Below are 55,918 nucleotides of genomic sequence, written 5' to 3' on the forward strand. Positions count from 1 at the left end.
CCGGCGGCACCGCCGCCGGTGGGCCGGGCCTGCGGCCGTGCGGTGCCGCGCCCTCCCACCACTGGCACAACAAAAACGGCCCCTTGCGGGGCCGTCAACCCGAGATGCTCGCGCACTCGAGGGGGTATGGCGACACCCTAACAGCCCCCTCCAGCGTGGCATGATGCGGCTGGCGCGAGGGAGCGCGCATGGGCGGACTGCCGTCCTCGTGGATGGCTTCAACCTGTGTCACGGGATGAAGGAGAAGCAACGGGGGCGTCTCTTCCCCAGTCGCCTGATCGCCGGGGCCGCGCTCCTCGCCGACGCCCAGCGCGAGATCCTCGCCCCTCTCACCCCCGGCCAGCGGGACGAACTCACGTGCCTGCTCGTCGTCCTGACTGAGCACCACCGCCCCTCGCATCCCGGCCCCGCACGACGCGGAGTGCCCCGTCCACCCGGTGTCCGGGCGGAAGTCCGAGGCCGGGGCGCGTGAGCGGGAACGCGGACCCGGAGTTGGCAGGCGTGCCCCGCAGCGGGTACAGGCGGTAGCTATGAGCTGGTACGGCGTCGGGCGTTCGAGCGGCGGGATGGCCGGTGCGGTCACCTGAACGACAGGGCGAGGGCAAGCTCCAGAACGAGCGAGCGGCCCTGGCGGGTCGGTCCGCAGGACGCGGAGGCTGGTGGCGTGGCGTTCGGCGAGCCATTCGCCGGAGGTGAAGTGCGCGCGTCCGCCGCCGGGCAGCCGGATGAGGTTACCGCTTGAGGTCGATCATCCGTACGGGTTGTCCCGTGGTCCGGGCGATGGTCTCGAAGTCCCGGTCGTAGTGGAGCAGGGTGAGCCCCGCTTCCTCCGCGACCGCAGCCACGAGGAGATCCAGCGGGCCGGCGCTGCGGTGCTCGCCTTTCGCGGTCAGCTGCTCCTGGACGACGCGGCTGCGCCGGTAGACGCCGTCCGGCATGGGGCACCAGGTGTAGTGGGCGTCGAGCGCAGCCCGCAACCGTGCGCGGTCTGAGGATGACCGGGCGGAGTAGAGGACCTCGAGTTCCGTGATGTCACAGATCGCCACGAGGCCGGCGCCGATCCTGTCGTCCCACTGGGGTGCGTTCTGGCCAAGGAGAACGCGGGCGAGGGCGGACGTGTCGATGAGGTAGTCCGCGACGCTCACTCAGCCGCTCCTGTGGGCCGGTACTTGTTCTTGTGTAGGAGAATGTCCAGGTCCAGAGCCCCCTCGGCCGTCAGTTCCCGAGCCTCCGCGAGCGCCCGCAGCCGTCGGTAGCGGGCGGTGACCTCTCGTAGCGCCGTGTTGATGGTGTCGCGTTTGGTGGTGGTGCCAAGCTCTTTGGCGGCTGCCTCCAGCGCCTCGTCGTCGAGGTCGACCACGGTTCGGCTCACAACGCCTCCTTCGCGTATACGCAGGGCTTTATATCAATATACAAGATCGAATGTATATGCGCGATGGGTCGGTCAGCTCCGCAGGGGGTTCGGCAGCGACGTCCAGTGAACGTCGCCCGGCAGCAGCCGCATGAGGGTCAGTGCCTTCGCCGGCAGCGGCGCCTCCCGTAGCGCCCGTTTCGCGGCGCCGGCCGGCAGGTCGGCCGTGGCGGCGGCGAGCACCGTGGCCAGCGTTGGCCCGTCCCCGGCCAGCGGCGCCAGCGCCCCGGTGACCAGGCCGCCGAGCGTCTGCCGGCGCAGCGCCGCCGGGTCGTCGTTCAGCAGCCGGCCGGCCAGCGGCGGTGCCGGAAGGCCGTGGTGGGCGAGCCGGGCCGGGGAGACGCGGATGTCGGCGAGGTCCCGGTAGACCAGCCGCCTGGCCCAGCCGTCGGCGTCCACGACGGCGAGCAGGTTCTGGCCGTGCGCCTCCAGGGAGAGGCCGAGGTCGAGCAGGTCCAGGCAGACGCCGATGGCGAGCCGCGCGAACGCGGTGACCCGGTCCAACGGATGCTCGTACGAGGCGAACAGCTCCGGCAGCGCGGCCACCGGCACGACCCGTTCCCCCGCGCCGGCGTCGGCGTGGACGTGCGGCGACTCCCGCAGCATCGCCGCCAGTTCGGGCGTGCCGTCGCCGGCCGCCGCCAGCGTGCGCGTGACGTGCAGCCGGCCGTCGAGCCGTTCCGCGATGCCGGCCACGAACTCCGAGGTGGGCAGGGCGTTCTCGATCGAGTACGGGGAGATGTCCCGCACGGCCGACGTCAGCCGGGCGCTGACCGCCGTCTTGACGTGGCGGTCGTCGCCGAGGTCCAGCGTCCGCAGCGCCAGCAGCGGATGCGCCTCGGGGCCGAGCCGCAGCGTCCGGTCGGCCAGCACGTGTGTCGCCTGCCACGGGTGCACCGGGATCAACACGGCGCCGCCGTCCCGCAGTTCGGCCGGCCACGCGCCGTGTACCCGGGCGGCGTCGGCGACGGGCGCGAGCCGCAGCGACACCACCGGCCGGTGCTCCGGCGCGTACGCCAGCTGCTCGGCGGCCGAGAAGCCGGGCCGCGAGCGGCAGTTGGGGTGGTAGGGGTGGCCGTCCCGCGACGACTGCTCCCACTCCCAGGGCGCGGCCGGCGGCCGGGACGGTGGCGGCGCGGTGCGGGAGAGCGCCAGGGAGGCGACGCTGTGGTCGAGTTCGGTGGCGAAGTCGGTGCCGTTGGTCACGGCGAGCGCCGTCAGCAGCTCGGCCGGATGGTCGTGCCGGGTGCCGTCCAGCTCCAGGGCGGCGACCGAGGTGCCCGTCGCCCACGGGTCGCACGCCGGCCCGTGCAGCCGCCGCCCGTCGGCCAGCCGCAGCGTGACGCCGCCCCCGTCGGCGGTCTGGTCGGCAACCCAGGGCAGCGGCTCGTGCACCAGGCCGCGCCACAGTCGGGCCAGCACCGCCGCCCGCGCGCCCGGCAGTTCGGCCAGGTACGCGTCCACCGCCCCGGGGCGGGCGGCGGCCAGCTCACCGACGAGGTTTCGCTCCGCGATGGTTCGACACACCCACCCGTCCTACCGCATCCGTTCACCCGACACACATACTGACGTTCGATGGATACCTTCGCCGTGGCGGCCGACGAGCTCGCCGTGACGCCGTTGCTCAACTGTCTGGTCAGAGAGGCCACCGACCCGGCGGGCGAGCCGCGCGCGGGGCGCGCCACGCGCCGACTGCGGTACACCGGACGGCTGTTGCGCGTCCGCACCGGCCACCGTCCTTCCGAACCCGAGCTGTGGGCCGGCGGCGCGTGGCGACCGCTGCGCCACGCCGCCCTCGTCGACCTCGTCGCCGAGGAGATGCGCGCCGCCACCGGCCGCCCCAACGAGCCGCTGACCGCCCAGATGGCCGCCAGCCGCACGGTCGTCGAAGCCCTGCTGGCCGCCCGCGACCGTGCCACCCCGCCCGACGAGCCGTGGCTGCGCTCCGAACAGGCCCTGGTCATGGGCCATCCCTTCCACCCGTCGCCCAAGGCACGCGGCGGCGGACCACCCGCCGACTGGCTGCGCTACGCGCCCGAGGCGTACGCCCGTTTCCCGCTCGCGCTGCTCGGCGTGCGCGAGGACGCGGCGATCGACGAGGGCGACGCCAGCGCGCTCGACGCCCTGGGCGAGGCCCCGCCCGGGTACAGGCTGCTCCCGGTCCACCCCTGGCAGCTCGAACTCACCAGCCGCATACCGGAGGTGCGGGACGCCTTCGCCGACGGCCGCCTCGTGCGCGTCGGCGTCACGCCCTGGGAGGCGGTGGCCACGGCCTCGGTGCGGACGGTCCACGTGCCTGCCCGGGACCTGTTCCTGAAGTTCAGCCTCGACGTGCGGATCACCAACGACGTACGGCGGCTGTGGCGGGACGAGTTGCGGCAGGCGAGGCACAACGACCCGCTGGTCGCGGCCGCTTTCAGGGAGATGGACGGTCCCGTCACCTGGCTGACCGAGCGCGGCCACCGCACGGTGCGCGGACTCGACGAGACGTTCCCGGTCCTCGTCCGCGACGGCCTCGGCGCGCACCTGCTTCCCGGCACGACGGCCGTGCTGGCCGCCGCGCTCGCCGAGGGCTTCGACGGCAACCCGCTGGACCGGATCGCTGACCCGCTGGCCTGGTGGTCGGCCTACCTGGCCTGCGTCGTGCCACCCCTGTTGGAGGCCTACGCCCGGCACGGGGTGGTGGTGGAGTGCCACCTCCAGAACACGTTGATCGCGGTGGACGCGGCCGGCACCCCCGTCCAGGCGGTGTTCCGGGACGCCGAGGGGTCCCGGGTGATCCCCCAGATGTCCCGCGCCGACGCGTGGCGCCGACTGGTGTACTGCCTGCTCGTCAACAACCTCGCCGAGGTCGCGGGCGCACTGGCCGACCGCTTCCCGGACGCGGCCGGGGCTCTCTGGCCGGCCGCGCGGCGGGAGTTCGAGCGGAGTGACATCCCCGAGGTGGCGGAGCTGCTCAGCGCGCCGACGGTGCCGGGGAAGGCCAACCTGCTCTCCAGCTGGCTTGAGGCAGACGCCACCAAGCCGCGCTACGTCCCGTTCCCGAACCCGCTCGCCACCCTCCCCGAACCGGCGGTCAGAGCCGACCGGCCCGGACCTCGCTGACGAAGCGGGCCCAGCCGCGCGCGGGGAAGACGATGGCGGGTCCGGTGGGGCGCTTGCTGTCGCGGACGGGGAGGACGCCGGGGTATCCGTCGGCGACCTCCACGCAGTTGTTCAAACCTCCGTCGCTGTAGCTGGACTTGCGCCAAGCGGCGGTGCGGAGGCCGTTCACAGGCGGCCGGCCTGCACGTGGGTGATGAAGTGGGCCCAGCCGCGCGCGGGGAAGATGACGGCGGGTCCGGTGGGGCGCTTGCTGTCGCGGACGGGGAGGACGCCGGGGTATCCGTCGGCGACCTCCACGCAGTTGTCCATGCCTCCGTCGCTGTAGCTGGACTTACGCCAGACAGCGGTGCTCAGGTCGACTCCAATGGGTCGCATGGCAGGGTCTCCATCAACTGCTCGATGAACGCCACGGAATCCCGTGGCGTTAGGGCCAGGGCCCTGACCGCATCGTAGGACAGTCGCAACTCCTCGACATCCTCCGCGACCTCGAACAGCTCCCCGCTCTTGGCACCTTCAAGCCAGGCAACGGTCCCTCCGTCGGCCGTACGCAGCAGTCCAAGCGCTTCACCGTAGAGGTCGTGTGGGCCCGCCGCGAAAGGCAGCACCTGGATCATCACGTGCGGCTCTGCGGCCAACTCCGCGAGAAGCGCGAGCTGTTCCCGCCACTCCATGGGATTGTGCAAGGGACGCCGCAGGGCCGCCTCATCGATGACCACTCGAATCTGCGGAGCGGGCTTGCGACGTAGCAACTCCTGTCGACCGAGCCGGGCATCCAGTTGCTCCTCCAATTCCGGGATGTCCTCCGGGCCGTGAGGAGTGGAGAACAGCAGCGCCCGTGCATATGCCTCGGTCTGGAAGAGACCGGGGATCAACGCGGTGACATAGCGCTCGATGACGGCGGACTGGGCTTCCAGCTCAAGAACCCGCTGGTACTTGTCCCGGATCTTGCCTTTCGCCAGCGCCAGTTCCCAGAGGATCGACAGGTGCGGTGTCGTCCCGTACAGCGTGTCCAGCGCCTCGATGAGTTCCGGGCCGCCGAGGCTCTTGCCGCTTTCGACGCGGCCGAGTTGCGTGTGGTCGTAGCCGACCTTCTCGGCCAACTGCCGAAGTGATCGGCCGCTTTCCTCCCGTAGGCGTGCCACCTCGATCCTCAGCATGCGGCGCGGCGAGACGCTCGGTCTTCCGGAGATCGGCTTCCGTTGCGGCATGGGAACACCCTTTCGTTGCACGTGGGTTGCCGGCGATACGGCAACAGCTGGCCCTGGCTATGGACGCTGGCAAGCCGTCACGCTGGGCTGGTGCACCAACCTGCCACCGGCCGCAGATATCCGGCAAGATATTCCAAATGCGAAATTCCGTGCGAAGTGGAACCGGTCGGCGACACCGAACAACTCGGCTGCGGATCCCGCGGATCGTCCCTACGATCGCGACCGTGATCCCGACGCCGCATCCCGACCGGTTGGAGCGCGGGCACCCGTTCCGGCACTGGAAGACCTGGCGGATACCCGGTGCCCGGCTGACGCTCACCGGCTATTCGCGGGCCAACGACAAGACCCTCTTCCGCATCCCCGAGCTGCGCTGCGCCCTGGACGCCGGGCTGTGCGAGGGGCGTCGGGTCGAGACGGTGCTGCTCACCCACACCCACCACGACCACGCGAAGGACCTCGACTTCCTCGCGTCGCAGCCCGGCACCGACGTCTACCTCCCGGCCGAGGCGGTCCCCTGGGCCGCCGCGTACCTGCGGGCGTCGGCCGAGTTGAACCACGGGCCCGGCTACGACCCGGACCTCGTCTCCGCCGAGCGGCTGCACGGGGTGCGCGGGGGCGACGAGTTCGTCTTCGGCCGGGCGTCGCGGCACCACGTGCGGGTGGTGGAGTGCGAGCACAAGGTGCCGTGCGTCGGCTACGCCGTCTCCGAGCGGCGGAAGACGCTGCTGCCGGAGTTCGCCGAGCTGCGCCGGTCACTCGGTGAGCAGGGGCGGGGTGCCGAGTTCGGCCGGATCGTCGCGGAGCGGCGCGCGGCAGGAGTGGCGGTCGAACGCGAGGAGCCACGGCCGTTGTTCGCGTATCTCGGCGACAGCCATGTGCGCGTCTTCGAGCGGAACCCGTGGCTCGCCTCGTACCCGGTGGTCATCACCGAGTGCACCTTCCTCCACGACTCGGAGGCGGCGCGCGCGGAGCGGGTGGGGCACGCCGTCTGGAGCGGCCTGCGTCCTGTGGTGGAGGCACACCCCGAGGCGCTGTTCGTGCTGACGCACTTCAGCCTCCGCTACACGGACCGTGAGGTCCTGGACTTCTTCGCCCGGGAGGGGTGTCCGGAGAACGTGCTGCTGTGGGCCCACCCGGCGAGCCACCTGCCGGAGCAGCACCAGCACCGGACCGTCTGAGCGGTGTCCCGGCCGGCACCGGGCAGGCCGGGGCGCAGACCCAGAGCTGGAAGGCGTGGCCCCAACGGTCGGCGACCGGTGCGCCGAACGTCCGCCCGATCGGGCCGAGTCGGGTGCCGCAGCGGGCGCAGGAGATGGCCATCAGCTGCCGTGCGGTGAGGCAGTCCAGCGGCGGGATGGCCGGCGCGGTCACCCGAGCGTCAGGAACGTGGCCAGCGCGACGACGAGGGCGCAGCCGGCGAGCACCGGCGCCCAGATCTCGGCGCGGGAGGTCGTCCGGTCGTCCCGGTGGTGGGCCGCGTCGTCCCAGAAAGAGCGAGGGCGCAGTCCCGGCGGGTCGGCGCGGAGCACGGTGAGCGTGGTGCCCCGGTGGACCGAGAGGCGTTCGCCGGAGACGAAGTGCAGGCGCACGGCGCCGCCGTCGAGGTGGGTCCTCGCCACGACGATCAGTGGCCGGCTGCCGACCGGGACGACGTCGCCGCGCAGGACTGCGGCCGGGTAGATCTCGACGGTCTCCACCCGGACCGGCGCGCGGCTCACCGCCGACCGCCGCTCTTCAGCTCGACGTTGGTCTCGCTCTCCGCGTTGACCCGCCGGACACGGGCCCGCAGCTCCGCCAACACAGGGCTGGACTCGGCCTCCTGTCCGGAGGGTTCCGGCTCCGGCTCGCGCTCGGTGGGTGGGGGAGGGGTGGCGTGCGTCATCTCCGTCGATCTCCGTCCAGTCACGTTCCGTCTATGTGGACTCGCTCCAGCGTGACGGAGTCCGAGGGTGGTAACCAGCCGGATCCGGTGCCGTACGGAGGGTAAACGGGGAGGCTGTGGAGCGTTCCCACCGGCCACGGCGACGCGCGCCGTCCCTGATCGCCTACCCTCCCGACCGGAGGTGATGCGCCCATGACGGTGCTCGGGGTCGACATCGGCACGTCGAGCAGCAAGGGGGTGCTGGTCGACATGGACGGCGCCGTGCTGGCCACGGCGACGCGCCCGCACGAGGTCGACCGGCCACGGCCGGGGCACGTGGAGATGGACGCCACGGTGTGGTGGGACGAGTTCGCCTCCCTCGCCCGCGAACTGACGCGCCAGGGGCCGCCGGTGACGGCCGTCGGCGTCAGCGGCATGGGCCCGTGCGTGGCGCTGGCCGACGCCGACGACGTCCCGCTGCGCCCGGCCATCCTCTACGGCGTCGACACCAGGGCCACCGCGCAGATCGCCCGGCTTGCCGCCGAACTCGGCCGCGACGCCGTTCTGGAGCGCTGCGGTTCGCTGCTGTCCACCCAGGCGGTCGGCCCGAAGATCGCGTGGGTCGCCGAGCACGAGCCGGAGTTCGCCGCGCGGGCCAGGCGGCTCTACATGCCGAGCTCCTACCTGGTGCGGCGGCTCACCGGCGCCTATGTGCTCGACCACCACTCGGCCAGCCAGTCCGTGCCGCTCTACGACTCGCTCGCCCAGGACTGGTACGGCCCCTGGGCGGAGCGCGTCGCGCCCGGCATCGAACTGCCGCCGCTGCGCTGGCCCGGGGAGGTCGCGGGACACGTCACGGCCGGGGCGGCCGCGGCCACCGGCCTGCCGGCCGGGATCCCGGTCACCGCCGGCACCGTCGACGCCTGGTCCGAGGCGTTGAGCGTGGGCGCCACGGACACCGGCGACCTGATGCTGATGTACGGCAGCACCATGTTCCTCATCAACACGGTCGCCGAACGGCTGCTGGTGCCCGAGCTGTGGAGCACCGTGGGCGCCCTGCCGGGGACCCGCAGCCTGGCCGGCGGCATGGCCACCTCGGGCGTGATCACCGACTGGCTGCGGCAGTTGTTCGGCTCCCCGGACCACGCGGCGCTGCTCGCGGAGGCCGAGGCGTCGGGCGTCGGGGCGCGCGGGCTGCTGATGCTCCCGTACTTCGCCGGCGAACGGACGCCCGTCGCCGACCCGGACGCGCGGGGCGTGATCGCCGGCCTCACCGTCTCGCACACCCGGGGCGACCTGTACCGGGCCGCGCTGGAGGCCACCGCCTTCGGCGTGCGCCACAACGTCGAGGCGATGCGGGCGGCCGGCGCCGACATCAGGCGCGTGGTGGCTGTGGGCGGCGGCACCCAGGGCGGCCTGTGGACCCGGATCGTGTCCGATGTGACAGGCCTGGAGCAGGAGATCAGGGCCGTGACGCTGGGCGCCAGCTACGGCGCCGCGTTCCTGGCCGCCGGCACGGTCGGCGAGCCGGCGATCGACGCCTGGAACCCGGTGGTCGAGCGTGTCACCCCCGACGCCGGCTGCCGCCGGGCGTACGAGGAGCGGTACGAGCTGTACCGGCGGCTCTACCCGGCGACCTGCGACATCGCGCACGCGCTGTCGCTCGCCGCGAACGCCGGGCTGGAGCCGTGAGCGGTGGGCCGGCCCCGGAGGCGTGGCCCGGCGCCGGAGTCCCCTCCACTCCGGCGCCGGGCCGGTTCACGGGGTGCGCAGCTCGCCCGGCGTGGCGCTGGTGCGCACGGAGCGGGCGGCGACGCCGAGGTTGATCGCGATCAGGGCCAGCGCGCCCGTGCCCAGCAGGGCGAGCGGGACGACCGGCAGGTCGATCGCCCGCACCGTGTCCGGTGTCACCACCTCGGCCATGCCCGCTTCCTCCTCTCCCACCCCCGGAGCGGGGCATGTGGCCGCACCCCCGCAGAGCTCGGACATGCCGCCGATGACGACCTGGTCCCCGGCGTAGCCGCGCGCGAGCAGGGCTCCGACGAGCACCGCCAGGGCGACGGCCGGGACGGCCGGCGCGAGCGTCCGCCAGGCGAGGGCGCGGATCAGCACCCCGCGTGGGACGCCGGTGGCCAGCAGCGCGCTGTGCGCGCGGCGCCGGGCGAACACCCGCTCCAGGAGGGCGACGAGCAGCCCTCCGGCGGCCACCGCGAGGGCGACGAGCGTGGCGAGGGCGAACAACTCGGCGCTGCTGACGTAGAAGTCCTCGTCGAACGACAGGTAACCTTCGGGCCGGCCGCCGAGCTCCCGGTAGGCGGCGTTGGCCGCCTCGTGCGCCTCGTTCGTCGTGACGAACCAGGCGCGCACCACGAGGGCGCCCGAGCCGAGGAGCACCGCCGCCAGCAGCGCGCCGAGGGTGCGGCTGCCGTGCCAGGGGTCGGCCATCAGGTCCCGGGCGGCGATCAGCGACGCCGGCCGCCGGGAGACGCGGAGCAGCAGCCTGCCGGTGGTCGCGGAGAGCCAGCCGACGCAGAGCACCACGCCGAGGATCGCCAGCGCCGAGGCGGGCAGCATGAGGAAGGGCACCGAAGACGCGCCCCCGCCCTCGACGACCGCCGGCAGCTGGGCCAGGTGGCCGCCGACGCCGAGCACGATCAGCGCCGCGGGCCACGGTCGGGGCGCCCGGCGGGCGGCTGCGCGCCGCACGCCGAACGGCGTGGCGGTGACCCGCCGCAGCAGCACGGCCGCGGCGAGCATCGACAGCAGCGGGACGCCCAGCAGCACGGCCGCGTAGGCGGCCGGCGAGGGCAACACGTCGGTGGGCAAGGGCAGTTGGCCGTCCGCGTCGGGACGGTGCAGCAGCGGGCGGGCCGCGAGCTGGACGGCGACCCCGGCCAGCACGCCGAGCAGCGCGGCGCCGCCGGTCTCGACGACGGCGAGCGCGACGGCCTGCCGGGGCGTGCCGCCGGCCAGCCGGATCGCGGCGAGGCGGCGGTCCTTGGCGGGGGCGCCGATCCTGGCGCACTGGCCGGCCAGCGCCAGCACCGGGAGGGTCAGGAACAGGAGGACGACGGCGACGCCGGGCCGGAGCCCGGGCTCGCGCAGCAGGGCGTTGGTGTACTGGCGGGAGAGGCCGTCGACGCCGGCGCCGCCGAGGTCCGGCGACTCGATGGCGGCCACGGTGGCGGCGGCCAGCAGCGCGAGGGTGGCCAGCGCGGCGCTGGCCGCGGTGAGGGCGACCCGCAGCCGGTCGCTGCCGGTGCCGGCCAGGGCCAGCCGGGCCAGGGTCGACCCCCGCATCTCGACGCCGGGCAGAGCGCCTCGGGCGCGGGGTACCTGCCCCGCGTCGAGGGCGGTCACCCGATCGCTCCGGCCACTATGCCGAGGCCGCCCGGGTCGAGGACGCCGTCGCGCAGCACGATCTCGTCGTCGGCGTATCCGGCGACGGTGGCGTCATGGGTGACGAGCACCACGCTCATGCCGCGCTCCCTGGCCAACTCGACGATCAGACCCAGCAGTTGCTCGCCGACCAGGCGGTCCAGGGCACCGGTCGGCTCGTCCGCGAAGAGCACACTCGGCTCGGTGACCAACGCCCGGGCCGCGGCCACCCGCTGCTGCTGGCCGCCAGACATCTGCCCCGGCACGGTCTCGGCCAACTCCCGCACGCCGAACCGGTCCAGCCAGTCGAGGGCGACGGAGCGGCTCTCCCGCCGGCCGTGGCCGGCGAGCAGCAGCGGCAGGGCGATGTTCTCGGCGGCCGTCAACTCCGCGACGAGCAGCCCGAACTGGAAGAGCACCCCGAACTCGTCGCGCCGCAGCCGGGAACGCTCCGTCTCGGAGGCCGTGTCGAGGCGACGGCCGCGGTAGTGGACCTCGCCGGCGTCCGGGCGCAGGATGCCGGCCAGGCAGTGCAGGAGCGTGGACTTGCCGCAGCCGCTCGGTCCGGTGACGGCGAGGATCCGGCCCTCGCCGAGCTCCAGGTCCAGGCCGCGCAGCGCGGGGGTCGGACCGTAGGACTTCGTGATGCCGCGGGCCTGTAAGAGCGTCATCAGCGCACCTCCCGGTGCAGTTCGGCGACCCGATCGAGCGTGGTGCGCAACCAGCGGAGATCGGCGTCGAGGTGGACGATGGCGAGGTCGGCGGCGATCACGTCGCCGAGGGACGCCGCGGGGTCGGTCTTGACCGCGGTCAGTTCCCGCAACCGCGCGGTGTGGGCGGCCCGTTGGGCCACCAGGTAGGCGTGGGCGCGCTCGTGCCCCTCCGCCACCAGGGCGACGACGACCTTGGCGAGCAGCGGGTTCGCGCCGTCGGGGGCCGGGGGCTCGACGGTGCCCAGCCAGGTCGCGAGCGACTCCCGGCCCGCGTCGGTGAGCTCGAACAGCGTGCGGTCCGGGCCGCCTTCGCGGTCGCGTCCGGCCTCGGCCACCAGGCCGTCCCGCTGCAGCCGGCCGAGCGTGCCGTAGACCTGCCCGAACGCCAGCGGCCTGGCGCGCGGCAGCCGGGCGTCGTACGCCTTCTTGAGTTCGTAGCCGTGCTGGGGCCCGGCGGTGAGGAGCCCGAGCAGCACGTTGGCGGCCAGTGACATGCCATCCACTATTCTCTGAGAGAATAGCCGCGTCAAGGGGCACCCGTGCCAGGGCGGTTTGTTCGTCGGGGAACTACCGGTCCGTCAGGCCGGTCGCCCGCAGGGTGATGTTGAGCCGGCCGGCGCGCAGCCCGGTCGCCGGGTCGGCCGTGCCGGGCATGACCTTCGGGACGCCGTGGTAGGCCAGGCGCGAGGGCCCGCCGAAGACGAACAGGTCGCCGGAGGCCAACTCCACGTCCGTCCACGGCCGGTTGCGGTTCTCCGGGTTGCCGAACCGGAAGACGCAGCTGTCGCCGACGGAGAGCGACACGACCGGCGCGCGGGAGCGCTCGTCCTTGTCCTGGTGCATGCCCATCCGCGCCGCGCCGTCGTAGAAGTTGACCAGCGCGGTGTCCGGCTCGTACGCGGCGGCCCCTTCCACCAGCCCGTCCTGGTAGGCCTCGGCCACCGCCTTCCGGCCCAACTCGCCCAGCCAGTCCGGGAAGTCGACCACCCGCGCGCCGTTCACGTCGTCGGCGGTGCGGGTGTAGCGGTAGGGCTGCCAGTGCCAGCCCAGGCAGACCGTGCGCACCGACATCACCCCGCCGAGCGGCAGCCTGGTGTGCCGCATCGGGACCGGGCCCGTCGCCCACGCCCGGCAGGCCGCCACCAGATCGCGCTGCTGGTCCTGGTCGAGCCAGCCGGGGACGTGCACGGCGCCCGGCGCGACCTCCGTGCGGAACAGCGCGGTCACGGCCGGGCCGCCGGGCCCGTCGACTCGCGGACCACGAGCTCTGGCGGGCGCAGCGACGGCGGTTCGGCGACCGCCCGCTCCGGGTCGAGCAGCCGGAACATCTCGGCCGCCGCGGCCTGGCCGACCCGGAACAGGTCCTGGCCGATGGTGGTCAGCCGCGGGTAGACCCACTCGCCGAGCGGCAGGTCGTCATAGCCGATCACCGACAGGTCGCGCGGCACCTCGACGCCGAGCCTGCGGGCCGCGTTCATCGCCGCGACCGCCATCGTGTCGTTGGCGAACAGCACGGCGGTGGGCCGCCGTTCGGCCGGGGCCGCGAGCAACTCCTCGGTGGCCGCCACCGCGCCCTGCGGGGAGAAGTCGGAGATGAAGAGCCGGCCGGGCCGCAGCCCGAGTTCGGCGAGCGTCGACTCGAAGACCCGGCGCCGGAACACCGTGTGCACCCGGTCCTCGGGACCCGACACGTAGGCGATCGCGCGGTGCCCGAGCTCCACGAGGTGACGCACCGCCGCCCTGACCCCGGCCTCCTGCCCGCCAGCCTGCACCGACACCACCGGATCGGCCTGCCAGGGCACGCCCACCAGCACGGCGGGCAGCCGCAGTTGGCGCAGCAGCTCGAACCGTGGGTCGCCGATCCGCGACTCGGTCAGGATGACGCCGTCCACCCGCCGCTCCTCGGCGAGCCGCCGGTAGGCCCGCTCCTCCGCGCCGGGCTCCTCGCCCACGATGTGCAGCAGCAGGCCGTAGTCCGCCGGCGCCAGCTCGCGCTCGATGCCGGAGATCAACACCGAGAAGTGCGGGTCGGTCGCCAGCAGGTCGGAGGAGCGCCCGGCGACCATCCCGATCGCCCGGGTGCGGGCGCCGCGCAGCGCCACCGCCGTCACCGAGGGCGACCAGCGCAGCTTGCCGGCGGCCTCGAGCACCCGCTGCCTGGTGGGGGCCGAGATCCCGGAGCGGCCGTTGACCACCTTGGAGACCGCCGACACCGAGACGCCGGCCAGCGCGGCCACGTCGGCGATCGTCGGCGGCTTGGCGGACGCCCGCCGCCCGGAAGTCCGGTCCGTCACCCGTCATCCCCCTCCATCCGACTCCGCCCGGTCCGCCGGCTCGGAAGCGAAGTGCACCACGGTAGCAGCGGTCGCCGAGGCCGACTCCGACGAGTAAAACGTTGTAGCTCGGCTCGGTCAAGGTGTCGACAGCGGGATTGGTAAAACGATATACCTGACGGGTATCGCACGGCCCGCTGAAGGAACGGAACCAATCGATGAGGCGTAACGCGGCCAAGCTCACGGACGGCGGCGGCGAGCCCGCCGTCTGGATCGGGGTCAACTACTGGTCACGGACCGGCGGTCCCCTGATGTGGCGGAACTACCGGACCGCCGTCATCGACGAGGAGCTGCGCACCATGCGGGAGCACGGCATCACCCTCACCCGCTCCTTCCTCTACTGGCCCGACTTCATGCCGGCCGAGAACACCCTGGACGAGGAACTCCTCGCCCACTTCGACGACTTCCTCGACCGCCACCAGGCGCTCGGCATGACCACCATCCCGACCTTCATCGTCGGCCACATGTCGGGACAGAACTGGGATCCCGCCTGGCGCGCCGGCCGCGACATCTTCTCCGACGCCTCCTTCCTCGCCCAGCAGGAGTGGTACGTCGGCACGCTCGCCGCCCGCTGGAAGGACCACCCGGCCGTCGCCGGCTGGCTGCTCACCAACGAGATACCGATCTACGCCCACTGGCAGTCACGCGGCATCGGCACCGTCGACCACGCCGCCGTCACCGCCTGGGCCCGCACCCTCATCGACGCGCTGCGCGCCGCCGGCGCCACCCAGCCCGTCTCGGTCGGCGACGGCGCCTGGGGCGTCGAGGTCACCGGCGCCGACAACGGCTTCCGGGTCCGCGACCTCGCCCCGCTGATCGACTTCCACGGCCCGCACGTCTACCGGATGGAGACCGACGCCGTCCGCCAGCACCTGGGCGCCGCGTTCGTCTGCGAGCTGCTGGACATCGACGACAAGCCGGTGATCATGGAGGAGTTCGGCCTCACCTCCGACTACGTCTCCGAGGAGAACGCCGCCCACTACTACCGGCAGGTGCTGCACAACACCCTGCTGGCCGGCGCGACCGGCTGGATCCCGTGGAACAACACGGACTACGACGACCTGTACCAGCAGGAGCCGTACAGCCACCACCCGTTCGAGATGCACTTCGGCCTCACCGACCACCTCGGCCGCCCCAAGGAGCAGCTGCGGGAGGTCAAGCGCTTCACGGAGATCCTGGACCGCGTCGACTTCCCCCGGCTGCACCGCCCCGACACGTCCGTCGCCCTGGTCGTCTCCTCCTTCCTGGAGCGGATGTACCCCTTCACCCAACCCGAGGACGCCACCAGCGTCTTCGCCCACACCCGGCAGGCGTACGTCGCCGCCCGCGAGGCCGACCTGCCGGTCGGCGTGGCCCGCGAGGCCGACGGACTGCCCGAGGACTGCGCCCTCTACCTGCTGCCGTCCGCCAAGCAACTCACCGCCCCCGGCTGGCGCTTCCTCACCGAGCGCGCCGCGGCCGGTTCGGTCGTCTACGCCTCCTACTTCGTCGGCGAGCACGCCACCCAGCGCGGCCCCTGGTGGCCGAAGCTCGACGAGACCTTCGGCGTGCGGAAGGCCCTGCGCTACGGCCTGACCGACCCGATCGAGGACGACGAGCTGCGGATGGTCTTCCGGCGCGACTTCGGCGCCATCAGGGCCGGCGCGGAGCTGGTCTTCACGGTCGCCGGCACCGAGAACTCCCGCACCTACCTGCCCGTCGAGCCGGACGGCGCCGAGGTGATCGCCGTCGACGCGCACGGCCGCCCCGCCCTGCTCTCGCACGCCGTCGGCAGCGGCCGGATGATCCTGTGCACCTACCCGATCGAGCACATGGCCGCCGTCACCCCCCGCGTCAACCCCGAGCCCACCTGGCGGCTCTACGCGGCGCTGGCCGCCGAGGCCGGCGTCACCCCCGACGTCACGGTGGACGACCCCCGGGTGCTGGTCGGCACGATGACGCACGAGGACGGCTGCACCTTCGTCTGGTTCGTCAGCCAGCACGACGAGCCGCTCTCCCTCACGCCCACCCTGGCCGCCGGCTCCCTCTTCGACCTGGACGGTGCGAAGCTGCCCACCGTCGACCTGCCACCCTTCGGCGTCGTCGTCGCCGAACTCGCCCGCTGAGGAGACACCAGCCGATGAAGATCACCTCCGCCGAGACCATCGTCACCAGCCCAGGACGCAACTTCGTCACCCTCCGCATCACCACCGAGGACGGCATCACCGGGCTCGGCGACGCCACCCTCAACGGGCGCGAACTGTCCGTCGACTCCTACCTCCGCGACCACGTCGTCCCGCTGCTGATCGGCCGCGACGCCGGCCGCATCGAGGACACCTGGCAGTACCTCTACCGCGGCGCCTACTGGCGGCGCGGCCCCGTCACCATGGCCGCCATCGCCGCCGTCGACATGGCGCTGTGGGACATCAAGGCCAAGGCCGCCGGCATGCCGCTCTACCAACTCCTCGGCGGCGCCTCCCGCAGCGGCGCCCTGGCCTACGGCCACGCCTCAGGACGCGACATACCCGAGCTCTTCGACTCCATCCGCGCCCACCTGGACGCCGGCTACCGCGCCATCCGGATACAGACCGGCATCCCCGGCCTCGACTCCGTCTACGGCGTCGCCGCCTCCGCCGCCGGCGGCGGCGAGCGCTACGACTACGAGCCGGCCCGCCCCACCGCCGTCCCCGTCGAGGAGACCTGGGACACCCGCGCCTACCTGCGCCACATCCCCACCGTCTTCGAGGCGGTCCGCGCCGAGTTCGGCCCCGAACTGCCGCTGCTCCACGACGGCCACCACCGGATGACCCCCATCCAGGCCGCCAAGCTGGGCAAGGCCCTGGAGCCCTACGACCTGTTCTGGCTGGAGGACGCCACCCCCGGCGAGGACCAGACCGCCCTGCGCCTGATCCGCCAGCACACCACCACGCCCCTGGCCATCGGCGAGGTGTTCAACCACGTCCACGACTACACCACGCTGCTCTCCGAGCGCCTGATCGACTACGTCCGCTCCGCCGTCACCCACACCGGCGGCGTCACGGCGATGAAGAAGCTGCTCGACCTGGCCGCCGTCTACGGCGTCAAGTCCGGCATGCACGGCCCCACCGACATCTCCCCGGTCGGCCAGGCCGCCGCGCTCCACCTCGACCTGGCCATCCACAACTTCGGCATCCAGGAGTACATGCGGCACTCCGCCGCGACGCTGGAGGTCTTCGAGACCAGCTACCGCTTCGAGAACGGCCTCCTCCACCCGTCCGACACGCCGGGCCTCGGCGTCACCCTCAACGACACGGCCGCGGCCGCCCACCCGTACCAGCCGGCCTACCTCCCCGTGAACCGCCTCACCGACGGCACGGTCCACGACTGGTGAGACCCGTCCCCTGAGCCCGTCCCCTGAGCCCGGCCGGCGGCCCGCCCACCGGCCGGCTCAGAGATGCACGACGCGCAGCACGGTGATGGTGAGGATCGGGTCGGAGACGAGGTACATGATCTGACCGCCGGAGCCGAAGTCGCGCCACCAGATGCCGTCGCGGCCCTTGTACGCCCCGTCATAGGGATCGTCGCGTATCTCCAGCTCCATGTCGTCGTACGCGGTCCTCGCCGCGCGGGGCAGCGTGTTCCGTTGGCGCTTCGCCACGTCGACGTAGCGAATGTCGTAGATCACTCCCTATGGCTGCCCGTCGTCCTCCGCCAACATGCTGAGGTCACCGGCCTCGATCCGGCGGGCGAGCTCCAGGTCCTGGGCCAACTGCTCGGGGTTGGCGTTCCGGCAGGCGGGGGTCCACCACTCGTGGACCACCAGCAGCAGGTGCCGGTGGTCGAAGGTGCGCTCGGCGCGGTCGGCCGCGCCGTCGAAGTCCAGCGCGAACCGCGACCGGTCGTCCGGCGTCAGCGCGGCGTAGACGGCAGGCCCGGTGCGGTCGACCCAGCGCGTCGGGTCCTGCTGCGACCGGTGGCGCGGGCGGCGCGTGATCGTGGCGTCCCGCTGCGAGCGGAACCGGTCGGCGTCCACCACGTCCTGGTCGCCACCCGCCGCCTCCCACCACGTGCGGACGACCTCGGCCAGCGGCTCCACCTCGTAGGTGATCCGCGTCCCGCGCAGCGCGAAGGCGAACTCGTCCTCGAACTCCTTGCGCTGCGACAGCGCCAGCGCACCGGCCACCCGCCCGCCGTCGAGACCGCCCATCCGGCTGATTCCGTCACTCACCCGCGCAAGGATGTCACGGATGCCGGTCCGCTTCGTACGCGTCGAGCCCCGGCCCCTCGACGGCCGTCCTGGGCGCCGCTGTTTATGCCGGAACGCGCATATCCGGAGCCTGAACGTGACCGGCGGGGCATCAAGCTTCTACCGTGCTGCTGAGCGGACCCAGGAGTGTCCGACAAGGGGGGAGCGGGGACATGGCGAACGCCCTGAGACTGCGTCGTCTGACCGGCGTGGGCGACGGGGAGTGCGGCGAGGGCGACTGCCCGAACGTGTATCTCACCAACCGGCGGTCATTTGTCGTGCAGGGCAATCAGTTTCACGGCTTCCGGGTCCCGGAGGGCGAGGGACTGGTCGAAATCCCGGAGGAGGTGCTTCGTGAGGCCTTCCGTGCACTTGGATGGTGACGAGTGGCGCCGCTGCTTCACCTCCATGAAGCACGACGCCTGGCGGCTGGAGACGTTGCCGGTGTACACCATGCCGCAGGAGGCGGAGAAGTTCGCGCGGTTCCGCGCGGGGGAGCGGTCGCCGAACGACCACACCTCGGCCTGGATGGACGACATCCGGCACTGGCGGGGCCAGGGCAGGACGGTGGGGCGTGTGCACGTACTGAGGCGTCCGCTCTCGGACTACCTCCGCTTCGAGTTCGAGTACTACTACCGTCATCACGTGCGGGCCGGGGAAGAGATCCGGATCCTGGACCTGACCGATCGCGAGAACCCGGGCCTTCCGGACCAGGACTTCTGGATGTTCGACGATTCCAGGGTGGTGCTGATGCACTACCGTTCGGACGGCACCCAGATCAACCGTGAGCTCCATCAGGGCGATCCCTCGCCCTATGTCGCCTGGCGGAAGCTGGCGGTCTCCGAGTCGATCCCGTTCACGGAGTATGTGAGACGGTTTGGCGCTTGATCCCGAGCAGCGAGGTGATCCCAAACGGGAACTGGCCGAGGCGCTCAAGGAGTTGCGCCTGCGAGTCGGCCTCACCGGAGACCGGCTCGCACGGCGCTGCAATATCTCGCAGTCGAAGATCAGCAGAATCGAAACGGGCAAAGTGCTGCCCAGCGTGGTCGACGTCGAGCGGATAGTACGCGCTCTCGGTGCACCGGCCGACATAGTGTCCGAGTTGACGGCATTGGCCAGGATGGCGAACACGGAATGGCAGGGGCTGCGGTCCCTCTACCGTAAGGGGCTGCACAGGAAGCAGAACGAACTGGCCGACCTGGAAGCGGGGACCAGCGAGTTTCGCTATTTTCTTCCATCGGTGGTCACCGGCCTGTTGTCCACGCGTCCCTACATGCGGGCGACGCTCCGACGTGCTGGTTCAGATATTGATCGCATCGTTGACATGAAGATCGCACGCCAGGAAATCCTGGAAGACCGGACCAAGTCCTTCACCTTCCTCCTCACGGAGCAGGCCGTGCGATGGCCCCTCGTGCCGGCCGTCGAGATGGCCAGACAGATTGATCGCCTGAAGATGCTGTCCCAATGGCCCAACATAAGGATCGGTGTGCTACCGCTGCGGGGCGGTATTCCGGTCATGGCGCTGGGTACCTTCACGGTCTACGACCGCACGCTGGCAACTGTCGAAACCACTGCGGGGATCGTCGTTCTGAGAGATTCCAGAGATGTGGCCGCACATCTCGGCCTGTTCGGCGAGCTTGAGGAATGGGCGCTGTTCGGAGCGGCGGCAGTCCAGCAGCTGTCTGAATGGGCGCAGGATTTCGAGTGATGTGAAGTGGAGGAGGAGCGAGCGGATGACCCGTGTTCGAGAATGCGAAGCAAAGGTGTTGGGCATCGATCCGGACGACATCGCTCAGCGTATTTTGCATGCCGGTGGCGCGTTCGTGTCTGATCGGTTGATGCGCCGCTATGTGTATGACCTTCGGCCCTCGGAACCTGGTAAGTGGGTCCGGCTTCGCGACAGCGGCGCGGAGGTCACCATCTGCGTAAAGGAGATCGTTTCCAGCGCGGTGGACGGTGTCCTGGAGACGGAATTGGCCGTGATGGATTTCGATGTGGCCCACGCGCTGTTGCAGAACCTGGGATTCACCGCCAAGGCGTATCAGGAGAACCGGCGTGCCTCGTGGCGGCTCGGCGCAACGCGCCTGGAGATCGACTCCTGGCCGCTGATTCCGCCCTACCTGGAGATCGAGGGGGACGGCCCGGAGGACGTCTACCAAGCCGCGAAGCTGCTGGGTTTCGGGCCCGAGGTACTGACCAGCGAGAACACCACGGACGTCTACCGCAGGTACGGAATCGACCTGGAAACCATCACGGACCTGTGCTTTTCCGTACAGACGGAGAAAGGAGGTTGACCGACGTGCCGGACCCGCTTGAACTCGCTGGGATCCCGATCGAGGTACGTCCCGATCGAACGTTGCGTGTCAAGATCATTGACGCCTGTGGACTCGCCTGCACCTTCTGTCACAACGAGGGAACTCCGGTAACGGCCGACAACCGTGATCGGTTGCCGCAGGATTACATGGGTGGCCCTGGCACCCGGACCGGGCGGGTGTCCATCTATGTGGCAACCAACCGTGCTGGCTTCCTCTCCACACGTATCGAACCCGGACCCGACTTCGCGCTCGCGCTCGCGGCCATGCGGGGCAGCCTGGCCATCGAGGAGGTGCACTTCACCGGTGGCGAGCCGACACTGCATCCAGAACTCCCGGAACTGGTGGCGCTTGCACGCTCCATGGGCCTGACGGTTGGCCTGACCAGCAACGGAGAGAACGGCGCTGCGGTCATCCCCGCCGCCGCCGAGGCGGGGCTCGACCGCATCAACCTCTCGGTGTTCGGGACGACCCCGTCCGAGCTCGCCGCCGTTCAGGGGAGCCGCCTGGCTGGGGTGGGCCTGGCCGCCAGAAAGCTGGCCGCCCTCGATCGCACCATCGATGCCGCCATCGCCCACGGAGTGAAGGTGTCGGCGAACATGGTGGTGCCTGACGGAAGTCACGTTCCCCGGGTACTCCGTGTCCTTGACGCATACGGCCAACACGTCGTCGTGCGCCTGCTGCTCAACCTGGAGACGGCCGACGCGTCCAGCGAGGCGATGCGCGAGGTGCTGACGACGGTGGGGGCGACTCCGGACCGCCACTTCGTGACGGCGGGAACATCCGACCAACGCACCCGTTACCGCCTGCCCGACGGCCGCACCATGTACGTGAAGACCATTCGGCCGGTGCGCCTACCTGACACGTGTGCGGGCTGTCACCTCAACAACCCGCGAGACTGTCAGGAGGGCTACTACGGAGTCCGTCTCTACAAGTCGGCCGAGGGACCGTTCATGGTCGGAGTGTGCATCCGACGAATGGACCTGACCGTCACGCTCGGTGAGTTCGTGATGAGTCGGCTGAGCCGCGAGGTTCAGGAACTTCGGGACGACGAGATGGCCCGCTTGACCGCCCTGGCGCGGGAGAGCAGGTCGGCGGGTGTCCCGATCTCCGACCCGAAGAGCTCGGCTGGCTCGTTGTTGTGAGCGTCGGGCCGATGGGGCGCCCTTCTTGCCGTCACTTCACCGCGTAGGGGCATTCAGGGATGTGGGTCCGGTTCGTATGCCTCAAGCCCTGGACCTTCGACGGCCAGCGCGACGAGTCCGGTGGAAGTGCCGGACGCGTGCCGCTCGCCGGCCTCCCAACGGACGCCCCACCCCGGGGAAATGGCGACCCGGACGCCGTCCGCGCCCGCGACCCAGCCCTCGCCCGACACCACGAGGAACAGCTGCGTAGCCGAGGCTGGGTGCGCCCCGATGGTGCCGCCGGGCTGGACGGTCAGCCAGGTGAGCGCGACCGACCCGCCATCCGAGGCCGCGATCCGGGTCGCCACCACCCCGACGCTGCCGTACCGATCGACCGACCGCTCCGCGCGGTCGAACCGGAACAGCCGCATCAGGCGAGCCGATCGGTCTTGACCGCGGCCAGAAGTGCGGCGAGGCGGGAGGGCGTGGTGGCGAGTTCGGTGTCCGGCTTCTGCGAGGCTCGCTTGGGTGTCATCGCTTTTCCTGTGGGTTCCTGGCGATCTGGCGGATCCCGCCGAGGTCGGTCAGCCGTTGGGCCTGGCCGTCTGCATGGCGGTCAGCCGGCGAATGCAGAGCCCAGTGACGATCACTGTCGGAACGACCAAGGCATGCAAGGCCAGACTGAACCAGGTCAACGGCTCGAACTCGTACCAGTACCAGTAGTCGTAGTGACATTCATCGCAAAACCTTTCCGTGGCATCTTGGTCCCAGACAACTGTTTCTGTCCATGGAGTCCAGAAGAACGGCCAGGTCAGGAAGGTGGCGAGCCACAGCGACCACCACAGGTGAAGCAGACCGGCGGGGGCCATCCCGCCTCCCCGGCCGGGCGAGCTGTAGGCATGCCAGACGTCGTTGGCGACCTGCTTGGGGAGGAAGAGGTTTCCCACCGGGATGAACCAGCCGATCACCGCCATGCGCGGGCGGTATCGCAGCCGCCCAGGCGCGAATCTCTCCGCAGCGGAGCGTATCTGGAAGAACCAGATCAGCCAGCACACCACCAGCCCCACACCCACGAGAACCTGGGCAGCCAGCAGGGCATTCGCGATTTCGTCGGTCTCGCGGACCCGCAAATCGCTACGAGTATCGACTGACTGGGACTCTCCCTGGCCGGCGGCAGCGAAAAGTTGGTGGACGACGGTGAGCGCCGCGAGCAGAGCGTAGAACGCCAGGAGCCAGTAAAGAGCCCTGCGGGACGTGCCACCCGGGCTACGCCGCTCGTCGACCAGGCGACGTCGCGAAGTCTCCGACCGTCCGGCCTCGTCCAGTTCGGCGGTGCGCTGGTACGGCGAGTCGCCGCCCGCGGACGGCACGGCCTGCGAGGCGTGGGCGGAAGGTGTGGTGAGCGGGGCGGTGGGCGGGCGCGCGGGTTCAGTCGGGGCCGCGGCCGGCGCCCCGGCGGCCGGGCCCGTGCTGGGTACGGCGCCCGAGGCGGGACCGGTCCGGGTGTGCGGGTCCTCTTGATCGAGGAGCTGAGCCGCGTCCTGCCCCAGCCGAGCCAGCAACTCCGGCGGCAGCCACGGTCCCAGCGGGCGGGCGCGTGTCTCGTCCCGTTCGCGCAGCGCGGCCAGGGTCGGCCGGTCGGCCGGGTCCTTGGTCAGGCAGTCCCTGATCAGCCCCAGCAGCGGCCCCGGGACGTCGGTGAGGTCCGGCGGGTCGTGCACCACCCGGTACATCAGGGCGTGCAACTGGCCCTCGGGGGCGCCGAACGGCAGTCGCCCGGTGGCGGCGAAGGCGAGCACCGCACCGAGCGAGAAGACATCGCTGGCCTCGGTCAGCCGCTCACCGCGGATCTGTTCCGGGGACATGAACCCAGGGGAGCCGATCACTACTCCGGTGGTGGTCAGCCCTCCGGTTGTGGAGGCGTCCAAGGCACGGACGATGCCGAAATCGATCAGCCTTGGGCCGTCGATGGTCACCATGACGTTCGACGGCTTCAGGTCGCGGTGAATGAGCCCGGCGGCGTGGATGTCGCCCAACGCCTGGCACAACCCGGAGGCCAGGCCGCGCACCGAGTGCTCGGGCAGCGGTCCGTGCCGTTCCGCCACCACCTGGTGCAGCGTCGGCCCGGGGATGTACGCCGTGGCCACCCAGGGCAGCTCCCCGTCCGGGTCGGCGGCCAGCACAGCGGCCGTCCACCGTCCGCCGACCCGCTGAGCCACGGCGGTCTCCCGCGCGAAGCGGCGCCGAAAATCCGGGGCCGCCGCCAACTCGGCGCGGATGGTCTTCACCGCCACCATCCGCCCACGTGGCGACCGGGCCAGATAGACCACGCCCATGCCGCCCGCGCCGAGCCTGCCCAGAAGCCGGTAATCGGCTATCCGGTCGGGATCCTCTCCTCGTAGAGGCCGCACGCTGGCTCCCTCCCCCACGACCATCACCGCGGCGCCAAGACTATGGCCGCGGGCACCCGTTCTCCAGTGCCGGGCGCGCTGCCCGCCTCAAGCTCTTTCCATACCTCAGCCGCTGCGGCGATATGCCAGCCGTTTCCGCTGCTCACGGTGCGTTGTCAGACCCGCGTCCTAGAGTCGTGACGACGATCAACGAGCAACAGGCAGCAGGAGAGACAGATGGCCCGTCACACCCCGCCCCGGCCGGTTTCGGTGGAGGAGCTGTTTCCCGAGCTGGTGCCGTTCCGTCGGGAGGCGCTGCGGTTGCATCCGCGGGCCGGGGCGCCCTCGTGTCGGGAGAGTTCGGTCGGTGGGCCGCTGCTCTGGCCGGCCGAGGAGGCGTGGCCGATGTGCGACGTGGCGGACGGCGCGCACGAGGGGGTGGTCGCGATGGTGCCGGTGGTGCAGCTGTACCGGGCGGACGCGCCGGGGGTGCCGTATCCGGAGGGGGCCGACCTGCTCCAGGTGCTGTGGTGTCCGTTCGAGCACGGCGAGTTCTGCTGTCCGCTGCCGCTGGTCCGTTGGCGGGACGCCGGCGCGGTCGGTGAGGTGCTGCCGACGCCGCCGGCCCCGGCCGAGGCAGACGAGGACCATGTGCCGAGCCCCTGCGTGGTGCACCCGGAGCGGGTGGCGGAGTATCCGAGCTGGGATCTCCCGAGGGAGCTCCGGGAGACGCTGAGCGACCGGTTCCAGCGGCTGGAGAAGGACACGGGGTGGATGTACTGGTACCACCTCGCCGACGCCCCGGGGATCAAGGTGGGCGGCTATCCGGGCTGGACGCAGGACCCGTACTGGCCCGACTGCCCGTCGTGCGGCGAGCGGATGGCGCATCTGCTCACCGTGGCCAGTCGGGAGTACGACGGCGAGTCCAAGCGGACCTGGGTGCCCGTCGAGGACCGGATCGACGGGGAGCCCGACCGCGCCGCGCTGGACGCGGCCGGGCTGATGTTGGGTGACGTCGGCGGGGTCTACATATTCGAGTGTCGGGCCTGCCCGGACCGCCCCGTCGGGCACTGGTTCGACTGCAGCTGAGCCGCGACGCTCGGGCGCGGCGGGTTCAGTCGACGCTCACCTCGTCGAAGACGGCGGTCGTCAGCGTCGCCGGGGCGCGGGAGCACACGACGAGGCCGGCGTAGTAGGGGGCGTCGCCGAAGTTCGGGATGGTCACCTCCGCGAGGGGCGTCCAGGTGGTGCCGTCGCCGGAGACAGCGGCGGCGAAGGTGGTGCCGGCGCGGATCAGGCGCAGCCACAGGGGGAGGGCTGGTGCGGTGGCGGTCCCGGTGAACGCGCTGGCGCCCGCCACCGTGGGGCGTGACATGAGCCGTGGGGTCGTCCCGCCGCTGAGGATCGCGCCCGCCGCCAGGTCGAACGGGGAGAGCGACTTCGTCATCAGCAGGCCGACGCGGTCGGCGGTCACGGCGCCGGAGCGGGAGAGGAGGCGGGCGGTGAGGGTGGCGTCGCCGCTGAGCGGCCGCCGGGCGAAGTGGCCGGTCATGCCCTGGTTGTTGACGGACAGGTCCGTTCCCGCGCCGCGCACGGTGAAGCGGCCGGCGTCGTGGGTGGTGTTGCCCGGGGTGCGGAGCGCCACCACGCCGAATGTGCCGAACTGGCGCTCGTCCACGACCAGGTCGCCGAGGTCCCCGGCGGCCCAGGGCGCTGGCGGCGGCGCGCCGACCGCGAGGGTGAGGCCGCCGGTGGTCGAGCCGCCGGCGTTGGCCGCCGTCACCGAGACGGTGAACTCGCCGGTCTGCTCGGGGACTCCGGAGATCAGCCCGGTGCTCCGGTCGAGACGCAGCCCCTCGGGCAGGCCGGCGGCGGAGAACCGTCCCGGGTGGTGGCTGGCCCGGAGGAGGTGCTGGAAGGGGACGCCCAGGGTGGCGTGGACGGCCTCGGGGCCGGTGAGCTCCGGGGCGCGCGGGGTGGGCATGGCGGCGCCGGCCGTCGTCGAACGCGGGCCGCTGCCGGCGAGGTTGGTCTTGGTGACGGCGTAGCGGTGGGTGCGTCCCGGCGTGCCCGTGGGGTCGGTGTGCCGGATGAGGGTGCCGAAGCCGACCGGGCCGACGCCGGTGGCGATCTCCCGGCCGTCGCGCAGCACGGTGTAGCGGGCGGCCGGGTCGGGATCACGCCAGCTGAGCTCGACGGCGTCGGGCCCGGTCGTGGCCGCCAGGTCGGTGGCGGTCGTGGCGGGGCGGGGCACGGACCAGCCCGCACCGCCGGGCGCGGTGAGGCGCACGTTGTCGAACGCCGCCGTGCCGGTCTCGGCGTGAGCGGCGTCGACGCCGAGGCAGGAGGAGAGGACGAGACCGGCGTGGAGGGTGCCGTCGAGGGCGGGCAGGCGGGCGGTGCCGACCTCGGTCCAGACGGCGCCGTCGGGCGAGATGGAGCCGGTGAAGCGGTGGCCGCGCCGCTCGACGCGCACCCAGTACGGCATCCGCATCCGGTAGCCGTCCCCGGCCCCCTCCACGTGGGGCGCGGCGAGCGGGGTCGCGGAGTCGGGCAGGGTGCCGAGCTCCGAGATCGGGAAGGCGGCGGCCGAGGTGATCGCCGCGAGCTGGGTGGGCGGCACCGGGGTGCTGCCGGTGCCTGAGGTCGGGCCGCCCGCCTCGGCGCGGGTGGTCCACACGCCGCTGAAGGTGTGCAGCGGCAGCCCCTGGATCAGCATCGCGGCCTGCGCGGCCCCCGCGTCCAGGGAGGCGCGCATCGCCACACCGACCTTTGAGTACTGGGAGCTGAGCGGCCACACGACGCGGGCGACCAGGACGCCGTCGCCGGCGAGCGGGAGGTGGACGAAGTGCGCCGCGTCCGCGGTGCCGCCGATGTCGGCACCGCCCGCCTCGACGGTGAAGCGTTCGCCGTCGAAGGCGGCGGTGCCGGGGCGGCGGACCTCGCCCACGTCGGTCGCGGCCCAGCGGCCCGGCAGCCCCGCCGTGGCGGCGATGACGGGCGAGTCGGGGCCGGTGCCGGAGGCGTTGCCGGCGGCGGCCGAGTAGTAGTAGGTGTGGCCCGCGCGGGCGGTGGTGTCGGTGTACGTCGGCTCGGTGAGGCCGTCGGCGAGCGTCTCGTAGGGCCCGGCGGGGGCGGTGGCGCGGTGCAGCGCGTAGCGGTCGGCGCCAACGGTCGGAAGCCAGGAGACGGTGACCGCCCGGCCCGCGGCGGGGGCGGTGTGGAGCCCGGCGGGGGCCGTGGGCGGGCCGGTCACCGGCACCGGCCCGGCACCGGCGTAGGTGAAGGTGCCGAAGGACGGCAGGTCGTCGTTGGAGCCCTCAACCCGGCTCGCGACCACCCGCGCCACGTAGGGCGTGGGCAGGCCGCGGACGCCGGCGTAGTGGGCGTGGAGCATCTCGTAGATAGGCGGGAGACTGCCCCTGACCCGGTCGGAGACGGTCTGCTTGAGGTACTTGCCGGTCCGGTCGAGGTCGGGGGTGAACGGCACGTCGTCGCCCAGGTTGTAGCGGGCCGCGTACTCGGCGTTGGCCAGGATGCGGTGGTCGGCGAAGCCGAAGAGGTCCACGCCCTGGTTCCAGGCGACCTGGGCGGCGTCGGCGAGGAGGCCGACGGCGAGCTGCTCGTGCCCCTGGTCGCGTCCCGACTCCTGGCCCTGGCCGGCGTCGGTCACGATGCGGCCCCGCACGCTGCCGTTGCCCGCTCCGGCGGCGGCGAAGCGCAGCGCGTCCTCGAAGAGGGTGCGGTCCTCGCAGAAGACGCCGATGGCGAGGACGGTCTGGACGGCGGTGAGGTCCCAGTTGCCGTTGGCGTAGAGCATGTAGCCGGAGACGGCCGGATACCAGACGCGCAGGAAGGACTCCTCGCAGCGGGCGAGGTCCGCCGCCGCCCAGCTGTCGTAGCCGCTGTGCCGCAGCAGCTCGGCGGCGTTGACGAACTTGAAGCACTGGAGCCCGGCGCCGAGCGGGCCGTCGGCCCCGGTGACGGCGGTGAGCGAGGCCGACCAGGCGTCGAGGATGTCGCGTGCCTTGTCGGCGTGGGCGCGCTCACCGGTGACGCACCACATAAGGGCGTTCTGGTAGGCGGCGGCCGAGTCGGCGACCGCCTGGGACATGAAGTTGGTGGGCCCGCGGCCCCAGGAGGTGATCTGCCCGGTGTTGGCGACGGGGTAGCTCGCCTGGGAGCGGGGGTGCGCGGCCAGCGCCTGGAAGCCCGCGTACTGCGGGGCGGACCGGGAGGCGACGGCCTCGCGCATCCGGGCGAGGTCGGCGGCGGTGTGCAGCAGGCCGGGGTGGGCGAAGCCGGAGGGCACCGTGCCGGCGCGCGCCGGGGCGGGCAGGGCGAGGCCGGTCGCGCCAGCGGCCAGCAGCAGGGAGGAGGCGGTCAGGAAGGTCCGCCGGGTGGGATGTGTGGTCACTGGCCCGCCGCCTCGGCGGTCGTGAGGAAGCGCAGGTTCCGGACGTGTTCGTTGACGAACATCGGCACACCGTCCGAGGCCAGGTACCAGTTCGGCTTGCCGGTGCTGTCGGCGATCACCCTGCCGTTGACGAGAAGGTTCTCGAAGGTGACGTCCTTGATGACGTGGTCCGCGTCGAGGCCGGCGATCAGCGAGAGGTCGGCGTTCGCGCCGGTGTAACTGAGATTCCTGAAGTAGACGTCCTCGATGCCGCGCCCTGGGGCGGTGTTCCACTTCGGGTTGTTGGTGATCCGCAGGTGGACGAGTTGGCCCTGCCGGAAGTCCTCCACCCGGATGTCGTCGAAGCGGACGTTCCGGACGAGGTTGCCGTCGCCGACCATGAAGGCGATGGCGCCCTGGTAGAGCACCTGGGGTTCCCGGTGGTCGAGGATGTCGATGTTCTCGTAGCGCAGGTTCTCCAGCACCTCGGGGGCGTCGGGGTCGGGGTTGCCGTGCACGCCGATGTTGATCGGGTGGGCGACGTCGGCCCAGAGCGTGCTGTTCCTGACGGTGATGTCGCGGGTGTCGCCGTAGAAGTCCCAGCGGTGGGTGTAGAGGGCGATGGAGTCGTCGGAGGTGCGCAGGAAGCAGTCGTCGACGGTGACGTTCTCGGAGCAATAGAGCTGGATGCCGTCGCCCCAGCCCTGGTGGCTGAAGGCGCGGAGGCTCCTGATGGTGAGGTTCCGGGATTCGGCGACCCTGACGTTCTCGTACCGGGGGTTGAGGATCGTGACGCCGTCGATGGTGACGTTTTCACAGTCGCGGACGAAGACCGCCCCGCCCGGCGTGTTGTAGATCACCCCGCGGCCGGTCAGCCGGGCGTTCTCCACCCCCTCGAAGACCACGGTCGAGGTGAGGACGGCGCCGGCGGCCAGGTGGACGGTGGTGCCGCTGGGCACCCGCAGCGTGCGGTCGGGGTGGGTGTGCAGGCCGGGACCGAAGTACATGACCCGGTGGTCGCCCTCGGCGGGCGGGTCCTGCTCGATCGGGTTGGCGAGCAGGTGCAGGCAGTCGAAGATCCTGTCGTCGACCTGCACGACGAGGTTGCGGGGCCGGTTCAGGGTGAATCGGGCGGTGCCGTCCAGCACCGCGGGCGTGATGCCGTACGAGAAGGGGCGGACACGGATGTTCTCGCCGCCGCCCCGGTTGTAGGTCACCTCGACCTCGACGGTGCCGGAGAAGTCGAAGGCGGCCATCGAGGAGCTCTGCGCCTGGTTGCCGCCGGTGACGGGGTCGATGAGGGCCAGCCTGACCAGGTGGACGGCGAGCGTCTGCCAGGTGCCGCCGAGGGGGCGCACCCTGACGGTGAAGGCGTTGTTGGTGGGGACGCTCGGGAGGGGCGGGTGGGCGATCACTCTGTCGCCGGCGGGTTCGGACTCCGTCGCGTTCGGCGCGGCGGCAGCCTGCGCGGTGCCGGCGAAGCCGGCGACGTAGCCGGCGACGGCGGTCGCGCCCACGGCCTGGAGGGCGGTGCGGCGGGAGGGCGAGGAGTTCATGGGGCATCCCTTAGAAAATGAAATCTAGTAACCGGTTTCTCAACCCTTGGTCAAGGGTGGCGACGTCGGGGGTGGACGGGGTGTTACGTGACGGCGTCGGCGGACGCCGGGACCGGGGCCCACGGGATCCGCACCCGCGAGCGGCCAGAGCCTCGGCGCACGGCGGGGCCCTGTCAAGGCTGCCGGCGGAGATTCGAAACTTCCGGACGGGCCGGAACCACGTCAACGCCCTCCGGCGAGGCGGCCGGAGGGCGTGAGGCACGGCAGGAGACGGCGGCCGTGTGGTGGTCGCGCGGTGGTGGCCGGGGCGACGGAGGTCGCGTGGTGATCGCCTACTGCCCCGGCGGCGGCTTCAGTTCGCTCGGCTGGACGATGACGAAGCCCTCGCCCTGGAGCGCGAGCTGCATGGCCTCGCCCGAGCCGCCGCGCAGCATCGAGCCGAAGCTCTGGCTCTGGTTGATCGACGTGTGCAGGTTGGCCGACCAGCCGACGACCGCGTCCGTGTCCACGTACACCGGGGCCTGGGCGGAGACCGGGATGATGACGGGCTCGCCGTCGGAGATCAGACCGATGCGGCCCTGGCCGGTGAAGAGGCAGTTGAACAGCCCGCCGCCCGTCATGCCGGCGCCGCCCACCATCTTGATCTCGTAGGAGAGGGTCGGGTCGAAACAGAGCACGTTGCGGCCGTTGATGGACAGCGCCTCGCCCGGCTGGTCGAGATCCATCACGAAGCAGTTCTGCGAGTTGTGCGCGAACCACACCTCGCCCTGGCCGCGCACGGCCATCAGCGGCAGGCCCTCGCCGGTGACGGCGCGGCGCAGGAAGTTGCCCACACCCTGGGACTTCACCTCGAACTGCAGATTGCCGCGAAAGGCCACCATCGAGCCCTGACGGGCGTGGCACTCGCCGTTGACCACGTACTTGATGGCCTTGGCGTGCTGAAGGGACATGCCAGGCGCGGTGGGCGGCTGGGCCTGGTATTCGGGTTTGAAAAGGTCACTACGCACGCCGCACAGCATAGACATTCGGTCAATGCGAGCAGAAGGCGGGAGAAGGGACGGAATTTTTGGTCGCTTTCCGTAGTCGGGCGAGGTGAAATCTCGATCTGTCGAATTTCCCGGGAATTTGGCTACGCTGACCGGCGCCAACTGACGACGAGGGGGAAGGGGCCGGGGCAACCATGGCTCTGGAGAAGACATTCCGTGCCGTGACCGTCGGCGACGGGGGAGACGGGCGGTGGGCGGCGGCGGCCGGGGCCGCGTGGCCCGAGGCCGAGAAGTGGCTGACCGACGAGGGGCGGACGGCGGCCGGCGCCGACGAGGCGCGGCGGCTGTTCGACACGCGACTGCCGGAGCTCGTCCCGGTGTTGGAGCGGCTGGCCGCCCAACTCGACCGGGGTCGGCTCGGTGAGACGTTCCTCACCCAGGCCGCGTTCCGGCCGTTCTTCGCCGGCTGCACGCAGGCCGCGTTCGACGGGGTCCTGCTGCGGAACTACGACTTCCCGCCGGACGAGGTCGAGGGCACCTTCGTCAGCTCGAACTTCCTGCGCCCGGTGATCGGTTCGCAGGACGGGATGTGGGGGCTGCTCGACGGGATGAACGACGCGGGCCTCGCGGTCTCGCTGACCTTCGGCGGGCGGCTGGTGCACGGTCCTGGCTTCGCCGTGCTGATCGTGGTCCGCTACCTGCTGGAGACCTGCGACACGGTGGACGAGGCCCTCGCGGCCCTGCGCCGGACGCCGGTGGCGCTGGCGCAGAACCTGACGCTGGTCGACCGCGAGCGGGCGGTGACCGTGCACCTCGGGCCCGACATCGAGCCGACCGAGGCGGAGGGCGGGGCGCTCGCCTGCGCCGCCAACCATCAGCACCTGCCGGTCTCCGCCGAGCAGGAGCGGGCGTCCAACACCGGGGAGCGGCTCGCGACCGTGCGGGCCGCGGCCGAGCGCGGGGATCCGGGGCCGGTGCGGAGCGCGTTGCTGCGTCCGCCGCTCTACCGGCACGGCCACAAGGACGCCGGCGGCACGGTCTACACGGCGGATTACCGGCCGGCGGAGGGGCGGGTGACGTACCTCTGGCCCGGCGAGGAGCCGTGGGAACTGTCGTTCGACGCCTTCGAGGAGGGGAGCAGGACGGTCACCCTGGGGCGGCGGTCGTAGGCAGGCCCTGGACGGCGCTTCCCTCCTCCGTCGCTCGCCGGGTTGTGAGCACGACGGGGCGCGACGGAGGAGGGAGGTTCCGGCCGGCGTGGCGGGGCGTCGTCCGGACGTGGGGTCCGTTCGACGGTGGGGGCGTTCCCGTCAGCCGCCGGAGTCGTGGGGGGATGAGCTCGGGATCAGCAGCCGTTCAGTATGGAGGTGAGCGCGCTCTTCTCGGCCGAGTCGACGGACAGGCCGTAGTAGTACTTCACCTGTACCCAGGCGCGGGCGTAGACACAGCGGTAGCTGCTGAGCGGCGGCATCCACTGGGCCGGATCCTGGTCGCCCTTCGACTGGTTGACGTTGTCCGTGACGGCGATGAGCTGCGGCCGGGTCAGGTCGTTGGCGAACGCCTGGCGGCGGGAGGTGGTCCAGGAGTCGGCGCCGGAGTCCCAGGCCTCGGCGAGCGGGACCAGGTGGTCGATGTCCACGTCGGAGGCGGCGGTCCAGGTGGCGCCGTCGTAGACGGAGTACCAACGGCCGCTGGTGGCGGCGCAGCTGGAGTCGGTCACGACGTTGGTGCCGTCCCGCTGGAGGACGACCTCGCGGGTGTTGCAGGAGCCGCTCTGGGTGATCCAGTGGGGGAACAGGTCCCGGTTGTAGCCGGTGCGGTCCTCGGTGGCGACGGTGAGGGAGGCGAGGTAGGAGCGGGCGGTGGCCGCGCTGACCGGGGTGGGGAGGGCGGCCTGCGCGGAGGGGCCGCTGAACAGGGCGGCGATGGATATCAGGCCGGTGAGGGCGGCTATCAGGCCAAGGCGTCGACGCGCGTAGACCGAGCCGGCGCGGATCGAGCTGCGTATGTGGGGCAACGCGAACTCCCTGATCGTGGGGGCGGGTTCGGCTCCGTGGAGCCGTGTGGTAACGCGAGGGACATGCTGTCGGTTGAACGTTTCTGCGTGGCGTGCTTCAGGTAACGACTCGGCAAAGACGTGTACGCGTCACGCGCCGTCAGGTCCCGTGGCGCGGTGGGGAGCCGGCCATACTGGGGCGTATGAGCAGAACCAGGGGCCCAAACATCAGAGAGCATGGTTACGCGGTCACGGTGCGCTGGGCCGGCAACACGGGCGAGGGCACGGCGGGATACCGGTCGTACTCGCGCGACACCGAGATCACGGCGGCCGGCAAGCCGACGATGATCGTGGCCAGCGCCGACAGGACCTTCGTCGGCGACCCCGAGCGGTGGAACCCCGAGGAGATGCTGGTCGCCGCGCTCTCCCAGTGCCACATGCTGAGCTACCTGGCGCTCTGCGCGCTCAAGGGCGTGGTGGTGACGGGCTACGAGGACGTGGCCCGCGGCACGATGGAGGAGGGCGCGGGCATCGCGGGACACTTCACGGACGTCGTGCTCGCCCCGGTGGTCACGGTGGCCGAGGAGTCCATGGTGCCGGCCGCCACCGAGCTCCACGAGGACGCGCACCGGGCCTGCTTCATCGCCAACTCGGTCAACTTCCCGGTCCGCCACACCCCGGAGATCCGCGTCCGCGGGTGACCTGGGGGACGGGCGAGGGTCAGCCGGTGAACAACTGGGTGGCCTTGCGGACGAGTTCGACGAGGCCGTAGGTCAGGGGGACACCGACCCAGAGCCAGGTGACGAGGAGCAGGGCGCGGCGGTTCACCGGGTGGCCTCCTTCGGTTCCGGGGCGGCTTCGGGCGCCGGCTGCGGCTCGTGGTGCCTGGCGGCCACCGGGCGGACCAGTTCGTTGGCGACGAAGCCGATCACCAGCAGGACGATCATGACGACGAAGGACAGGGTGTAGAGGTCGGGCCCGGTCCTGCCGGCCGACTCCTGGCTGTCGGCGATGGCGTTGACGATCAGCGGGCCGAGGACGCCGGCCACCGACCAGGCGGTGAGCAGCCGGCCGTGGATGGCGCCGACCTGGTAGGTGCCGAAGAGGTCGCGCAGGTAGGCCGGGATGGTCGCGAAGCCGCCGCCGTAGAAGGAGAGCAGCAGCAGCGCGGCGACGACGAAGACCGGCGTGGCGGCGTCGCCGGCCAGCGCCAGGGTGAGGTAGAGCAGCGCGCCGACGCCCAGGTAGAGGCGGTAGATGTTCTTGCGGCCGACCAGGTCCGAGGTGGAGGACCAGGCGATCCGGCCCGACATGTTGGCGAGCGAGAGCAGGGCGACGAAGCCGGCCGCGGCGGCGGCCGAGACGGGCGCGTCGGTGTCGGCGAAGAAGTCCTGGATCATCGGCGCGGCCTTCTCCAGGATGCCGATGCCGGCGGTCACGTTGCAGCACAGCACCACCCACAGGCACCAGAACTGGGGCGTGCGGAGCGCGGTGCTCGCCGAGACGCGGATGGCGGCGGTGCCGGCGCTCGCCCTGGCCATCGCGGCCGCGGAGGGCGAGGGGTCGGCCGGTACCCGCACCAGCCAGACGCCGAGCGACATGAACACGGCGTAGACCACGCCGTGCACGGCGAAGGCGGTGGCGATGCCGTCGGTGTCGCTGCCGAAGGCGTCGAGCATCTCGCTCGACCAGGGCGAGGCGATCAGCGCGCCACCGCCGAAGCCCATGATGGCGATGCCGGTGGCCATGCCGGGACGGTCGGGGAACCACTTGATCAGCGTCGAGACCGGCGAGATGTAGCCGATGCCGAGGCCGACGCCGCCGACGCAGCCGTAGCCGAGGACCACGAGCCAGAACTGCTCGGTCAGCACGCCGAGGGCGGAGATCAGGAAGCCGGACGAGAAGCAGACGGTGGAGACGAACATCGCCCAGCGGGGGCCGTTGCGCTCCACCAGGGTGCCGCCGAAGGCGGCGGACAGGCCGAGCATCACGATGCCGAGCTGGAACGGCAGCGCGCTCTGCGTGCCGCTCAGGCCCAGCGCCTCCTCGAGCGGCGGTTTGAAGACGCTCCACGCGTACGCCTGTCCGATGGCCAGGTGCACGGAGAGAGCCGCCGGCGGCACCAGCCATCGGTTCCAGCCGGCCGGCGCGACGATCCGGGAGCGGTCCAGCCAGCCTCCGGCCATGGGGGGTGTACCTCCGGTGGGTGAGCGGCGAGGGGCCACCGAACGTAGTTGAACCGTCGACCAGTGGGGGCGGGGTGTGCGGTGGAGGTTGCCTGGAGGATGTGCCGAAACGGTGTCCCTGCGGGGGCGCAGCGGGGCGGCCGCGGCGCGGCCGCCGCGAGCCGCGTCGCCGCGCGGCGGTACGGCCCCGGCCTTCGGCCGGTGGTGGCGCGCCGGGGCGCCGGGTAAGGGCAGCGGCCGGACCCCGGGGGAGAGATGTGGCCGTGCCGGCCACGCCCTCCGTGCCGGCCGGCGGGTCGCCTCGGCGCCTGCGGCGCGTGCCGGTCGCGTGGCCGGTCGCCGCTCCGGCCTGCGGCCGGGTGTGGCTTTCCGGCGCGCGTGCGGAGCCACCGCCGGCGCGGCCGCGCCGGGGCTCGGCGGGCGGCCGGCCAGCGGCCGGCGTGGCTTGGCCGCGCGCCAGCGTCACCGTGGTGGGCGCGTACTCTTGAGGTTTGTCCGGCGGCGCCGTGGGGCCCGTCGGGTGGACCCGGCCGGAGGATCCGTGTCGGGGCCTTCGTGGTGCCCGCGTGCGCGTGGCACGCGAGGGAGCTCAGCCCACTGGATGCCAAGCCGTGGCTTGGTCGCGGATACGGAAGCGTGCCTGATGTCTCTTGCCGGTCTGCTCGACGCCGTACGTCATGACCCCGCCCTCGACGAGGCGGTCGCCGCCGCCGCCGACGGGCGGCGGCGGCACGTGGACCTGGTCGGCCCGCCCGCGGCGCGGCCGCTCGCCGTCGCGGCGCTGGCCGGCGCGGGGCGCACCGTGCTGGCGGTGACGGCGACCGGCCGCGAGGCCGAGGACCTGGCCGCCGCACTGCGCTCGCTGCTGCCCGCGCCCGACGCCGTCGTGGAGTTCCCGGCCTGGGAGACCCTGCCGCACGAGCGGCTCTCGCCGCGCGCCGACACCGTCGGCCGGCGGCTCGCCGTGCTGCGCCGGCTCGCGCACCCGCGCGCCGACGACCCGGGCACCGGCCCGGTCTCCGTGGTCGTGGCCCCGATCCGCGCCGTGCTGCAGCCGCAGGTCAAGGGGCTCGGCGACCTGGAGCCGGTGAGCCTGCGGGCCGGCGTCACCGCCGACCTCGGCCAGGTCACCGAGGCGCTGGCGGCCGCCGCCTACTCCCGGGTCGAGCTGGTCGAGAAGCGCGGCGAGTTCGCGGTGCGCGGCGGCATCCTCGACGTGTTCCCGCCCACCGAGGAGCACCCGCTGCGGGTGGAGTTCTGGGGCGACGACGTCGAGGAGATCCGCTACTTCAAGGTCGCCGACCAGCGGTCCCTGGAGGTCGCCGAGCACGGCCTGTGGGCGCCCCCGTGCCGTGAGCTGCTGCTCACGGCGGAGGTGCGGGAGCGCGCCGCCCAGCTGGCACGTGAGCACCCCGAGCTCGACGAGCTGCTCGGGAAGATCGCCGAGGGCATCGCGGTCGACGGCATGGAGTCGCTGGCGCCCGTCCTCGTCGACGACATGGAGCTGCTGATCGACGTGCTGCCGGCCGGCGCGATGACCGTGGTCTGCGACCCGGAGCGGGTCAGGACCAGGGCCGCCGACCTGGTCGCCACCAGCCAGGAGTTCCTCCAGGCGTCCTGGGCGGCCGCCGCCATGTCCGACACCGGCGAGGCGCCCATCGACGTCGGCGCCGCCTCGCTGCGCGGCCTCGCCGAGGTGCGGGAGCGCGCCGCCGAGCTCGACATGCCCTGGTGGTCGGTCTCGCCGTTCTCGCAGGCGTCGGGCGACGAGTCCCTCGCCGAGGGCGACGACGTGCTGCGGCTCGGCCTGCGGGCCGCCGAGAGCTACCGGGGCGACACGGCGCGCGCCCTGGCCGACACCAAGGGCTGGCTGGCCGACGGCTGGCGGGTGGTCTACCTCACCGAGGGGCAGGGCCCGGCCAGCCGCACCGTCGAGGTGCTGGGCGGCGAGGGCATCGCGGCCCGGCTGGTGCCGGCGCTGACGGAGGAGCCGGCGCCGTCCGTGGTCCAGGTCTCCTGCGGGGCGGTCGAGCACGGCTTCCTGGCGCCCGGGTTGCGTCTCGCGGTGCTCACCGAGACCGACCTCACCGGGCAGAAGACGGCGGGCCGCGACGGTACCCGGATGCCGGCCCGCCGCCGCAAGACGCTCGACCCGCTGACGCTGACCGCCGGCGACTACATCGTGCACGAGCAACACGGCGTGGGCCGCTACGTCGAGATGGTGCAGCGCACCGTGCAGGGGGCGACCCGCGAGTACCTGCTGGTCGAGTACGCGCCGGCCAAGCGCGGCCAGCCCGGCGACCGGCTGTTCGTGCCGACCGACCAGCTCGACCTCGTCACCAAGTACGTGGGCGGCGAGGCGCCGTCCCTGCACCGGCTCGGCGGCGCCGACTGGACCAAGACCAAGGCACGGGCCCGCAAGGCCGTCAAGGAGATCGCCGCCGACCTGATCAAGCTCTACTCGGCGCGGATGGCGGCCCCCGGGCACGCCTTCGGCCCCGACACGCCGTGGCAGCGGGAGCTGGAGGACGCGTTCCCCTACGCCGAGACGCCCGACCAGCTGACCACCATCGGCGAGGTCAAGGACGACATGGAGAAGTCCGTCCCGATGGACCGGCTGATCTGTGGCGACGTCGGCTACGGCAAGACCGAGATCGCGGTGCGCGCCGCGTTCAAGGCCGTGCAGGACGGCAAGCAGGTGGCGGTGCTGGTGCCGACCACGCTGCTGGTGCAGCAGCACTTCGGCACGTTCTCGGAGCGCTATGCGCAGTTTCCGGTCAACGTGCGCCCGCTCTCCCGCTTCCAGACCGACACGGAGGCCAGGGCGGTGCTCGAGGGGCTGCGCGACGGCTCGGTCGACGTCGTCATCGGCACCCACCGACTGTTCTCGTCCGAGGTGAAGTTCAAGGACCTCGGCCTGGTGATCGTCGACGAGGAGCAGCGGTTCGGCGTCGAGCACAAGGAGCAGCTGAAGAAGCTGCGGGCCAACGTGGACGTGCTGACGATGTCCGCCACGCCGATCCCGCGCACGCTGGAGATGGCCGTGACGGGCATCCGCGAGATGTCCACCATCACCACGCCGCCCGAGGAGCGCCACCCGGTGCTGACGTTCGTCGGCGCCTACGAGGAGCGGCAGATCGGCGCCGCGATCCGGCGCGAACTGCTGCGCGAGGGCCAGGTGTTCTACATCCACAACCGGGTGGAGTCCATCGACCGGGTGGCCGCCAGGCTGCGCGCCATCGTGCCCGAGGCGCGGATCGCCACCGCCCACGGGCAGATGGGCGAGTCGGCGCTCGAGCAGGTGGTGGTGGACTTCTGGGAGAAGAAGTTCGACGTGCTGGTGTCGACGACGATCGTCGAGTCCGGCATCGACATCTCCAACGCCAACACCCTGATCGTGGAGCGCGGCGACACCTTCGGCCTCTCCCAACTCCACCAGCTGCGCGGCCGGGTCGGCCGGGGCAGGGAGCGCGGCTACGCGTACTTCCTCTACCCGCCGGAGAAGCCGCTGACGGAGACCGCGCACGAGCGGCTCGCCACCATCGCCCAGCACACCGAGATGGGCGCCGGCATGTACGTGGCGATGAAGGACCTGGAGATCCGCGGCGCGGGCAACCTGCTGGGCGGCGAGCAGTCCGGGCACATCGCGGGCGTCGGCTTCGACCTGTACGTGCGGATGGTCGGCGAGGCGGTGGCCGACTACCGGGCGACGCTGGAGGCCGGAGGGGCGGCCGAGCCGGCCGAGGAGCTGCTCGAGGTGAAGATCGAGCTGCCCGTGGACGCGCACGTGCCGCACGACTACGCGCCGGGCGAGCGGCTGCGGCTCCAGGCGTACCGGTCGATCGCGGCGGCCAACACGGAGGAGGACATCCGGGCCGTCAGGGAGGAGTTGACCGACCGGTACGGGCCGTTGCCGGAGGCGACCGAGAACCTGCTGCTGGTGGCCGGTCTGCGGATGCTGGCCCGCTCCTGCGGCGTGACGGACATCACGCTTCAGGGCAGCCGGATCCGGTTCTCCCCGGTCGAGTTGCGGGAGTCGCAGGAGCTGCGGCTGAACCGGGTCTACCCGGGCTCCGTCGTCAAGCGGGCCACCCGCCAGGTGCTGGTGCCGCGGCCGACCACGGCGCGGATCGGCGGAAAGCCGCTGGCCGGGCGTGAACTGCTGGCGTGGACCGGGGAGTTCCTGACCACCATCCCCGGTTCCTGAGCGGCGGGCGGGGAGAGTGGGTGAGGAAGGCCGAATCGGCCCCCTCACAAGGGAGTTGAGGTAATACGATCACCTACCGACCCGTGACGCACTGTCCATCACCGTTCGGAGTTCCATGACCTCCCCAGCCCCGCTGATGCCCGACGGCACCCCCTGGCCGCCGCGCGCCGGCGCTCCGGCCAGCCATGTCCCCATGTACGGGCCCGAGTTCGACAACGACCCGGTCGGCTTCTACCGGAACCTGAGAGAGAAGTACGGGCCGGTGGTGCCGGTCGAGGTGGACGAGCGCGGTGGCTTCCAGGGCTGGCTCGTGCTGGGCCACCGCGAACAGGTCGAGGTCCTCAACAACCGGTCGGGCGTGTACACGCACGACTCCCGCTGGTGGCGCGACCAGGTCGAGGGCCGGGTGCCCGACCACCCGCTCGTGCAGCAGACCGAGCGCCGCCGCAACATGTTCTCCGCCGACGGCGTCGAGCACCGGCGGCTGCGGGCGCCGGTCGAGCAGGCGCTCGCCGGGCTGCACCCCGAGCACACGCGGGGCTATGTCGACCACCTCGCCGACCAGTTGATCGACGCGTTCCCGGCCTTCGGGCCCGTCGACGTCGTCAACTGGTACGCGCAGCCGCTGCCGATGCTGGTGATGATGGGCCTGCTCGGCCTGCCGGAGGAGCGGGCGACCGCCGTCTCCCAGACCGTGCTCGAGATCGTCCAGGCGGGCCCCGGCGCGGCCGCCGCCGCGCGGCGCCTGGACGAGCTGATGCGGGAGCAGGTCGAGGAGAAGCTGAAGGCGCCGGGCGCCGACCTGACCTCCTGGCTGATCGCGCAGTACGGCACCGGCGTCTTCGACCCCGACGAGGTCGCCGACCAGGTGCGGGTGCTGCTCCAGGGCGGTCTTGGCCCCACCTCGGCGTGGATCGCGAGCACGCTGCTGCGGCTGGTCACGGACGACCGGCTGCGCGGCGACGTGGAGTCCGGCGTCGTCACCGTGGCCGAGGCGGCCAACCGCGTGCTGTGGGACGACCCGCCGGTCCACAACGTCTTCATGAACTGGGCTACCGGCCCCACCACGTTGGGGCAGTACGAGATCGGCGCCGGCGACCTGGTGATCGTCTCGATGGCCGCCTCCGGACTCGACCCGGCGGTGCGGCCGGTGGAGGAGGAGGCGCTGCGCGCCAGCCGGGCCCACCTGGCGTGGGGCGCGGGACCGCACGCCTGCCCGTCGCAGGAACTCGGCACGCTGATCGTGGACTGCGCGGTCCGGCGGCTGCTGCACCGGCTGCCGGCGCTGCGGCTCGCGATCGACGAGCGCGACCTGGCGTGGGGCCCGAGCTACGTGGTCCGGATGCCGGTCGAGCTGCCGCTGATGTCGCCGACCCGCGTGCCGGCCGACACCACGGCCGAACCGCCGGCCTTCATGCCGGTCCCCGGCGCCGCCGTCGACCCGACCGCGCCCCCGCCGCCCCCCGGCGACCCCCGCCGCGGCCAACCGGGCCGCTGGCGCGCCCTCTCGACGTGGTTCCTCCGGAAGTAGCCAGTTCGGCCTGCCGGCCGCCGGTCCGAAGGGGCCGTCGGCCGGCCGGGCCTTGCGCGCTCGCGCGCGGCGGGCGGAGCCGAAGGGGACCCGTGCGGCTGGCCGCCGACCGTCTGACGACGTGGGCGTCGCCGAGTGCCACGAGCCCGCTCGGCCTGCCGGCCGCCGGTCCGAAGGGGCCGTCGGCCGGCCGGGCCTTGCGCGCTCGCGCGCGGCGGGCGCGACCGTTGCGGCTGCCCGCCGAGCGCCACGAGTCGGGCCGTGGGCGCCCCCTGCCGGCAGGCCCGGTCGCTGGGCAGCTCAGGGCCCTGCGGCCGAGTGCGCATCCGGGCCGCCGCCGGCCGTGCGCCCGGTGCCGGATCGACGGTCCTTCGGACCGGTGGGGTGGCCTGCGTCCGTCCCCAACCGTTCCGGGCATCGGTCCTTCGGACCGATGGGGGCGCAGGCCCGGGTCGCTTGGCGCCCCGGCGGCTGTGGCCCGTCGAACCGTGCGGTGCCGCCGGCCAGCTGTTCCTTCGGGCCGGTGGGCCGCAGGCCGGCCGCGGCCGCCCGGCGATTGGCGTCCGACGTGAACTACCGTTCCGGGGCGTCGGTCCTTCGGACCGGTACGCCGGCAGGCGGGTCCGGTTCCCAGGTGAGGAGGCGGACCTTCGCCACGGTGCGGACGTGGCGGCGCATGGCGCTGGCCGCCGCCTTGGGGTGGCCGGACTCGATCGCCTCCAGGATCGCCCGGTGCTGGGCCAACGAGCGGGCCGGCCGGCCCGGTTGGCGCAGGGACTCGGTGCGGCTCTCCGCGATCTGCTCCGCTATGGACCGCATGAACTCGGCCAGCAGCCCGCTGTGCGCCGCCGCCGTGACCGCCGCGTGGAAGCGGCGGTCGCCCTCCACGCCGTCCCCGCCCGCGCCGATCTCCTCGGACATGTGGGCGAGCGCCGCCCGCAGCGCCGCCAGGTCCTCGGCCGTGCGCCGCTCGGCGGCCAGCTCCGCCAGCTTGGTCTCCAGCGCCTCCCGCGCCTCCAGCACGTCCGGCAGCCGGCGCCGGCGCTCGACGAGGCGCTCCACCGGCTCGGCGTCCAGGCTGTCCCGCCGCAGGTAGGTGCCGCCGCCGTGCCTGACCTCGACCAGGCCCTGCACCTCAAGCACCACGATCGCCTGTCTGACCGACGCCCGGCTCACCCCGAGCCGCTGCGCGAGGTCACGCTCCGCCGGCAGCCGGTCCCCGGCCGCCAGGCCGGCCTCGCCGACGTAGCTCCGGAGCCGGTCGACGACCTGCTCGTACAGACGCGGCCTGGACATCGGCCGTAGTGCCTCGGACATCGCTGGCCCCTCCCACCGGCTGAATCGCAGGGTAGCACCGGGCCGACCGCGCCGAGAGGCCAAGTGGCTGGACCAATTTCGTCGAGAGCCTTGACGGTGCTTTCCAGCCGCTCCACTGTGGTTCAGCCACTCGGCCAATGGCGGCCGCAGCTGAAGGGGAGGAGCCCCCGTTGTCCCCCGAACTCATCTCCATCCTCGTCCTGGTCGTGGTCTTCGTGATCGCCACGACCCGCTCGATCAACATGGGCGTGCTCTCCTTCGCCGCCGCCTTCGGCGTCGGGGAACTCGTCGCCGACCTCGACACCGACGGCATCTTCGCCGGCTTCCCCGGCGACCTGTTCGTGGTGCTGGTCGGCGTGACCTACCTGTTCGCCATCGCCCGCGCCAACGGCACCACCGACTGGGTGGTGCACGCCGCGATCCGCCTCGTCCGCGGCCGAATATCGCTGATCCCCTGGGTGATGTTCGCGATCACCGCGATCCTCACCGGCATCGGCGCGCTCTCCCCGGCCGCCGTCGCCATCGTCGCGCCCATCGCGCTCAGCTTCGCCGCCCGCTACGCCATCAGCCCGCTGCTGATGGGCGCCATGGTGGTGCACGGCGCCCAGGGCGGCGGCTTCTCGCCGATCAGCATCTACGGCACCATCGTCAACGGCATCGTCGACCGCGAGGGGCTGCCCGGCAGCGAACTCGGCCTGTTCTTCGCCAGCCTCGTCGTCAACGTCCTCATCGCCGGCGTCGTCTTCGTCCTGTTCGGCGGCCTGAGGCTCACCGGCGCCGCCGCGGCCGACGACGAACGCGACCGGGAGGCCGCCCGCCTCGACCCGGCCAAGTCCGCCACCCTGGTCGCGCTGGTGGCCCTGGTCGTCGCCGTGCTGGTCTTCGAACTCGACGCGGGACTGTCCGCGATCACCCTCGCCGTGCTGCTCAACGTGGCCTGGCCGGCCGTCGGCCGGCAGGCCGTGACCCAGATCGCCTGGCCCACCGTGCTGCTGATCTGCGGCGTGCTCACCTACGTCGGGGTGCTGGAGGCCATGGGCACCATCGAGTACGCCGGCAACGCGGTCGGCGACATCGGCGTCCCGCTGCTCGCCGCCGTCCTGATCTGCTACATCGGCGCCATCGTCTCGGCGTTCGCGTCCTCCGTCGGCATCATGGGCGCGCTGATCCCGCTCGCCGTGCCGTTCCTGCTCCAGGGGGAGATCGGCGCGGCCGGCATGATCGCCGCGCTCGCCGTCTCGGCCACCGTGGTGGACGTCAGCCCCTTCTCCACCAACGGCGCGCTGGTGCTGGCCGCCGCCCCCGACGTCGACCGCGACCGCTTCTTCCGGCAGCTGATGGTCTACGGCGGGGTGATCGTGGCCGCCGTGCCGCCCGTCGTCTGGCTCGCCTTCGTGGCCATCCCCGAACTCGTCTGACCACCCCACAAGGACCCGATCCCAAGGACAAGGGAGACACCCCACATGCCGTCGCTGTTCCCCGCCCTGGCCGCGGGACCCGACCGCCCGGCGCTGCGCTTCGGCACGGGACCCGACCTCTCCTACGCCCACGTGGCCGGCGCGGCCGGCGCGCTGGCCGCCGAGCTGGCGGGACATCGCAGGATCGCCGTCTGGGCCACGTCCACCGCCGAGACCGCGGTGGGCGTGGTCGCGGCGCTGCTCGCCGGCGTCGAGGCCGTGCCGCTCAACCCCAAGAGCGGCGAACGCGAGCTGGCCCACATCGTCGCGGACTGCGCCCCCGAGCTGGTGCTCACCGCGCCCGGCGTCGAACTCCCGGCGCCGCTCGCCGCGTTGCCGCGGCACGCCGTCGACCTGGCGGCGCCGCCCGTGGCGCCGCCGGCCGAGCCGACCGACGACGAGGCGCCCGCGCTGATCGTCTACACCTCCGGCACCACCGGGCCGCCCAAGGGCGCGGTGCTGCCGCGCCGCGCGGTCGCCGCCACCCTGGACGGCCTCGCCGAGGCGTGGCGCTGGACCGAGGACGACGTGCTGGTGCACGCCCTGCCGCTGTTCCACGTGCACGGTCTCATCCTCGGCGTCCTCGGCCCGCTGCGGCGCGGCGGCGCCCTGCGCCACCTCGGCCGGTTCGACACCGAGGGCGTGGCCCGCGAGCTGACCGCCGGCGGCACCGTGCTGTTCGGGGTGCCCACCATGTACCACCGCATCGCGGAGGCCCTGGCGGCCGGCGACGAGCCGCTGGCCAAGGCGCTGGCCGGGGCGCGGCTGCTGGTCTCGGGCTCCGCGGCGCTGCCGCTGCCCGACCACCGGCGGATCGCGGCGGCCGCCGGCCGGCCCGTGATCGAGCGGTACGGCATGACCGAGACGCTGATCACCACCGCCGTCCCGGTCGACGGGCCGCCGCGCACCGGCACGGTCGGGCTGCCGCTGCGCGGCATGGAGCTGCGGCTCGTGGACGAGGCGGGCGCGGAGCTCGACGCGTGGGACGGCGAGACCGTCGGCGAGATCCAGCTGCGCGGCCCCAGCCTGTTCACCGGCTACCTGAACCGGCCCGACGCCACGGCCGCCGCGTTCGCGCCCGGCGGCTGGTTCCGCACCGGCGACCTGGCGGCCCGCGAGCCGGACGGCGCGGTGCGGATCGTGGGACGACGGGCCACCGACCTGATCAAGAGCGGCGGCTACAAGATCGGCGCGGGCGAGGTCGAGAACGCCCTCCTCGACCACCCGGGGGTGCGGGAGGCGGCCGTCACCGGCGAGAGCGACCCGGACCTCGGGGAGCGGATCGTCGCCTGGGTGGTGCCGGCCGACCCCGCCGCACCGCCGACCGCCGACGCGCTCGCCGACCACGTGGCGCGCGAACTGGCCCCGCACAAACGACCACGTACCGTGCGGTTCATGGACAGCCTGCCGCGCAACGAGATGGGCAAGATCATGAAGCGCGCCCTCGGGTCCCATGGCTGAGCGGCTGACGGCCAGGGCCGCGCTGGCGGCCGTCGCGGAGAGCTTCCAGGAGCTGCCGGTACCCGAAGGGCCCCCGGCGTCGCCCGAAGGACCGCTCGGCTGGCCCGGCTACGACGAGGCCAGGGCACGGGCGACGGCCGCGACCGGCGAGACCGAGTCGGTGGTCTGCGGGATCGCGCGGATCGGCGGCCGCGAGGCGGTCGCCGTCTCCTTCGAGTTCGGCTTCCTCGGCGGCTCGCTCGGCCAGCGCACCGGCGACCGGCTCGCCGCCGCGCACGCGGCGGCCAGGGAACGGCGGCTGCCGGTCGTCTCGTTGATCGCCACCGGCGGCAGCCGGATGCAGGAGGGCATGCGGGCACTGGCCCAACTCCAGCGGGTGGCCCACGAGTCGGCGCTCACCAGGGCGGCCGGCCTGGCGCAGCTCGCGGTGGCCAGGGACCCGACCACGGGCGGCGGCTGGGCCACGCTGGGCGCCGGCGCCGACGTGATCCTCGGGCTGCCGGGCGCACAGATCGGCTTCGCCGGGTCCCGGGTGCGGCCGGCGGACGCCGACCCGGCGGCGTACACCGCCGAGGCGCAGCTGGCCGCCGGTCACCTGGACGCGATCGTCGCACCCGACGAACTGGCCGGCACGCTCGGCCGCTACCTGGCCCTGCTCACCTCCCCCTCGGCGGAGCCGGCGGAGCCCCCCGCGGCGCTCGGCGCCGCCGTGCCGCCCGCGACGGGTTGGGCCGCCGTCCAGGGCGCGCGCGCCGCGACGCGCCCGCGCGCGCCGCGGTACCTGGAGGCGTACTTCGAGACCCGCGCCCCCATCAGCGGGGACCGCTGCGGAGGCGTGGACCCCGGCCTGCTGGCCGGCTTCGGCCGGCGCGCCGGCCGGACCATCGCCTACGCGGCCCAGTGCGGCACCAGGACCACGCCGGCCGGCTACCGCACCGCGACCCGCCTGATCCGCCTCGCCGGCCGGCTCGGCATCCCGGTCCTCACCCTCGTCGACACGCCGGGCGCCGCCAACGACGCGGCGGCCGAACGCGCCGGCGCCGGCCCCGCCATCGCCGACCTCTTCGCGGCCGTCGCGACCTCCCCGGTGCCGGTGACCTCCCTGCTGATCGGCGAGGGCGGCTCCGGCGGGGCGCTGGCGCTGGCCGCGCCGGGCAACACCTGGGCCACGCCCGACAGCTACTTCGCCGTCATCAACCCCGAGGCGGCGGCCGCCATCCTCAAACGCGGTCCGGCCGCCGCCGAGCTCACCGCCAACGAACTCCGCCTCCGCCCGCAGGACCTCCTCGACCTCGGCGTGATCCGAGGCATCGCCGCCCACCCCCGGCGCGTAGCGCCGGAGTAGACGGCCGAGCGCCGCGGCCCCGCCCGCTGCTCTTGCGGCTGCGGCTGCCCGGTGCCGTGCGCTTGTGCGGTTGAGCGTCGCGTGCCCCGTTCCGGTGGGCCGGTGCGGCCCTGCGGGCCGCTACCGTCCGGCGCACCGCGCCGGGGGCGTGCGGCCCGGATCCCCAGGCATGTCTCGCCCTGCGTGCCGTGCCGTACGCGGCGGGTGCGTGGCCGTCACGACGCGGGACGCGCTCGCTCCGCGCCCGTTCCGCTCGGTACGGAGGGCGCGGAGCACCGCGCGTGTGAACCGCTTCGGACGCGGCCGTCCGGCGCACAGCGCCGCATGGCTCAGCCCCGCCGGCGAGGCGCCGGCACCGGAACCCCTCACCGGTGCCGGTCGCCCCACCAGGCCCTGTGGGCCGGTGCGAGAATCAGACCATGGCTTGTGAATCGAGTCAACAGGCGAATTGGCGGACGGTGCATCGCGACGAAAAACTCGATGTGGACCCCGAGGCTCGGTAAGGTCGGGGAAACGGCCAGGGGACCGATGGGAGAGCGACAGGTGGGGGAGAACAGCGAGGTCACCGCCGCGGGGATCGCGAGACTCGCGGGAGTCGGACGCGCCGCGGTGAGCAACTGGCGCCGCCGGTACGAGAACTTCCCGCGCCCGGTCGGCGGCACCGAGACCAGCCCCACCTTCTCGCTCCCCGAGATCGAGCGCTGGCTCCGCGACCAGGGCAAGCTCGCCGAGGTCCCCGTCAGGGAGCGGCTGTGGCAGCTCGTCGAGTCGGACCGGGAAGGACCCTCCGACGCACTCGGCCGGGCCGGCGAACAACTGCTGGCACGCGGCGCCAGCGCCCCGCCCGAGGCCGGCCCGTTCGCCGCGGCCACCGCCACCCTCGCCGCCGAACTCGGCCCCGCCGGCGCCTACGAGTTCCTCCTCGGCCGCCACCTCGACGCCGCCGCCCGCCAGCTCACCCTCACCCCACCCGAGACCGCCGCCCTGATGGCGGCCATCGCGGGACCGGCCGACTCCGTGCTCGACCCCGCCTGCGGACCCTGCACCCTGCTGGCCGCCGCCCGCGCCCACGCCGACGGCAGCTGGCCCGTCGAGCTCTACGGCCAGGAGACCGACCACGCCCTCGCCCGCCTCGGCGGCCTCCGCCTCGCCCTGCGCGGCACCGCGACCGTCCACATCAGGGCCGGCGACAGCCTCCTCGCCGACGCCTTCCCCCGCCTCTCCGTCGACGCCGTGCTCTGCCACCCACCGTTCAACGAGCGCCACTGGGGCCACGACGAACTCACCTACGACCCCCGCTGGGAGTACGGCCTGCCCGCCCGCGCCGAGTCCGAACTCGCCTGGGTCCAACACGCCCTGGCCAAACTCAGGCCCGGCGGCACCGCCGTCCTGCTCATGCCACCGGCCGCCGCCTCCCGCCGCACCGGCCGCCGCGTCCGCGCCACCCTCCTCCGCCGCGGCGCGCTCCGCGCCGTCATCGCGCTGCCCGCCGGCGCCGCCCCACCACACGCCCTCCCACTCCATCTGTGGGTACTGCGCAGGCCCGACACCGAAGCCGGCGCCACCCCCAACCCCCGACTGCTGGTCGTCGACACCGCCACCGCTCACCGCGCCCACGGCCGCACCGGCCTCGACTGGCCCGCCCTGCGCCACACCGTGCTCGACGCCTGGCACGACTTCGACCGCGCCGGCGACCTGCCGGAGCGCCCCGGCGTGCACCGCGCCCTGCCCGTCATCGACCTCCTCGACGACGAGGTCGACCTCGCCCCCGCCCGCCACCTGCCGCCACCCGCCCAGACCAGTGGCACGGCCGCACTCGCCGCCCTGCACCGCGAGCTCACCGCCACCCTGCGGCGCGGCCAGGACCTCGCCCCCGGCACGCCGCCCGCCACCGCCGCCGCACCCGGACCCCACTGGTCCACCGTCACCATCGGCGAACTCGCCCGCGCCGGCGCCCTCGAACTCCACCTCACCACCGCGGCCGGCGACCCACCGCCACCCGCCAGACCGGGCGACGTCCTCGTCCCCCTCGTCGACGGCGAACGCCAGACCCGAGTCGTCGGCGACGACGAGGGCGGCACCGTCCCCGACCGACACACCGGACTGCTCCGCCCCGACCCCGAAGCCCTCAACCCCTGGTTCCTCGCCGGCTTCCTGCGCGGCACCGCCAACACCCGACAGGCCAGCAGCTACGCCTCCAGCGCCACCCGGGTCGACATCCGCCGACTCCGAGTCCCCAGACTCCCCCTCGCCACCCAACGCCGCTACGGCCGCCGCTTCGCCGAACTCGCCGCGTTCGAGACCGCGCTGCGCCGCGCCGGCGAACTCGGCCGACGGCTCACCCAGGGCACCATCGACGGCCTCACCGAGGGCACACTGCCGCCCGGAGACTAACCGCCAGATGTGACCAGCGGGTTATATGATCCTGCCCGCAGCTGCCGAGGGGGGAGTGACGATGTACGGCCCGCCACCCGTGCCACCACGGTCCACCGGACCCGGCGCCACGGCCATCGCCGTACGGGTCGCGTTCGCCCTGATCCCGACCCTCTCCCTCGGGCTGCTCGCCTGGGTGCCCTCGCTCCGCTTCGCGATCATCCGCCGCCGCAACCAGGACTGGGCCGTCTTCGGCCTCTTCTGCGCCCTCACCGCCGCCGAGATCATCCTCGTCGCCTACATCCCGGACGACGCCGACGACGGCCTCAGCGCCCTCGTCGGCTTCTACCTCGTCGCCTACTTCATCGGCGCCACCCTCCACGCCGTCCTCGCCGACCGCTTCCCGCGCCCCACCGGACCCGCGTACCCCGTCGCACCACCCCCGGCCCCCTACCACCCCACCGGCTACGGCTACCCCCCGGCACCCGCACCCGTGATCGCACCCGTGATCGCACCCGTGATCGCACCCGCACCCGTGGTCGCACCCCCCGTGCCCGCGCCCGTCGAACCCAGAACCTCGCCCCGCATGCGCCAGGTCGCCTCCGAACTCGACGAACTCGGCGAGTACCTGCGCCGCGCCCAACAGGACCCCCGCCAGGACCGTCCATGACCGGCGGCCGACTCCTCGCCGGACGCTACGAACTCACCGAACCCCTCGGCAAGGGCGGCATGGGCGAGGTCTGGTCAGGACGCGACGTCGCCCTCGGCGGCCGCCGGGTCGCCGTCAAACTCCTGCACGCCGACCGCCTCGCCTCCCTCTCCGGCACCACCGACCCCGACGAACTACGCCGCCGCTTCCTCCGCGAGTGCCGCGCCACCGCCCGCGTCGACCACCCAGGACTCGTCGCCATCCACGACGCCGGCCGCGACGGCGACGAACTCTTCCTGATCATGCAGCTCATCGAGGGCTCCGACCTCGCCGACCACCTCGCCGAACACGACCCCTACCCCTGGCCCTGGGCCGTCGCCGTCCTCGCCCAGCTCTGCTCGGCCCTCGCCGCCGTCCACGCCGTCGCCATCGTCCACCGCGACCTCAAGCCCAGCAACATCATGATCCGCCCCGACGGCCGCGCCACCATCCTCGACCTCGGCGTCGCGGCCGTCCGCGGCGACGGCGAGGACACCCGCCTCACCCGCACCGGCGCCATGGTCGGCACACCCGTCTACATGGCCCCGGAACAGGCCGTCGGCGACCCACCCGTCGGCCCCGCCGCCGACCTCTACGCACTCGGCGCCATCGGCTACGAACTCCTCACCGGCCAGGCCCCGTTCACCGCGCCCAACGCCGCCGGACTGCTCTACAAGAAACTGCACGAGGAGCCGATCCCGGTGCAGCGGCTGCGGCCCGACGCGCCACCGCGGCTCGCCGGCCTCGTCCACCAACTCCTCGCCAAGGACCCGGCGGACAGGCCCACCGACACCGGCCAGGTCTTCACCGTCCTCGCCCCGCTGCTGCCCCAGCCGGGCCCCTCGGCCCCACCGGCCATCCCGATGGACCCGACCCGCCCCTTCTGGCACCCGATGGCCCCCTGGCCACCGAGCCGCCCCACGGAACCCGACCTCGGCACGGCCCTCGACGAGGTCAAACGCCTGCTGGCCCTCGGCCGCTACCACCAGGTGGCCGACCTCCTCAGCCGCACCCTGCCACTCGCGGCCGCCCGCTACGGCGAGAGCTCGACGATCGTCCGCAGCCTGCGCAAGCAGTACGCGTCGACCCTGCTCGACACCGGCCAGTACGCGCGGGCACTCCCCGAACTCCAGCGCCTCACGCACGAGTTCACCCTGGAACGCGGCCCCTATGACCAGCTCGTGCTGCAACTGCGGGCCGACGAGCAGCTCTGCCTGCGGCAGTTGAGCCAGCAGCGCTGAGCAAGCGAAACGAGAAGGAAGAGGCTCCCCCGCCAGGACTCGAACCTGGACATACGGTACCAAAAACCGCAGTGCTGCCAATTACACCACAGGGGATGGTGAATCGGGCCGAGTCGCGTGATCGCGCACCGCCCGGCCGGCACCCCACACTATGCCAGCCCATCGCCCCTTCAGGCGACGCCGTCGATCAACCTCGTCGTCCCCCCGGACGGGAAATGGCCAGGGGCGGTGGCGGGCGTGACGCTTAGGCTGGTCGCCATGAATGTGCAGGGGGCGGAGGGCGCCGTGGCCGGGGGGTTTCGGCTGTGGTGGTGGACGCGGCGCCGCAGTGTGGCGGTCGATGTGGGGATCGCACTGGTGGCGGTGGGGGAGGCGCTGGCGCGGGGGCTCAGTTTCGCTGCGATGACGGGGTTGCCGGCGGTGCTCGTCGTGCTGCCGTTGGCGTTGGCCAGCGCCTCGGTGGTGCTGCGTCGCCGTTACCCGGTGGCCGTCGTGTTGGTGTCCATCTCGATACTGCCGGCCTGTCCCGGTACCACCATCGCGCTGGTGGGTCTGTACACCCTGGCGACCACGGACGCGCCGCGTCGGGTGATCGCGATGTTGGCCACCATGCTGGGCACCGGCACCAGTGTCGTCTTCTACCTGCTGATGGACCAGGACCAGGGGCTGCGCGCGCAGGAGATGCCGGTGTGGTTCCCGCCGTTGGTGGCCGGGATCTTCGGGGTGGTGTCGGCGGTGCCGCCGGTGTTGCTCGGCCTGTATGTGCGGGCGCGGCGGCGGCTTGTGGAGTCGTTGCGGGATCGGGCGTTCGGGTTGGAGCGGGAGTTGGCGTTGCTGGCCGAGCGGGCCGAGGAGCGTGCGGTGTGGGCGCGGGAGCAGGAGCGGCGGCGGATCGCGCGGGAGATGCACGACGTGGTGGCGCACCGGGTGAGTCTGATGGTGGTGCACGCGGCGGCGTTGCAGGCGGTGGCGGTGAAGGATCCGGAGAAGGCGGCGCGGAACGCGTCGTTGATCGGGGACATGGGGCGGCAGGCGCTGACGGAGCTGCGGACGATGCTGGGGGTGCTGCGGAGCGGGTCGGGTGCGACGCCGACGGCGGAGGCGTCGTCGCGGTTGGCGGAGCTGGCGGCGGTGGCCGGTGGTGAGCGGGGGGAGCCGGCGGAGGACGGCGGTCCGGTGCTGGGTGAGGTGACGGCGCTGGTGGATCAGTCGCGGGCGGCCGGGATGACGGTGGATCTCGCGGTGGAGGGGGAGCCGCGGGGGTATGCGGCGCAGGTGGAGTCGACGGCGTACCGGGTGATCCAGGAGGCGTTGACCAATGTGCACAAGCACGCGGCCGGTGCGGTGGCGCGGGTGCGGGTGGCGCATCGGGAGGGGGAGGTGGCGGTGCTGGTGCAGAACGATCCGCCGGGGGGTGGCGCGGCCGGTGGGGGTGGGGCGCGGTTGCCGAGTGGGGGTAACGGCCTGGTGGGTATGCGGGAGCGGGTGGTGGCGTTGGGTGGTGGGTTCGTGTCGGGGCCCACGGATGGTGGCGGTTTCCGGGTGTCGGCGGTGATCCCGGACCGTTCGGTGGCGGCGGCCGGTGGCTGAGGAGGTCTGTCCCGCGCTGTTCGACCGGGGGTTCGCGGCCGATCCGTATCCGGCGTACGCGTGGTTGCGTGAGCACGCGCCGGTGCACCGGGCGGTGTTGCCGAGCGGGGTCGAGGCGTGGTTGGTGACGCGGTACGCGGACGCCAGGCGGGCGCTGGCGGATCCCAGGTTGAGCAAGAACCCGGGGCGGCACAGTGCGGCCGAGCACGCGACGGGGCGGGTGGGTATCCCGGGCGAGCGGAGCGCGAACGTGATGACGCACCTGTTGAACATCGATCCGCCGGATCACACGCGGTTGCGGCGGTTGGTGTCGGCGGCGTTCACGCCGCGTCGGGTGGCGGAGTTCGAGCCGCGGGTGCGGGAGCTGACCGGGCGGTTGGTGGATGGTTTCGCGGGGCGTGGTTCGGCGGATCTGATCGGGGAGTTCGCGTTTCCGCTGCCGATCTACGCGATCTGTGACCTGCTGGGGGTGCCGGCGGCTGATCAGGAGGATTTCCGGCGGTGGGCGGGGATGATGCTGCACACGTCGGGGAAGCGGGGTGGCGTCGGGCGTGCGGTGAAGCGGATGCGCGGCTATCTGGGGGAGTTGATCCACCGGAAGCGGGGGGATCTCGGGGATGACCTGATCTCGGGGCTGATCAGGGCGTCGGACCACGGGGAGCAGCTGTCGGAGGAGGAGGCGGCGGCGATGGCGTTCATCCTGCTGTTCGCCGGTTTCGAGACGACGGTGAATCTCATCGGGAACGGGATGCTGGCGTTGTTGCGGCATCCGGAGCAGTTGGCGCGGGCGCGGGCCTGGGTGGCGGCGGGTGACGAGGTGGCGCTGACCAGGGCGGTCGAGGAGCTGCTGCGCTATGACGGTCCGGTGGAGCTGGCGACGTGGCGGTTCGCGAACGAGCCGCTGACGTTGGGTGGGCAGCGGGTGGCGCGTGGTGAGCCGGTGCTGGTGGTGTTGGCGGCGGCGGATCGTGATCCGGCGCGGTTTGTCGATCCCGACCGGCTCGATCTGGAGCGGCGGCGGAATCCGCATCTGGGGTACGGGCACGGCATCCACTACTGCCTGGGGGCGCCGCTGGCCCGGCTCGAGGCGCGGGCGGCGCTGGGGGAGCTGTTGCGGCGGCTGCCGGACGTCAGGATCGCGGTGGACGAGGCGGAGTTGCGGTGGCGTGGCGGCTTGATCATGCGAGGGCTGCGTGCGCTGCCGGTGGAGTTCTCCCCTGAGCCGAAGTCGGCCGGTGACGGAGTGTCAGTGATGTGATCCGCGCGTGATCTCTGTGGGATCGGCTTGTGATCGTGAGGCAGGGGGAGCTAGGTTCCCCTCAACCGCATCAGTGTTCGTTTTGGGAGGCCCTTCAGATGCGCTCCGGGACTGGTCGTCATCGTCGTCCGCGACAGGCTCCGGCCTTCGTCGTAGCCGCCGGGGTCACTGGCGCAGGGCTGGCCCTGCCGCTGATGAGCGCGGGGGCGGCGAACGCCGTGAGTGACGAGACGTGGGACACCGCCGCGGAGTGTGAGAGCGGTGGGGTGTGGAGTGCCAACGAGGGCAACGGCCGGTACGGCGGGCTCCAGATCGAGCTGGACGACTGGGAGCGGTACGGCGGTCTCGAGTTCGCGATGCGTCCCGATCTGGCCAGCCGGTTCCAGCAGATAACGGTGGCCGGGCGGATGCTCGCGGACCGTGGCCAGGAGGCGTTCCCCGGCTGCGCGGTGTTGACGGGGCTGTGGCCGGAGTTCAGGGACGACCAGGGCGATGACGTCGACTGGGCGGAGGAGGCCGAGGAGGCGCAGGCCGAGGAGGAGTTCGGCGGTCCTGAGGACTCGGCCGGGACGCCGGGGGAGGAGCCCTCGACGCTGCCCGACGCGTCCGGGAGCCCGACGACGCCCACCACGCCGGCGGAGCGGGACCGGGCCACGGACCCGGCCACCGGCGGCGCGACGGAGGAGGCGACCGACGAGGCGGCCGGGGAGCGGGCGTCGGGTGGTTCCGGCGAGCGGGCCGGGGAGGTCGAGGACTCCGACACGGGCCGCATCAGGGAGCTCTTGAAGCGGCTGCGGGACCTGGACGTGCCGAGCCCGGGCGACACCGAGCGGGCCCCGGTGGAGGCCGCGGGGCCCGAGGAGACCCCGGAGGTGGAGACGAGCCCGGAGGCGACCGAGGCGCCACGGACCGGCGGGGGTGGTGGCTCGTCCGGGGCCGGTTCCTCGTCGAACGGCGCGGGTGGCTCGGGCCGTTCGCTGTTGGACATCGCGGGAGAGAACGGGCTCTCCGGCAGCTGGGTCGACCTCTACCGCTCCAGCCAATCGGGCAATGGCGACAATGCGGGCAATGTTCTCGGCGGTTCGCAGGGCAACTTGAGCGTCACCGGCCGGTGAGGTGCCCCGCCCCGGGCTGCTGTCACACGATCCTCTGATGTGACCATCGTCTCTTTCGCCCCATGCGTGTCAGCCTGCCCCGAGCTGCCCGATTCCCTTGTGACCTGCGGAGCTTGGTCCCCTTCCGTGTCAAGTGGCCGCTGATGGGCGATCTTCATCGTTCTTGAACCGTTAGGCGCGGTGTGTTTAGTTTCCTGCGCCCGGTTTTCGCGCCGGGCGCCGAGGCCGTAACGCCGAGTCCTGCCGCCGGCCTAGGGGACCACCATCGCGCACCACCGCAGGCAGGAGCGGGGGACCCACCACGACCCCGGCCCGGGAGGGCCTGGCCGTGGCCGCCGTGCCGGACCTTCGTGACCTTCGGAGGCCCGACCGGCTAGGGGTGAAGTCGCGGGGAGCGGACGCTTCTCGTGGCCGGGCAACTCACTGCGCCCGAACCCGACAGCTCACCTCGTAGGCGTCGGTGAGAAGGAACGTCATGCTGTTCAGGGGCAAGGGCCGTCACCGTCGTCCGTCGCGACCGACCCGCATAGCCGCCGCGGCCGGCGTCACCGGCGCGGCCGTCGCCATCCCGGTGCTGGGCGCCACCGGCGCCAACGCCGCCTCCGTCGACACCTGGGACGCCGTCGCCCAGTGCGAGTCCGGCGGCGACTGGTCCATCAACACCGGCAACGGCTACTACGGTGGCCTCCAGTTCTCGCAGTCCAGCTGGGCGGCCGCGGGCGGCACCCAGTACGCCGAGCGCGCCGACCTGGCCACCAAGGACCAGCAGATCGCCGCCGCCGAGGTGCTGCTCTCCATGCAGGGCCCGGGCGCCTGGCCCGTGTGCGGCCCCCAGGCCGGGCTCTCCTCGGGCGGCGAGTCGCCCGCCATCGACCCCAGCGGCTCCGGTGCCGCCGAGGAGCCGGCCCCCGAGCCCGAGCCGGCCGCCCCGGCCGAGCCCGAGGTGACGGTCGAGGACGTCGCCCCGCAGGCCGCCGAGGCCGAGAGCGACGGCTCCGAGTACACCGTCGAGGCCGGCGACACCCTGTCCGCCATCGCCGAGGCGCACGACACCACCTGGCGCGAGATCTACGACGCCAACGAGTCCGTCATCGGCGACGACCCGAACCTGATCATCCCCGGCCAGGTCCTGGCCCTCTGACGAGCGGTCCAGCGGGTCCTCCACCAGGGCCCCGG

The 55,918-nt window shown here is 72.6% G+C and carries 48 protein-coding genes, 1 tRNA gene and 1 riboswitch; of the genes, 25 read left to right on the forward strand and 24 right to left on the reverse strand.

From position 1 onward, the window contains the following. Positions 1 to 731: 731 nt before the first annotated feature. The 3 genes from ACFWI8_RS26445 to ACFWI8_RS26455 form a co-directional block, all read right to left on the reverse strand. Positions 732 to 1,145: a PIN domain nuclease gene (locus ACFWI8_RS26445; RefSeq protein WP_387096233.1), complete on the reverse strand. Its 414-nt coding sequence runs from the start codon at positions 1,143 to 1,145 to the stop codon at positions 732 to 734. After that, positions 1,142 to 1,372 carry a type II toxin-antitoxin system VapB family antitoxin gene (locus ACFWI8_RS26450; protein ID WP_387096235.1) on the reverse strand — a complete coding sequence of 77 codons (231 nt, stop codon included), beginning with the start codon at positions 1,370 to 1,372 and terminating at the stop codon, positions 1,142 to 1,144. The genes ACFWI8_RS26445 and ACFWI8_RS26450 overlap by 4 nt, the downstream gene beginning before the upstream one ends. 72 nt (positions 1,373 to 1,444) lie before the next feature. Further along, complete coding sequence (locus ACFWI8_RS26455) at positions 1,445 to 2,938, reverse strand: IucA/IucC family protein (protein WP_387096238.1); 1,494 nt, start codon at positions 2,936 to 2,938, stop codon at positions 1,445 to 1,447. 48 nt (positions 2,939 to 2,986) lie between these two features. On the opposite strand from ACFWI8_RS26455, the gene ACFWI8_RS26460 reads away from it, so the two are divergent. Then, the gene (locus ACFWI8_RS26460) at positions 2,987 to 4,516 is read left to right on the forward strand and encodes an IucA/IucC family protein (protein WP_387096241.1); all 1,530 of its coding nucleotides are present in this window, start codon (positions 2,987 to 2,989) and stop codon (positions 4,514 to 4,516) included. Here the strand turns inward: ACFWI8_RS26460 and ACFWI8_RS26465 are convergent. The 3 genes from ACFWI8_RS26465 to ACFWI8_RS26475 are packed head-to-tail and all read right to left on the reverse strand — an operon-like array spanning position 4,488 to position 5,724. Continuing rightward, a complete protein-coding gene (locus ACFWI8_RS26465) occupies positions 4,488 to 4,685 on the reverse strand; it encodes a DUF397 domain-containing protein (protein WP_387096243.1) in 198 nt (65 codons plus the stop codon). The two genes, ACFWI8_RS26460 and ACFWI8_RS26465, sit on opposite strands and share 29 nt — an antisense overlap. Further along, on the reverse strand, positions 4,682 to 4,891 hold the full coding sequence (locus tag ACFWI8_RS26470) for a DUF397 domain-containing protein (protein ID WP_387096246.1): 210 nt from the start codon (positions 4,889 to 4,891) through the stop codon (positions 4,682 to 4,684). Before ACFWI8_RS26470 ends, ACFWI8_RS26465 begins: the two co-directional genes overlap by 4 nt. Further along, positions 4,867 to 5,724: a helix-turn-helix domain-containing protein gene (locus tag ACFWI8_RS26475; RefSeq protein ID WP_387096248.1), complete on the reverse strand. Its 858-nt coding sequence runs from the start codon at positions 5,722 to 5,724 to the stop codon at positions 4,867 to 4,869. Before ACFWI8_RS26475 ends, ACFWI8_RS26470 begins: the two co-directional genes overlap by 25 nt. Before the next feature lie 224 nt (positions 5,725 to 5,948). Here ACFWI8_RS26475 and ACFWI8_RS26480 point away from each other — a divergent pair, with 224 nt between their 5' ends. Then, positions 5,949 to 6,902: an MBL fold metallo-hydrolase gene (locus tag ACFWI8_RS26480; protein ID WP_387096251.1), complete on the forward strand. Its 954-nt coding sequence runs from the start codon at positions 5,949 to 5,951 to the stop codon at positions 6,900 to 6,902. A gap of 189 nt (positions 6,903 to 7,091) precedes the next feature. Here ACFWI8_RS26480 and ACFWI8_RS26485 read toward each other — a convergent pair whose 3' ends face one another. Both ACFWI8_RS26485 and ACFWI8_RS26490 read right to left on the reverse strand, forming a co-directional pair. Continuing rightward, the gene (locus ACFWI8_RS26485) at positions 7,092 to 7,442 is read right to left on the reverse strand and encodes a hypothetical protein (RefSeq protein ID WP_387096254.1); all 351 of its coding nucleotides are present in this window, start codon (positions 7,440 to 7,442) and stop codon (positions 7,092 to 7,094) included. After that, entirely contained in the window at positions 7,439 to 7,606 is a 168-nt protein-coding gene (locus ACFWI8_RS26490) for a hypothetical protein (RefSeq protein ID WP_387096257.1), read from the reverse strand. Before ACFWI8_RS26490 ends, ACFWI8_RS26485 begins: the two co-directional genes overlap by 4 nt. A 192-nt stretch (positions 7,607 to 7,798) precedes the next feature. Between ACFWI8_RS26490 and ACFWI8_RS26495 the strand changes: the two genes are divergently transcribed. Continuing rightward, complete coding sequence (locus ACFWI8_RS26495; protein ID WP_387096260.1) at positions 7,799 to 9,277, forward strand: FGGY-family carbohydrate kinase; 1,479 nt, start codon at positions 7,799 to 7,801, stop codon at positions 9,275 to 9,277. 66 nt (positions 9,278 to 9,343) lie between these two features. Here the strand turns inward: ACFWI8_RS26495 and ACFWI8_RS26500 are convergent, their stop codons facing one another. The 5 genes from ACFWI8_RS26500 to ACFWI8_RS26520 form a co-directional block, all read right to left on the reverse strand. Next, positions 9,344 to 10,945 (reverse strand): hypothetical protein, encoded by a 1,602-nt coding sequence (locus tag ACFWI8_RS26500; RefSeq protein ID WP_387096263.1) that lies wholly within the window; start codon positions 10,943 to 10,945, stop codon positions 9,344 to 9,346. Next, positions 10,942 to 11,634, reverse strand: a complete 693-nt coding sequence (locus tag ACFWI8_RS26505; RefSeq protein ID WP_387096265.1) for an ABC transporter ATP-binding protein — start codon at positions 11,632 to 11,634, stop codon at positions 10,942 to 10,944. Before ACFWI8_RS26505 ends, ACFWI8_RS26500 begins: the two co-directional genes overlap by 4 nt. Further along, the gene (locus ACFWI8_RS26510; RefSeq protein WP_387096268.1) at positions 11,634 to 12,170 is read right to left on the reverse strand and encodes a PadR family transcriptional regulator; all 537 of its coding nucleotides are present in this window, start codon (positions 12,168 to 12,170) and stop codon (positions 11,634 to 11,636) included. The genes ACFWI8_RS26505 and ACFWI8_RS26510 overlap by 1 nt, the downstream gene beginning before the upstream one ends. Positions 12,171 to 12,243: 73 nt before the next feature. Further along, complete coding sequence (locus tag ACFWI8_RS26515) at positions 12,244 to 12,903, reverse strand: alpha-ketoglutarate-dependent dioxygenase AlkB family protein (RefSeq protein WP_387096270.1); 660 nt, start codon at positions 12,901 to 12,903, stop codon at positions 12,244 to 12,246. Next, complete coding sequence (locus tag ACFWI8_RS26520; protein ID WP_387096272.1) at positions 12,900 to 13,970, reverse strand: LacI family DNA-binding transcriptional regulator; 1,071 nt, start codon at positions 13,968 to 13,970, stop codon at positions 12,900 to 12,902. The genes ACFWI8_RS26515 and ACFWI8_RS26520 overlap by 4 nt, the downstream gene beginning before the upstream one ends. Positions 13,971 to 14,167: 197 nt before the next feature. Between ACFWI8_RS26520 and ACFWI8_RS26525 the strand changes: the two genes are divergently transcribed. After that, complete coding sequence (locus tag ACFWI8_RS26525) at positions 14,168 to 16,114, forward strand: cellulase family glycosylhydrolase (protein WP_387096275.1); 1,947 nt, start codon at positions 14,168 to 14,170, stop codon at positions 16,112 to 16,114. Positions 16,115 to 16,128: 14 nt separating this feature from the next. After that, positions 16,129 to 17,358 carry a D-mannonate dehydratase ManD gene (manD, locus tag ACFWI8_RS26530; protein ID WP_387096278.1) on the forward strand — a complete coding sequence of 410 codons (1,230 nt, stop codon included), beginning with the start codon at positions 16,129 to 16,131 and terminating at the stop codon, positions 17,356 to 17,358. Between the two features lie 57 nt (positions 17,359 to 17,415). Here manD and ACFWI8_RS26535 read toward each other — a convergent pair whose 3' ends face one another. Then, positions 17,416 to 17,652, reverse strand: a complete 237-nt coding sequence (locus ACFWI8_RS26535) for a hypothetical protein (RefSeq protein ID WP_387096281.1) — start codon at positions 17,650 to 17,652, stop codon at positions 17,416 to 17,418. Positions 17,653 to 17,655: 3 nt separating this feature from the next. Beyond that, positions 17,656 to 18,195: a DUF6247 family protein gene (locus ACFWI8_RS26540; RefSeq protein ID WP_387096284.1), complete on the reverse strand. Its 540-nt coding sequence runs from the start codon at positions 18,193 to 18,195 to the stop codon at positions 17,656 to 17,658. Positions 18,196 to 18,386: 191 nt separating this feature from the next. Between ACFWI8_RS26540 and ACFWI8_RS26545 the strand changes: the two genes are divergently transcribed. The 5 genes from ACFWI8_RS26545 to ACFWI8_RS26565 are packed head-to-tail and all read left to right on the forward strand — an operon-like array spanning position 18,387 to position 21,670. Then, positions 18,387 to 18,596: a hypothetical protein gene (locus ACFWI8_RS26545; protein ID WP_387096287.1), complete on the forward strand. Its 210-nt coding sequence runs from the start codon at positions 18,387 to 18,389 to the stop codon at positions 18,594 to 18,596. After that, positions 18,580 to 19,101, forward strand: coding sequence for a DUF6879 family protein (locus tag ACFWI8_RS26550; RefSeq protein ID WP_387096356.1), 522 nt, complete (start codon positions 18,580 to 18,582; stop codon positions 19,099 to 19,101). Before ACFWI8_RS26545 ends, ACFWI8_RS26550 begins: the two co-directional genes overlap by 17 nt. Continuing rightward, positions 19,091 to 19,921, forward strand: coding sequence for a helix-turn-helix domain-containing protein (locus ACFWI8_RS26555; protein WP_387096290.1), 831 nt, complete (start codon positions 19,091 to 19,093; stop codon positions 19,919 to 19,921). Before ACFWI8_RS26550 ends, ACFWI8_RS26555 begins: the two co-directional genes overlap by 11 nt. A 25-nt stretch (positions 19,922 to 19,946) precedes the next feature. Further along, positions 19,947 to 20,507 carry a class IV adenylate cyclase gene (locus ACFWI8_RS26560; protein ID WP_387096292.1) on the forward strand — a complete coding sequence of 187 codons (561 nt, stop codon included), beginning with the start codon at positions 19,947 to 19,949 and terminating at the stop codon, positions 20,505 to 20,507. A 5-nt stretch (positions 20,508 to 20,512) separates the two neighbouring features. Continuing rightward, positions 20,513 to 21,670, forward strand: a complete 1,158-nt coding sequence (locus ACFWI8_RS26565) for a radical SAM protein (RefSeq protein WP_387096359.1) — start codon at positions 20,513 to 20,515, stop codon at positions 21,668 to 21,670. Between the two features lie 53 nt (positions 21,671 to 21,723). Here the strand turns inward: ACFWI8_RS26565 and ACFWI8_RS26570 are convergent, their stop codons facing one another. Together ACFWI8_RS26570 and ACFWI8_RS26575 are read right to left on the reverse strand one after the other, a co-directional pair. Beyond that, positions 21,724 to 22,080, reverse strand: coding sequence for a cupin domain-containing protein (locus tag ACFWI8_RS26570; protein ID WP_387096295.1), 357 nt, complete (start codon positions 22,078 to 22,080; stop codon positions 21,724 to 21,726). A 153-nt stretch (positions 22,081 to 22,233) separates the two neighbouring features. Then, a complete protein-coding gene (locus ACFWI8_RS26575) occupies positions 22,234 to 24,084 on the reverse strand; it encodes a protein kinase (RefSeq protein ID WP_387096362.1) in 1,851 nt (616 codons plus the stop codon). Between the two features lie 192 nt (positions 24,085 to 24,276). On the opposite strand from ACFWI8_RS26575, the gene ACFWI8_RS26580 reads away from it, so the two are divergent. Then, positions 24,277 to 25,128 (forward strand): DUF1963 domain-containing protein, encoded by an 852-nt coding sequence (locus tag ACFWI8_RS26580; RefSeq protein WP_387096298.1) that lies wholly within the window; start codon positions 24,277 to 24,279, stop codon positions 25,126 to 25,128. Positions 25,129 to 25,153: 25 nt separating this feature from the next. Here the strand turns inward: ACFWI8_RS26580 and ACFWI8_RS26585 are convergent, their stop codons facing one another. The 3 genes from ACFWI8_RS26585 to ACFWI8_RS26595 form a co-directional block, all read right to left on the reverse strand. After that, on the reverse strand, positions 25,154 to 28,456 hold the full coding sequence (locus ACFWI8_RS26585; RefSeq protein WP_387096301.1) for an alginate lyase family protein: 3,303 nt from the start codon (positions 28,454 to 28,456) through the stop codon (positions 25,154 to 25,156). Next, positions 28,453 to 29,991 (reverse strand): glycosyl hydrolase family 28 protein, encoded by a 1,539-nt coding sequence (locus ACFWI8_RS26590; RefSeq protein WP_387096304.1) that lies wholly within the window; start codon positions 29,989 to 29,991, stop codon positions 28,453 to 28,455. Before ACFWI8_RS26590 ends, ACFWI8_RS26585 begins: the two co-directional genes overlap by 4 nt. A 332-nt stretch (positions 29,992 to 30,323) precedes the next feature. Further along, positions 30,324 to 30,998, reverse strand: a complete 675-nt coding sequence (locus tag ACFWI8_RS26595; RefSeq protein ID WP_387096307.1) for an AIM24 family protein — start codon at positions 30,996 to 30,998, stop codon at positions 30,324 to 30,326. A 173-nt stretch (positions 30,999 to 31,171) separates the two neighbouring features. On the opposite strand from ACFWI8_RS26595, the gene ACFWI8_RS26600 reads away from it, so the two are divergent. Beyond that, complete coding sequence (locus tag ACFWI8_RS26600; RefSeq protein WP_387096309.1) at positions 31,172 to 32,146, forward strand: C45 family autoproteolytic acyltransferase/hydolase; 975 nt, start codon at positions 31,172 to 31,174, stop codon at positions 32,144 to 32,146. Positions 32,147 to 32,322: 176 nt separating this feature from the next. Here the strand turns inward: ACFWI8_RS26600 and ACFWI8_RS26605 are convergent, their stop codons facing one another. After that, complete coding sequence (locus tag ACFWI8_RS26605) at positions 32,323 to 32,985, reverse strand: HNH endonuclease family protein (RefSeq protein ID WP_387096365.1); 663 nt, start codon at positions 32,983 to 32,985, stop codon at positions 32,323 to 32,325. Between the two features lie 191 nt (positions 32,986 to 33,176). On the opposite strand from ACFWI8_RS26605, the gene ACFWI8_RS26610 reads away from it, so the two are divergent. Then, positions 33,177 to 33,674 carry an OsmC family protein gene (locus tag ACFWI8_RS26610; protein ID WP_387096312.1) on the forward strand — a complete coding sequence of 166 codons (498 nt, stop codon included), beginning with the start codon at positions 33,177 to 33,179 and terminating at the stop codon, positions 33,672 to 33,674. A 123-nt stretch (positions 33,675 to 33,797) separates the two neighbouring features. Here the strand turns inward: ACFWI8_RS26610 and ACFWI8_RS26615 are convergent, their stop codons facing one another. Beyond that, on the reverse strand, positions 33,798 to 35,159 hold the full coding sequence (locus tag ACFWI8_RS26615; protein ID WP_387096315.1) for an OFA family MFS transporter: 1,362 nt from the start codon (positions 35,157 to 35,159) through the stop codon (positions 33,798 to 33,800). Between the two features lie 643 nt (positions 35,160 to 35,802). Between ACFWI8_RS26615 and mfd the strand changes: the two genes are divergently transcribed. Further along, positions 35,803 to 39,366 (forward strand): transcription-repair coupling factor, encoded by a 3,564-nt coding sequence (gene mfd / locus ACFWI8_RS26620; protein WP_387096317.1) that lies wholly within the window; start codon positions 35,803 to 35,805, stop codon positions 39,364 to 39,366. Between the two features lie 115 nt (positions 39,367 to 39,481). Beyond that, positions 39,482 to 40,897, forward strand: a complete 1,416-nt coding sequence (locus ACFWI8_RS26625) for a hypothetical protein (RefSeq protein ID WP_387096319.1) — start codon at positions 39,482 to 39,484, stop codon at positions 40,895 to 40,897. 573 nt (positions 40,898 to 41,470) lie between these two features. Here the strand turns inward: ACFWI8_RS26625 and ACFWI8_RS26630 are convergent. After that, the gene (locus ACFWI8_RS26630) at positions 41,471 to 42,214 is read right to left on the reverse strand and encodes a FadR/GntR family transcriptional regulator (protein ID WP_387096322.1); all 744 of its coding nucleotides are present in this window, start codon (positions 42,212 to 42,214) and stop codon (positions 41,471 to 41,473) included. A 170-nt stretch (positions 42,215 to 42,384) separates the two neighbouring features. Here ACFWI8_RS26630 and ACFWI8_RS26635 point away from each other — a divergent pair, with 170 nt between their 5' ends. From ACFWI8_RS26635 to ACFWI8_RS26660, 6 genes are all read left to right on the forward strand, one after another. Then, complete coding sequence (locus tag ACFWI8_RS26635) at positions 42,385 to 43,632, forward strand: SLC13 family permease (RefSeq protein WP_387096325.1); 1,248 nt, start codon at positions 42,385 to 42,387, stop codon at positions 43,630 to 43,632. 45 nt (positions 43,633 to 43,677) lie between these two features. Beyond that, positions 43,678 to 45,132 carry an acyl-CoA synthetase gene (locus ACFWI8_RS26640; RefSeq protein WP_387096328.1) on the forward strand — a complete coding sequence of 485 codons (1,455 nt, stop codon included), beginning with the start codon at positions 43,678 to 43,680 and terminating at the stop codon, positions 45,130 to 45,132. Further along, positions 45,125 to 46,477 carry a carboxyl transferase domain-containing protein gene (locus ACFWI8_RS26645; protein WP_387096331.1) on the forward strand — a complete coding sequence of 451 codons (1,353 nt, stop codon included), beginning with the start codon at positions 45,125 to 45,127 and terminating at the stop codon, positions 46,475 to 46,477. Before ACFWI8_RS26640 ends, ACFWI8_RS26645 begins: the two co-directional genes overlap by 8 nt. A gap of 528 nt (positions 46,478 to 47,005) precedes the next feature. Beyond that, positions 47,006 to 48,871: an N-6 DNA methylase gene (locus tag ACFWI8_RS26650; protein ID WP_387096334.1), complete on the forward strand. Its 1,866-nt coding sequence runs from the start codon at positions 47,006 to 47,008 to the stop codon at positions 48,869 to 48,871. Positions 48,872 to 48,932: 61 nt separating this feature from the next. Continuing rightward, positions 48,933 to 49,520 (forward strand): hypothetical protein, encoded by a 588-nt coding sequence (locus ACFWI8_RS26655; protein WP_387096337.1) that lies wholly within the window; start codon positions 48,933 to 48,935, stop codon positions 49,518 to 49,520. Then, complete coding sequence (locus ACFWI8_RS26660) at positions 49,517 to 50,779, forward strand: serine/threonine-protein kinase (protein WP_387096340.1); 1,263 nt, start codon at positions 49,517 to 49,519, stop codon at positions 50,777 to 50,779. Before ACFWI8_RS26655 ends, ACFWI8_RS26660 begins: the two co-directional genes overlap by 4 nt. A 24-nt stretch (positions 50,780 to 50,803) precedes the next feature. Here ACFWI8_RS26660 and ACFWI8_RS26665 read toward each other — a convergent pair. After that, positions 50,804 to 50,875, reverse strand: a tRNA-Gln gene (locus ACFWI8_RS26665). A gap of 162 nt (positions 50,876 to 51,037) precedes the next feature. Between ACFWI8_RS26665 and ACFWI8_RS26670 the strand changes: the two genes are divergently transcribed. From ACFWI8_RS26670 to ACFWI8_RS26685, 4 genes are all read left to right on the forward strand, one after another. Beyond that, positions 51,038 to 52,369, forward strand: coding sequence for a sensor histidine kinase (locus ACFWI8_RS26670; RefSeq protein WP_387096344.1), 1,332 nt, complete (start codon positions 51,038 to 51,040; stop codon positions 52,367 to 52,369). After that, positions 52,362 to 53,627 carry a cytochrome P450 gene (locus ACFWI8_RS26675; protein ID WP_387096347.1) on the forward strand — a complete coding sequence of 422 codons (1,266 nt, stop codon included), beginning with the start codon at positions 52,362 to 52,364 and terminating at the stop codon, positions 53,625 to 53,627. Before ACFWI8_RS26670 ends, ACFWI8_RS26675 begins: the two co-directional genes overlap by 8 nt. Positions 53,628 to 53,845: 218 nt before the next feature. Further along, positions 53,846 to 54,742, forward strand: a complete 897-nt coding sequence (locus ACFWI8_RS26680) for a transglycosylase family protein (RefSeq protein ID WP_387096350.1) — start codon at positions 53,846 to 53,848, stop codon at positions 54,740 to 54,742. Positions 54,743 to 55,065: 323 nt separating this feature from the next. Then, positions 55,066 to 55,214: riboswitch (cyclic di-AMP (ydaO/yuaA leader) on the forward strand. Between the two features lie 3 nt (positions 55,215 to 55,217). Further along, positions 55,218 to 55,883 (forward strand): transglycosylase family protein, encoded by a 666-nt coding sequence (locus tag ACFWI8_RS26685; RefSeq protein WP_387096353.1) that lies wholly within the window; start codon positions 55,218 to 55,220, stop codon positions 55,881 to 55,883. Positions 55,884 to 55,918: the final 35 nt, after the last annotated feature.

The sequence above is a fragment of the Streptomyces sp. NPDC127098 genome (assembly GCF_042722465.1).
In the GTDB taxonomy this organism is placed as follows: domain Bacteria; phylum Actinomycetota; class Actinomycetes; order Streptomycetales; family Streptomycetaceae; genus Streptomyces; species Streptomyces millisiae.

Coding starts and splice junctions, on each gene's coding strand:
- ACFWI8_RS26460 (WP_387096241.1), top strand. CDS start 2,987: ATGGATACCTTCGCCGTGGCGGCCGACGAGCTCGCCGTGACGCCGTTG.
- ACFWI8_RS26470 (WP_387096246.1), bottom strand. CDS start 4,891: ATGCGACCCATTGGAGTCGACCTGAGCACCGCTGTCTGGCGTAAGTCC.
- ACFWI8_RS26475 (WP_387096248.1), bottom strand. CDS start 5,724: ATGCCGCAACGGAAGCCGATCTCCGGAAGACCGAGCGTCTCGCCGCGC.
- ACFWI8_RS26490 (WP_387096257.1), bottom strand. CDS start 7,606: ATGACGCACGCCACCCCTCCCCCACCCACCGAGCGCGAGCCGGAGCCG.
- ACFWI8_RS26495 (WP_387096260.1), top strand. CDS start 7,799: ATGACGGTGCTCGGGGTCGACATCGGCACGTCGAGCAGCAAGGGGGTG.
- ACFWI8_RS26505 (WP_387096265.1), bottom strand. CDS start 11,634: ATGACGCTCTTACAGGCCCGCGGCATCACGAAGTCCTACGGTCCGACC.
- ACFWI8_RS26510 (WP_387096268.1), bottom strand. CDS start 12,170: ATGTCACTGGCCGCCAACGTGCTGCTCGGGCTCCTCACCGCCGGGCCC.
- ACFWI8_RS26525 (WP_387096275.1), top strand. CDS start 14,168: ATGAGGCGTAACGCGGCCAAGCTCACGGACGGCGGCGGCGAGCCCGCC.
- manD (WP_387096278.1), top strand. CDS start 16,129: ATGAAGATCACCTCCGCCGAGACCATCGTCACCAGCCCAGGACGCAAC.
- ACFWI8_RS26545 (WP_387096287.1), top strand. CDS start 18,387: ATGGCGAACGCCCTGAGACTGCGTCGTCTGACCGGCGTGGGCGACGGG.
- ACFWI8_RS26560 (WP_387096292.1), top strand. CDS start 19,947: ATGACCCGTGTTCGAGAATGCGAAGCAAAGGTGTTGGGCATCGATCCG.
- ACFWI8_RS26570 (WP_387096295.1), bottom strand. CDS start 22,080: ATGCGGCTGTTCCGGTTCGACCGCGCGGAGCGGTCGGTCGATCGGTAC.
- ACFWI8_RS26575 (WP_387096362.1), bottom strand. CDS start 24,084: ATGGTCGTGGGGGAGGGAGCCAGCGTGCGGCCTCTACGAGGAGAGGAT.
- ACFWI8_RS26580 (WP_387096298.1), top strand. CDS start 24,277: ATGGCCCGTCACACCCCGCCCCGGCCGGTTTCGGTGGAGGAGCTGTTT.
- ACFWI8_RS26590 (WP_387096304.1), bottom strand. CDS start 29,991: ATGAACTCCTCGCCCTCCCGCCGCACCGCCCTCCAGGCCGTGGGCGCG.
- ACFWI8_RS26600 (WP_387096309.1), top strand. CDS start 31,172: ATGGCTCTGGAGAAGACATTCCGTGCCGTGACCGTCGGCGACGGGGGA.
- ACFWI8_RS26610 (WP_387096312.1), top strand. CDS start 33,177: ATGAGCAGAACCAGGGGCCCAAACATCAGAGAGCATGGTTACGCGGTC.
- ACFWI8_RS26615 (WP_387096315.1), bottom strand. CDS start 35,159: ATGGCCGGAGGCTGGCTGGACCGCTCCCGGATCGTCGCGCCGGCCGGC.
- mfd (WP_387096317.1), top strand. CDS start 35,803: ATGTCTCTTGCCGGTCTGCTCGACGCCGTACGTCATGACCCCGCCCTC.
- ACFWI8_RS26625 (WP_387096319.1), top strand. CDS start 39,482: ATGACCTCCCCAGCCCCGCTGATGCCCGACGGCACCCCCTGGCCGCCG.
- ACFWI8_RS26630 (WP_387096322.1), bottom strand. CDS start 42,214: ATGTCCGAGGCACTACGGCCGATGTCCAGGCCGCGTCTGTACGAGCAG.
- ACFWI8_RS26640 (WP_387096328.1), top strand. CDS start 43,678: ATGCCGTCGCTGTTCCCCGCCCTGGCCGCGGGACCCGACCGCCCGGCG.
- ACFWI8_RS26645 (WP_387096331.1), top strand. CDS start 45,125: ATGGCTGAGCGGCTGACGGCCAGGGCCGCGCTGGCGGCCGTCGCGGAG.
- ACFWI8_RS26650 (WP_387096334.1), top strand. CDS start 47,006: ATGGGAGAGCGACAGGTGGGGGAGAACAGCGAGGTCACCGCCGCGGGG.
- ACFWI8_RS26655 (WP_387096337.1), top strand. CDS start 48,933: ATGTACGGCCCGCCACCCGTGCCACCACGGTCCACCGGACCCGGCGCC.
- ACFWI8_RS26660 (WP_387096340.1), top strand. CDS start 49,517: ATGACCGGCGGCCGACTCCTCGCCGGACGCTACGAACTCACCGAACCC.
- ACFWI8_RS26670 (WP_387096344.1), top strand. CDS start 51,038: ATGAATGTGCAGGGGGCGGAGGGCGCCGTGGCCGGGGGGTTTCGGCTG.
- ACFWI8_RS26685 (WP_387096353.1), top strand. CDS start 55,218: ATGCTGTTCAGGGGCAAGGGCCGTCACCGTCGTCCGTCGCGACCGACC.